This is a genomic window from Pontibacillus sp. HN14 (assembly GCF_021129245.1).
Taxonomy (GTDB): Bacteria; Bacillota; Bacilli; order Bacillales; family BH030062; genus Pontibacillus.
This window is the reverse complement of the sequence record NZ_JAJOLR010000007.1, coordinates 115,343-173,013: the sequence shown is the minus strand read 5'-3', so window position 1 is coordinate 173,013 and position 57,671 is coordinate 115,343. Positions and strand designations below refer to the sequence as shown.

The following is a 57,671-nucleotide window of genomic DNA, read 5'->3' as shown; positions in this document are numbered from 1 at the left end:
GTGGTTCAGTAAACAAGTTGATTATTTTTAACAAGATTCGGAATAAACGGAACGAACGTAACATTCTTTATAAAAGCATCCTTTTAACTAAAAAAATTACAATCATGAAACAAGAACCCCCTAACATATATTTAGGAAGAAGAGGTGATGCCTTTTGAAGGAAAAGCAATCTCAGGTAAACTGGGAAAAGTTCTCGAAGACCATTGACCAAGTGCTAGGCCAAGACTTTTGGGATGATATGCATCATGTTATTCCAAAGAGAGGACCCGCTTATGATCTCTATGATGCAGAAAACCATCTCATTGTAATCGTAGACCTTCCGGGGCTTGTCTCATCTGAGCACCTTACTTTAAAACAAAATGGAACCAACCTAATTCTAGAAGGGCATGTCCCTGTAGCTTACCAAGCCTCTGACCAACAAACCCTTCATAAAGAACGATTCCAGGGTCATTACAAACGAACCATTCGGATCCCCTTTCACTTCACACCTGATGAAGTAACTTCTTCTTACAAGAATGGATTATTAGAGGTACGGATTCTTAAGCACAAAGACGAGGATACCATCCCCATTCATATGGAAGTAAACGAGGAATAAATAAAGAAGAGCCCCATCTTAATGGGGGCTCTACTAGTATTGAATGTAAATATCACGGGTATCTTCTCTGGTATTTCGAGCAAGACGGACTTCTAGCAGTCCTTTTTTATATTGTGCGTGCACTTGCTTCTGATGGGGTTGCTCTGGTAAAGAGATCGTTTGAACGTCGCCTCCAGCCAATCCATGAACATATAAACGGCAGTTCCCTAACGACAATCTCAGCGCTTCAACATCAATCCCTTCAGGTATAGGAATCTTCACAACATAGTAATGATGAAGTTCTACTAGCTCATAGTCCAGTTGTTTAGAATGCTTAGATGGAGAGTGTTCAATAGGCATTGAACGTTTTTCATTTCCGAGTGGGTGACCCAGGGCTTGCTGAATCGTTTCTTGTATATACGTATCGATTGAGGATAAATCAAATGGTGCATTTCCTGTACCCGAGAAATTTCCCATCGTTTTTTGCATGGATTGTATCTGGTTAAACCAGTCGTTAAACTGTTTCATTGGTTAATCCTCTCTTCTAAAGGAGGTGTAAGCGTGAAAGACCTGCATATTGAACACTTTTCTGTAGAGAACATTACCCATTCGTCTGGAATTTTCTCTGGAACCAATGTCCAATCATCTTTCTCCTCCTCCACACATATTAATGAAGGAAACGGCGCCATCACAGGTGAAAGAAACCAAATGGCTCACAACCACCATGTGATTATAAGTCGCCCAAATGATCAGGATGATCAATAATGGGTTGGTTCCAGTCCAAAAAGAATAAAGAGTTAGAAAAGAAAATCTTAGAGTTAGAGTTGGAAATCAGACGATTAAAAAGCAATGAGTATGTTCCTGAAAAGGTAACGAAGGAGTATCATTTTCACATTGAACACATCGACATTCACAATCCAAAACTAGATGACCTTTCCTTCCGTTTAGACTCACTGGATATTGAAGAATTGAGTGGTTCTTTAAATATGGGCAACAATTTCTCCAATTCTCCTGAACAGAAACAAAAGAGGGATAAGAACTCTGAAAAGAAAACCATTTCTTCCACTCGAAACGGGTACGCCATCACCTTTCCACACAAGGAGGACTGATATGGCCTTTCTTTCACCTAACTTTTTCATACGCTCTATTCGAATTGGAACCGTTGAGAGCGCATCTTGCGTAAATTTTGGAAACAATGCCCCTAATGGTTTTGAAAGTACTAAAAAACATAATCAGGGGTTTGGCTCCATTCACGGTGACGGAAATGATGTTAAAGGCATTCGTTCCCTATTGAATGATTCATCTTTCATGGATTTACTCTCACAGTCTAAAGATCATGAAATCCCTCAATGGCTTCAAACAGCCATTGAACAGAAAATTGCTCAAGAAGGTGTGGAAGAATGATTCGATGAACCTGAGCTAGATGACGTGTTTATAAATGGAGCATCCACAACATCATCGTCATAGATCACGTTCACATTATGATGAATGATGTTGTAATGCCCTACTACCGTTCCAAGCGCATAATTTTCTTTTGATTGGGTTTTCCAATAGTTCTGGGCATTAACCCCTACGAAAATGCCCGATCCAGCATGAATACTGTTCACATTAATGGAATCAAAACAAATGGTCATAGTTCCTCCTTAATACTGAACATTAGGCTGCGGGTTCGAGATCTCAGGGTTCGTAACCGGTGTATCTACGACATCATTGTCGATTAGGTTATTAAAGTTATTAATGGCAATGACAAATCCAATTGGCAACCCGGCTGAATAGTTATTTTTTCCCTGCCAGGACCAATCAGCTTGGTTGTTCTGACCTGTAGCAATGGTTGAGTTATCGTTTATGGCATTTACAGCAATCTGGTTAAAGACTACAGAAACAGGCATTCGCTCACTCCTCTTAGTGTTATATGTACCTAGTGTATTCGATTGCGTATGAGGTGTGCGATGTAAGGTGGTTTAAAAAATTTAAATAAACATCTTGACCATTTGTGTGAGAAGAGTATGATTAAAGGATAGATGAAGGAGGAATACTTATGGCATGGTTGCATACCATTCATACGATGAGATTTGTTCTGATTGGACTATTTTCTCTAACCGCCACAAGTCTTTTTGCATTTCAGTCTGTTGAGATTGTAGAAGCATTTATGGAATTATTCACTGACTTATTCCGAAAAAAATAATTAGATAAACTAGAGGGTTATTCTTAAAAAGAATAACCCTCTTTTTTTAGATGTGGGTTTGTTAGAGACTCGAAGCTGTGAGAATGTTTCCGTTCGCTGTAATTTGAGCGTAAGGTGGGCCTGGAAACCACTCGCTTTCCTGTGGGGAGCTGGTGAGCCTCCTCAGCCGGCATAGCCGGACTCAGGGGGTCTCTCATCACCTAGATTGAAATGTGCAAGCGTGGTGCCTAGGACCGTACGGATAAGACAGCTTTTTGGAAAAGGCGTTTAGCCTTTGGAAAAAAGATGCCTTATCGCGCTAGGTCCTCCACGCTGGAACTAGACTGGCTCTTCTGCCCACGGGAGGCTCGCAGTTTCCAGGCCCACCTTTGCCATATTTCAGTGAATGCAAACATGCCATTTAAAACCTTCCTTGAAACTAGCCTCAGGGCCGTTCCCCCTTTTATAGACAGGGCTTGCCCGGGGACTGCGAGACTCCCGCGGGGCAAGGAGCCTAGGGGAGACCCCACAGAGAGCGAAGCGAACGAGGAGGCTTCCCAGCTCCCCGCAGGAAAGCGAGTTGTCCCCGGGCAAGCCCAAGCACTCATACACGCAACGGCACCCACCAAAGCGAATTGTCCTCGAGCAAGCTCATGCACTCATTAATCTTAATGGACCGTTTGCTATACCCTATTATTTCTCCACCTCTTCTCCCAAATGTTGCTATAATGAACTAAACAACGTAAAGAAAGCGGGTGGAGAGGTTTGAATATTATTGTATTTGGTGCATCAGGTGGGACCGGAAGAGAAGTGGTCAAGCTTGCTCTTGAGGAAGGGCATCGTGTCACGGCGTTTGTGAGAACTCCTTCGAAACTTACGATTCAGCATCCCCTCCTTCAGAGAGTAGAGGGAAATGGGTTAGATCGTGAGCGAGTGATCGAGGCGATTAAAGGGCACGATGCTGTTATTTCTGCTCTTGGTACGGACGGGTTAAAGAAAACTACTGCTCTTTCTGAGATCACGTCTCATATTTTAGCCGGGATGAAAGAACATGATGTATCCCGTATTGCTTATACGGCTTCTGCCGGTATCGATAACGAAATTCCAGGGTTTACAGGTTTCATGGCTACAAAAATCTTAAAGAATGTACTAGCGGATCATAAGCGTGCGGTCGATTTACTAAAAGAAAGTGGTACAGAGTGGACGATTGCGCGTCCTTTACGATTAGAAGATGGAACGCGTACGGGTGGTTACCGTATGGAAGCTTCAGGGGTTCCACAAGGTGGTAAGAGCATTTCGAGGTCAGATGTTGCCCACTTTCTTCTAAACTCTGTTACCAAACAAGATTATATTTTCCGTTCTGTCGGACTAGCCTATTAAATACTTGCTTCCCCCTTCATGAGTCATGGAGGGGGAAGCCTTTTTTTGGTGGATGTTCTCCTCTTTGGAATCTCAAAATTTTCTATTTCCCCTCCTCTCTGGTATGATATTTAGGAAGTCGAAATATCGCCTGGAACGAAAGAAGGGTCAAAAATTCAAAATCAAGAAAAAGTGTCAAAACAGAACCTACTGATTATGTGGTTTGCCAACTTTTTTATTGCCGGAAGCATGACCATGGTTATGCCGTTCTTATCCCTTTATATTGAATCATTCGGAAACTTTTCAGAAGCCTATGTCCAGCGTTGGTCTGGTTTAACATTTGGCGTTACATTCTTTACAGCTTTTTTGTTCTCCCCTATTTGGGGACGATTTGGAGACCGGTATGGTCGTAAAACGATACTTGTCATCTCAGGAGTAGGACTGGCTATAAGCGTTTTGCTTATGGGATTTGTCACCTCCGTTTTCCAACTGTTCATTTTACGTTTGTGTATGGGTGTGTTTACTGGATTTATCTCCACATCTCAAGCCCTTATTTCTACGCAAACACCTAAGGATTTATCTGGACAAGCTCTTGGTACTTTGCAAACAGGAAATGTAACGGGGAGTTTAATGGGGCCTTTATTTGGAGGAGTGTTAGCTGATAGCTACGGATTTTCGAGCACCTTTCAACTTACCTCGATTACGTTATTTATCGCCGCTATCTTCGTATTACTTGGTGTACGGGAATTTCGTATCGAGACAGAAGATGAGGGGCAGGAAACCTACTCACGGAAAGAGGTTATCCGTCATATCCTCTTAAATCCAATATTGGTTACAGTCATGGTCGTATCCATGTTCGTGCAGATTGCGCACTTTAGTATTCAGCCCATTCTTGCTTTGTTTGTAAGCGAAATTCATGGAACAGCTAATTTAGCCTTGTTTTCAGGAATTGCCTTCTCAGCAGCCGGGGTCGGCAACTTACTCATGGCGAGAAGATGGGGGAAAGTGGCTGATTCCATTGGGTATGAAAAAATTCTTGTCTTCCTTTTAATTGCTTCAGGGATTGTTTATTTACCAGGGGCCTTTGTAACGAATATATGGCAACTGATGATTTTACGATTCTTACTCGGAATTACAATTGGAGGCATTATCCCTGTACGAACTGCTTACATCCGCCAAGTCGCTCCCGTCTCTATTCAAGGAGAGGTACTCGGATACAGCACAAGCCTTCGCTTTTTAGGAAACATCATAGGCCCCGCACTCGGCGGTCTATTAGCAGGAGCCTATGGATTCACATCCGTCTTCTTTACAACGACGGTCCTATTGTTACTAAGCGGCTTAAGCCTTGCTTTAATGATGCACAGACAACCCACAACAGCCAACCACTACGGGTAAGATACAAAAGCGCATGCGCCCGGTTAGCAACGTACAGACTGGACCGTACCGCAGTGAGATAAAGGAAACACGTTGAGCCTCTGGCGAATCGATGTTGACTTATCGACCGGAGGTAAGGGAAGTCTGCTAGTTGCTGGGCGCTGGAGCTGGACGTCATCAAAAGCGCAAGCCACCCGGTTAGCCCCGTATAGACTGGACCGTACCGCAGCGAGATAAAGGAAACACGATGAGCCTCTGGCGAATCGATGTTGACTTATCGACCGGAGGTAAGGGAAGTCTACTAGGGGCTGGGTGGCTGGAGCTGGACGTCATCAAAAGCGCAAGCGCCCGGTTAGCAACGTACAGACTGGACCGTACCGCAGTAAGATAAAGGAAACACGTGTAAAAGCAAAGCGCCACCTTTACATTTCTTATGTAAGGGTGGCGCTTTCTGTTTGTCGGATTACCGGACGACCTACTGAGTAATACTCTATACGGTGTTTTTTAACCTGCTCAAGGTCATAACAATTTCGTCCATCAAATATAATCGCTTCGTCCATTAATTCTTCGTAATAGTGTAACGGTAGTTCTTTAAATTCATCCCATTCTGTCACAATAATAGCTACCTCTGATTCTGATAACGCTTCTTCTACATTCGAGGCAAACGTAACGGCCGGAAAGTACTCTTTCGCTCGCGGCATCGCAATTGGATCATAGGCTGTGATGGAAGCCCCTTCTCTTAATAAGCGATCGATGATAACAAGGGAAGCAGCTTCTCTTAAATCATCTGTTCCGGGTTTGAAGGATAATCCTAACACAGTTACGCGCTTACGAAGTAAGGTATCAAAACGCTCTTTCATTTGGTCCACTAATTTATTTTGCTGCTTGTTATTTACGTGGATAACGGATTCTAATAGTTCAAAGCGGTGTTCCACATGCCCTGCCATCTGCACGAGTGCTTTTGTATCTTTTGGGAAACATGAGCCTCCATAGCCGATTCCAGCCTGGAGAAATGATGGAGCAATCCGTTGGTCCATCCCCATTCCATTCGCCACATCTTCTACGTTTGCCCCCACCTTTTCACAAATCGACGCAATCTCATTGATAAAACTAATCTTCGTAGCGAGAAATGCATTAGATGCGTATTTGATCATCTCTGCACTTGCCAGATCTGTTGTCATAATCGGAATTTGTAATGGGGTATACATCTCCATAATAAGTTGACTTGTTTCCTCATGATTAGCTCCAATGACGATTCGATCCCCTTCGAAGAAATCCTTCAGAGCGCTGCCCTCGCGTAAAAATTCGGGGTTCGATGCGAGTTCAACCGGATGAGGGGTTCGTTCTTGTACATATTCATGCAATTTCTCACAAGTCCCTACTGGAACCGTACTTTTTACTACAATGGTTACAGGTTGTTGAACTGTATGAGCGATTCTTTCCGCTGCTTGATATATAAAAGTCAGGTTGGCTGATCCGTCTGACAGCTGTGGTGTGCCTACAGCTAGCATAATAATCTCAGCGTCCTGAAGCTCTTCATAATTAGAGGTAAACGTAATTCTATTCTGTCTTTGGTTCTCTTGAATCATAGGCTCGAGACTTTGTTCGTAAATGGGAGACTGTCCCCTTCGTAAAGAATCAATTTTTTTATGATCGATATCGATGCACGTGACCTGATGTCCGATATGAGCTAGGCCCACGCTAGTCACCAGTCCTACATATCCAGCACCCACTACTGCAATCTTCTTCATCTCTCGTCCTCCTCCCTTCTTCTATTTAAGCATAGGAAGCAACCGGATCGTCAATCGCCATCTCATATTGCAGTAATAATTGATCAAAGATCGAGCTCCATGAGCAACTTTTAGCGTACAAGCATGCCTGAACTCCCATTTCTTTTAAAGTTTCTTCGCTCTGAAGTAAATCTGTAATCGCCTCAACAAATTCTTCTACATGACCAGGTGTACAAAGTTTTCCATTCTTATTATGTGTAATAATTCCTTGTACACCACCTGCTCTAGAACCGATTACCGGTGTACCAGTAGCCATTGATTCTAGAACAACATTTCCAAACGTCTCCGTGCTTGAAGGGAAGACCATAAGAGAGGATGAAGCATAAATTTGAGCCAAACGCTCACCTTCCACATAGCCTGTGAAGGTCATATTTTCAGGTGCTTGTTTTTTTAACTCAGAGGCTAGCGGGCCATCACCAGCCATAACCCAGTGAACCTTACCTTGTAAGGATGCCGGCAATGAGGCGACAACCTTCATTAACACATCAAGGTCTTTCTCAAGCGCAAGCCTTCCCACATAACTTAAAATAAAAGGCTCATCGATATTATATCTCTCTCGAATGGTAGAGGTTCGATAGTTGGGGTGAAACAGCTGACAATCGACTCCCCGGCTCCATATACTTACATTTTGAAAACCACGTTGAATCAGTTCTCTCTTTGTATCTTCAGAGGGAACAAACGTCTTCCGAAACGGCGCATGAAACCAACGCATATATCTCCAAATCATTTTTGATAATAGAGGGAGCTCGTAATAATCTAAATAGCGGTCAAAATTCGTGTGATAAGAACCGACCATAGGAATGCCTAATTTCTTTCCATAATAGAGGCCTGTGAATCCAATATTAAAAGGTGTGGCGATGTGAATAAGATCAGGTTGAAAGGCTTCTAATTGCTTTCGGACACTCGAAATATTCGGTAATGATAATCGACATTCAGGATAAAGATAAAAAGGAATACTTCTAAAGCCTTGAATGTGTTCCGGATTTGCATTTTCTTGGTTTCCATCCGGAGCAAAAACGAGGTACTCTATTCCTTGATCATCAAGATAGTTCACAAACCGTTGAAGGGTTTTCGCCACGCCATTGACTTGAGGAGTAAAGGTATCTGTAAAAAGAGCAACTCTCATTATTCTTCCTCCCTCTAACTCGTAGTACTCAAAAAGTTGTTGTTACTATAAGTATAGAAAGAGTATATGGAGAAAGAATCAACGTACTGTAAAAATTGCTTCATGAACTTCGTCAAAATGTGAGTTCTTTCTTTTATCCACATGTGGATAACCTTTTGCTATGAACACTTCTGTATTCTTGTGGATAATCCCTTTCAACGCTATGACATGAGAATACCCAACTGGATATGTTAATATAGAGGAAAATGCTCAGAATAAAGGAAGTGACATCATGCGTGTCGTAAACAATATTGCTGATTTAATTGGAGAAACCCCTTTAGTCAAATTAAACCGAATTGTCCCTGAAGGTAGTGCAGATGTTTATGTAAAACTAGAAATGTTTAATCCAAGCGGGAGCGTAAAAGACCGCGCGGCTTACAATATGATGGTTGAAGCTGAAAATGCTGGCTATCTAAAAGAAGGATCTACGATTATTGAGCCAACAAGCGGGAACACTGGAATCGGTCTCGCTATGAACGCAGCGGCTCGAGGGTACCGAGCGATTCTAGTCATGCCTGATACAATGACACAAGAACGCATTAACCTACTCAAAGCATATGGAGCAGAAGTGGAACTAACACCAGGGTCCGAGAAGATGCCTGGCGCAATTCGTCGTGCTGAAGAGTTAGCTGAAGAAATTGACGGAGCATTTATTCCGATGCAATTTAAAAACATGGCTAACCCTGATGCCCATCGAAACACGACGGCTAAAGAAATTATCGAAGCGATGGATGAGCTCGGAAAGCCTTTATCCGCTTTTGTCGCAACAGCCGGTACAGGTGGCACTGTAACAGGTACAGGTGAGCCTCTTAAAGAGCATTATCCTGATTTATCTGTTCATGTAGTTGAACCAGAAGGATCCCCTGTTCTTTCAGGCGGTAAGCCAGGAAAGCACAAACTAGTCGGTACAAGCCCTGGATTTATCCCAGAAATTTTAAACCAGGAAGTATACGATGAGATCTTTAAAATTACAGATGAGCAAGCGTACGATGTGACGCGCAGTCTGGCTCGTGAAGAGGGAATCTTAGTAGGTCCTTCAGCAGGTGCAGCCGTCTATGCAGCAATTGAAGTAGCCAAACGCAAACAGCCCGGAGAAGCGATCGTGGTAATTGCTCCAGACACAGGGGAGCGTTATCTTTCAGGCGATTTATTCCGTTTCTAAAACGATAGGATGAAAACGTGAAAGGACGAAATCTTTTATGATTTCGTCCTTTTTTGATTTCTTTCATGACCTTCCCATCCTTCCCTCTTATTGTCATACAGGATTCAGCATATCTCCCTGACCCTTGCGAATACTACAAATGGGACATAAGAGCCTATAAATCAGGGAGGTCATAATCATGAACAAGAAATTAGTCTATGCTCTAACCGCTGTTCTTTCTTTAGGGGTTTTAGGAGCATGTAACAATACAGACACGAAAGAAAGCTTAAACGATACTAACAACTCAAATGTAGAACGCCTTACGTTTGAAAACCAGGGAAAGGGCGATTCCTACAGCGCTAACGACGGCAACGGCCGCTTTAACGTTCAAGGAGAAATGCGTCAGTATACAATCCCTGGCGGAGATATGAACGGAATGCGTGAAAATGTTGAGAAGTATGTACCTGATCAGTTTGAACAATACATGCAAGACGGCGAAAAACGTCGTCAATATCGTCAAGGTAAAGGCGATGGCAATGGACAGACTCAGTACTCACAGCCTGACCAAAACCAAACACCAAATCAAAATAACCAGAACCAGCAAAAGCAGCAAACTGAACAGCAAAAAGAGCAAACTGAAAAAGCTCAAAGCGACTTCAAAGCAAAAGTAGTTGAATTAACAAACAAAGAACGTAAAAAGAAAGGCTTACCTGCTTTAAAAGCAGATGCTGAACTTCGCGGGGTTGCCCAGAAGAAATCTGAGGATATGGTGAAGAACGATTACTTCTCTCACACTTCTCCTCGTTACGGAAGCCCATTTGAAATGATGCAAAACTTCGGCGTGGATTATAAAACAGCAGCGGAAAACATTGCTGCTGGTCAACAGACTCCAGAAAAAGTTGTTCAACAGTGGATGAATAGTGCAGGACACCGTAAAAACATTTTAAATAAAAATGTAACACACATCGGTATTGGTATTGCTAAAGGCGGAGAAATGGGTATTTACTGGACACAAATGTTTATTCAGAAATAAAGAATTGAAAAATCTCAGAGCTCATTATGAGCTCTGAGATTTTTTGTGTAAGGGGTATTTGTGGTTTGGTCTCTTGGCTGGGCGTTCGGACGCTTTTTGGGAGGGTACTGATGTTTTGGAGCGGTGTCCTGATGCTTTCGGGCGTGGTACTGACGATTTCGGGCGGTGTCCTGATGCTTTCGGGCGTGGTGCTGACGCTTTCGGGCGTGGTACTGACGTAGTACTGACACTTTGCCAGAGCGCCCTGGCTTAGCAGCATTTAAAAATCCCCCATTTGAGCCAAATGCTCAAATGGGGGATCAATATAGTTATGCTTGCTGTGCAATGGCTTCTTTACTCTCTAATTCGATGACATTTCGTTGTTCGTTGTGGCGGTTGACGGTTTTCACATTAAGTGTGCCATCGAACTTGTCGCCTTCTTGTGTAGTAAAGGTTACTTCTACATCCTTATTTTCCTCTTTTCGATGTTCGAACATTTCATATTGATCCACGTTATTTAACGTTAAATCACAGTGTTTCTTTCCATCTACTTGAGTAATGACATATGTTCCATGAGCAAATCGGATTGACTCGCCACTTTTTGTCATATATACATCTTTTAATTCTTGTTCTTGTGCTGGCATTCCTTGATCCCTCCATGAAAATGTCTTGTACAGTTTAATTGACGTTTTCTGCACTTTTTAAACCTCTAAAAGGGTTTGCACCAACTCATTCGCCCCCCCATATGATACATAAAAGCTTGATATGGGAGGCTTTATACGTGGCAAAAGAACTTCCTTTTTTTCACAAACCATTAGCTCTTTTTTTATTGGAAATGTGTGAAATTACGTATGAACAGTACAAACAAAAAGGGTTATTCGCGATTCCAAAGGGATTCACATTAGTCGATTCCTTTAAGGCCGCTTCTATTCAGGATATGGAATGGTTTGGTTTTATAATTGAAAGCAACGATGCTGTTATCATCGCTTTTCGAGGAACTCAGTCAGAGCCCGACTGGATTGCTGATGCACGCGTTTATGAAACCCCATTCCCCTATATGGAGGATGCGGGGTTAGTGCACACTGGTTTTTTAACCGTGTATGATTCTTGTCGAGATGCGATATTTGAAGCCTATAAAAAAGTATCCCCCCACAAAACCCTTTATATCACAGGACACAGCCTTGGCGCAGCTCTTTCCACCCTTCATGCCCTCGATGCATCCTTGCACGCCCCGTTTCCTCAGATTGTGATGTATAACTACGCTAGTCCCCGCGTGGGTAACAAGGAATTTACGATCACCTATCGAAACCGTGTCCCTTTGAGCATTCGATTTGTGAATGTACACGACGTTGTCACCAAAGTTCCTCCGACCATTATTTATTGCCCGATTACAAAGCAAGTCTGGTACTATGCCCATGTTAAAGCCCAGATGTCGTTTTCTATCCAGACAGAAACCATCTCAGGAAACCATAGCCTGGTCACCTATAAGAAAGGGATTGAACAATTTTTATAGCGTCAGACGCCTAGTCTTCAAAATTGTACAAAATTCTTCTTCATTTGGTATAACTAAACCTCAGATTCGCGCATACAATATATTAGAATATTCAGATAATATAAAGTTAGGGGCCCCCACTCTATCTTTTGTCGATGACCATAAGCTTCGGAAAAAAATCAATCTTTGAGAGGTGTGACGTATATGTTATCGATTAAGACGCTGAAGCCCTTTTATGTAAAGCAAGAAACTCGGAATATCCGGATTATGTTAGCTTATCAATACTTCACCATTCATATTGATGGAGACGTCTATCAATTTGTACCCATTGAGGGTCGGGAAATTGTTGTGAACCGCAAGACAAAGCGAATTGAAAACGCGAAAGACATTCTTGTCTTCCAAAAAGGCAAACATATGATTCAAATTTCAATTGAAGAGCTTCTGGATATCCCTGAATTCTTAACACATGTTCACTCAATCGCTCATCGTTATTTAACAAAGCAACTTCCTGTTACTTTAGAGAAATCAGGTGATATCATTTATGAATTAGAGCGCCAAAATGCTATGCGACTCATTGATGAAGCCATTGACCAGAACGATAAGGAAGCGTTCCTTGAGCTTTGCAGCTACATGAATGAACACTTTGCTGTATCACATGAAACTCAAAAATAACCCCTGTCACTTCAGCGCTTTTTATTGAGATGGTCTCTCGTTGAGGAAGCGTGATGAAGTGATAGGGTCTATTTTTTACTTATACTTATAATAATCTGTAGAAATTTCTCGAATAAATCGACTCGGTTCACCAAGAGTGAGTAACGATAGTTCATGCATAGCCCTTGTACAAGCTGTATAGAAAAGATGACGGTCTAATTGAAACTGGTAGTTCTCATCGGATGCATCATGGAGAAGGACAGCGTCAAATTCAATTCCTTTTGCTAAATACACAGGAATAACAATTATGCCTTTTGTGAACGTGTACGTGTCTTTATCCATAAGACGAACGGGAATATCTTTAGATACCAGGACATCGTAAGCTTTTTGACTTTCCTCTGCCGTCTTACAAATAATAGCGATCGTTTCATACTTCTTCTCACCAAGGCGATACAATTCTTTAATGAGCGAATGTTGATGTTCTTCTTGAGTGGCAGTGCTCACAAGTAGTGGCATGACTCCTTCACGATTGAAGGGTTGAATGCTCTCTCCGCCTGGAATCAATTGTTTTGTGAACTCTATAATTTGGCGTGTAGAGCGATAACTCCGAAGAAGCGTTAAATATTCTGCACGATTTGCTTCATAAAGGTCCTCAGACAGAAGATTCGGCGCATGAAGCGTATGAGCATAGATGGCTTGGTTATAATCTCCGAGCACCGTCATACGACTGTAAGGAAATAGTTTTTTCAAAAAGGCAAACTGAAACGGGGAGTAATCTTGTGCCTCATCTATAAATAAATAACGAATGTGATTATAGATATGCGTTCCTTTAATAAGGTCTTCTAAATATAAGAAAGGCGTCACATCCTCATAGAACAGGGTGCCATGTTCTAATTGATCCGTTGTTTGGTTTGCGGCCTCTTTGCTAAGCCCAGTTCTCGATTGAAATAGTGACTTATAGATCGTTTTCATGTTCAAGAACTGCAGATCATGAATTTTTCGCTTAATGGGTTTTGTATATTTCTTAACGATTGCCTTTGATAACAGTTTTTGTTCGAGTACGGCATCATCAAATGTTTCGGCATTGCCTCTGTATCCTGCTTGTAATTTTTGATGAATTTTTAGGTATTCTTCTTTTCCCAATAACTCAATTTCTTCCTCGACCCATTCTTTAGAGCGTTCTCTCTTCTCCATAGCTTCGATTTCACTGAGTAACCAATTAACTACCTCCTCCAGACGATTCGGTATGGAGATAAAAGGATCCAGGGTATAGAAGTGGTTCTCTATTTCCTCTTTGGAGACGATAATTTCTCCTCGGAATTTAATATTTTTAAATGCTAATCCCTTTTTAGCAAGGGAATCTGCATAATGATCTACATCTTCCTTAAATTGAAGCGTCGCCTTATATTGGACTCCTTCTAAGCGTGTTTCATAGGTTTCATTGCGTTCTGCCGTCAGCAAATATTCTAGCTGATCATAAGCATCCTCGTATTGAAGCCTCGTTTGCAGGCGATCTTCCATATATTCTTGAAAGGTGGTCTGCGCAATGTTTTCCTCTCCTAATTCAGGGAGGACATTAGCCACATAGCTGTTAAACATCGGATTTGGGGAAAATAGCATCATTTGATCCGCTGTAATCTTCGTTCGATACCGATAGAGTAGGTAAGCGACTCGTTGAAGCGCTGCAGATGTCTTTCCGCTACCGGCAACACCCTGAACAACTAAAAAGGGGCGTTGATCATATCGGATAATTTGGTTCTGCTCCTTCTGAATGGTAGCAACGATACTCTTCATTTGGGTATTAGCTTGGTTTCCAAGGACTTCTTGAAGGAGCTCATCCCCTATCGTGACACCGGTATCAAACATCCCTTTAATTTCTCCCTGGCGTATGATGTATTGGCGTTTCACATCCATAGTCCCCTCAATAGTCCCTTCTGGTGTATCGTACTCTGCAGGTCCCGGAGAATAATCGTAGTAAAGGCTAGAGATCGGAGCTCTCCAATCATAGACGAGGAAATTCTCATCCTGCCGGTCCATTAAAGAAGAGATCCCTATGTACACTTGATCTGTCTCCTGACTACGGGCTTCTGTGAAATCCACCCGCCCGAAATAAGGAGAGCTCTTCATCCGCTTCAGCGTTTTTAGTTGATCATAGACATGCTTATGGCTCCGCTCTCGCTCACCTAACAGTTCGGCCTGCTGACGGAGACTGTTGTAAGTTTCCATAATATCATCAGGCTCATCAATATTAACCGTTACATCTTCCCAGAATGTTTCCCGGAGGCCAATGACCTCTTCTTTTACATCTCCTGCTTTCTCTTGGATATCCTCTACTTTCTGTTCAATCTCTTGAACCACTTTGTCTACCCGCTCTTGTTCTCGCTGCCGCTCATCCACAGGAAACTCCCCCTTCTGCATGTATTTCTATACTTATCTTTTTTTCTTAACTTCACTCGGTAAGGTGAGACTCAACAACCATTAACATAGCCTTTTCAAACCCACCTTATACTTTCACTCAACGACTTGCTGGCCAAATTGAACGTCAACGAGACTTCGGTAAAAACCACCGTGAGAAACTAATTGGTCATGTGTCCCTCTTTCAATAATCGAACCATTTTGAAGCACGACAATTTGATCGGCTTGATAGATGGTATGCAAACGGTGAGCAATCACGAAACTGGTGCGCCCTTTCATTAACTTCTTAAGAGCGTCATTAATCTTCATCTCTGTTAATGTATCTATACTACTCGTTGCTTCATCTAAAATCAGAATGGCAGGGTCTTTAATCATGGCTCTAGCAATAGAGAGAAGCTGCTTCTGGCCTTGACTGATACTAGCGCCTGAAGATTGCAGAATCGTATCATATCCATCTGGAAGCTTACAAATGAAAGAATGAGCGTTTGCCTCCTGAGCCGCTTTCTCCACCTCTTCATTAGTCGCGTCAAGTTTTCCATACCGTATATTCTCTCGAATGGACGTCTCAAATAAGAAGGAGTCTTGAAGAACGACTGCCATTTGTGTCCGTAAACTTTCTCTCGTAATTTGTTTCGTATCTTTTTGATCCACGAGTATCCGTCCTTGATCAGGATCGTAGAAACGAAGAAGTAACGAAATAATAGTTGTTTTCCCTGCGCCTGTCGGACCCACTAATGCAACCGTATCGCCAGGCTTCGCATGGAGGTCAATCTTATGGAGAGTGGCTTGGTCCTCTTCATAAGCGAAAGACACCGATTCAAAACGTACATCCCCTTTTACATTTGTAAGACGAGACTCCTTACCTTCTTTTGCTTCAGGCGCTTCATCCATGACTTGAAACACTCGCTCAGCCCCTGCAACCGCAGAGAGAATCATATTGAACTGATTCGCTAAATCATTCAAAGGCCGCGTGAATTGCCTTGAGTAGGTCGTAAAGGTAACAATAACCCCAACAGAAATAGAACCCTTAACCGCTAAATAGCCACCGGCCCCAACAATAATAGCAAAGCTCACATTATTTAACATATTCATCAATTTAGGAATAAATCCTGTGTAAGTTTGCGCCCAATAGCCTGCTGTCTTTAATTGGGCATTCTTCTCATTAAATTCATCCATGGTTTCTTTCTCTCTTGAGAATAACTTTATAATAGAGTGACCACTTAACGACTCTTCAATATAGCCATTCAGATCTCCGAGGTGCCGTTGCTGATCCTTAAAATATATACTCGTGCGTTTCGTGATCCATTTCATTCCTAAAACTAAAACAGGAACAATGATCAACGTAAGAAGCGTTAGTATGGGACTTAACCAAATCATCATCCCAATGGTCCCTATAAGCACTAATATACTTGTCGTAAACTGAATAATGGATGAGTTCAGGGTTCGGCTAACATTCTCCATATCATTCGTGAGACGGCTCATTAATTCCCCGTGTTGCTGTTTTTGAAAGTAGGAAAGTGAGAGTTTCTGCAAGTGGGCAAATAAATGTTCACGCATGCTGTATACAGTATGTTGTGAGACTCCGATCATCCAGTAATTTTGCAAGATAAGTGCAATCATTTGAAAGAGGTAAATAGCTCCTAAGCCAATGAATAACTGTATTAATTCGCCGGTCTCTACTTTCTCAATAACACGGTCTACAGTTAATCCGAGTACGTAGGGACCAACTAATGAAAGACCAGAACTGATTAGCACCATGAGCATCACAAGGATAAAGAGCCCTTTATGTTGAGCCACATACTTCCAAATTCGTTTCAAAGTAGCACCCATGTCATTAATTTTAGGCGGTTTCTGCCCCATTCTGGCATGGGGATGAGATTTAATAGGAGTTCTCGACATAGTTACCCGCCCCCTTTTGTTGCTGAGATTCGTATAACGTTTGATAAAATGGATTGTTTGTTAGCAACTCATTATGAGTCCCTATCCCCTGCACTTCTCCTTCATGTAGGAGGAGCAGTTGATCCGCTTCCTTTACTGAACTTATTTTCTGGGCAATAATGAATACGGTATAAGGAAGGCGGCTTAACTTTCTTAAAATTTCTGATTCTGTCTTCGCATCTAAAGCACTTGTACTATCGTCTAATATTAATACATCGGGCTTTTTCATAAGTGCTCTCGCTATACAGATCCTCTGCTTTTGCCCACCTGAGAAATTCACACCCTTTTGACCGATTTTGGTATCAAACCCTTTCGGTAAGGCTTTTATAAATTCATATATTCCAGCATCCATTGTAGACTGTCTCAAATCTTCTTCGGTCCCTTCTGGATTTCCCCATAACAAATTCTCTCTTACGGTTCCAGAAAAGAGATGGGCCTCTTGAGGCACAACTCCCACCTTATCTCTTATTTCTGTTACATCTAACTCATCGCTATTCGTTTCTGCAAATGTAATCTGTCCGCTTGTTGGCCCGTAAAGTCGGGGGATGAGCTGTGCAAGTGTTGTTTTTCCTGCCCCTGTTTCACCAAGAATGCCGAGCATCTCTCCCTGGCGAACTGTAAAGCTAATATTCTTTAAGGCAGGGTAGCTCGTTCTTGTAGGGTAAGAAAATGAAACATTGTGAAACGTAACGTCCCCTGCTTGGTAAGCGGCTGTTTGCTTTTGACCTTGTTCTCCCTTTTGTTCTTTTAAAATGGATTCAATTCTTGAAATGGATGCTCTCCCTCGTGAGAACAGCATAATTAAGAAAGAAAACACCCCAAAGGAGAACATAATTCGCATACCATAATTGAGAACGGAAACGACTTCACCAGGCTGCGTCCCTCCCCCATTTAATTGATAAGACCCAAACCATAGGATGACAATGAGGCTCACGTTCATTCCAAACATAATCATCGGCATTGTTGTCTCCATCAGACGAAGCGCCTTTGTGTTGGCTTTACGTAAAGGACCATTCGCTTCTTGAAATTGTTGCTGTTCAAAATCTCCACGATCATATGCTTTCACTAACCGCATATTAAATAGATTTTCTCTTATCACATGATTAACCTGATCAAGCTTAACCTGAACAGAGCGAAATCGTTTAACCCCCTTCGTCATGACGATGATCATACACCCTAGTAATAAGGGGACGACTAGGAGTAAGATAAGCGCCAGATCCGGTTCCACCACGAAGGCCATGACAAGTCCAAATAAGATAAAGAGCGGAGCCCGAAGCATAATACGCATGGCCATAAATAAGAGGCTTTGAAGTTGCGTTACATCACTTGTCATTCTGGTCAGTAATGTGGATAGGGAATACGTTTGAAGTTGGGTCGGAAAAAAGTACTGTATTCTCTGAAACATGTCTTTACGTACATTATGGGCAACTCCCTGACTCACATTAGCTGCAAAGAAAGAGTTTGTAATTCCTGCTGTAAAAGCAAGAAGGGAAAGTCCTAGCAGAAGCCCTCCCCAGCCCGCTACAGCGGAAAGGTCTTGTTTTAATACCCCTCTATCGATAATGATCCCCATGATAAGAGGCTGAAGTAGCTCAACGATTAATTCTACAACCATTAAGAGAAGGGCAATAATTGCAGATCCTTTGTAAACCTTTATGTATGAAGCGATGGTCTTCATTATTGAAACACCTCTTGTTTGCTGAATATTCAAATAGTTTATGATAAAAAACAGTTCCTTACAAGGCTATAGTGTAGAAAAAAGGTCTGTGAACGTACGTACTCAGACCTTTTCGTTCTCTTATTTAGTTAGATCTTTCTGAAGGTCTTGATGGCGTTCTGAGGATTTTAGTCTCCCCTTCACAACCCTTTCTCCCTTTTCAATGATCCATTGTAGGGCTAATCCATGTAGCACGACCCCTAAGATAGACGTAAACACTAGCATAATAATAGAGAACGTGCTGAGCGAAATTCCACTTTGATGCCCGAAAAACAGTAGTTGTCTGCCTATCATAAGGAAGGCATCAGAAAATGTTGAGATTTCGCCTTCTGCCATCCACAATAGGGACGATTCAATGGCTAGCAGAGTAGCCATTAACCCAAAAAGAACAATCTTAGACTTATAGGTAAGTCGGTTGATAAGGGGTTCTACATAATATTTCGTAATGGTTTTTATACGAAAGAGATAAATAATGCGCACAATACGTGCCATTTGAAAGAATTGGTCAAAGGGAATCACCGCAACAACTAGAAAGGGGTTCTGTTTCACGAACTCCCATTTATTCTTTGTCAGTACCAGACGGATTAGAAAGTCTATCATAAAGATCCCCCATACAATCCAGTTCACCACAGAATCATACGGGCGGTCGCTCCATAATGTCATTATGGTAACCATAACAAGCAGAACCATAATGCCTTCATATAAACGCTTAAAGATTTTCATGTTCTCGTCCTTTACATCGCCTTTGCTACTAGTATATCACGATGATTAAAATTCGGACCCTTGCATGTGGAAATTGTTCTTCCCCTCATTCTTAACCTTATAAAGAGATTGATCTGCTCTCTTTATCAATTCATCCGCTTCATTTCCATGTTCAGGATACAAGCTGACTCCGACGCTTGCATGAATCGGGATTTCAATCTTCTCCCGTGAATATGGATTATGCTTAAATCGTTTAAGCAGGGTCTTCACTTCTCCCCTTACATAGTCAGAAGAAGGAATTTCATCCAAGCAAATAACAAATTCGTCTCCTCCTAGCCTAGCTGCAAACCCCTTTCCGCTAACAAATTCCGTCACTTCCTGAGCCACATGCTTTAGGAATTCATCCCCAACTGCATGCCCATACTGGTCATTTACTTGTTTAAAAGAATCTAAATCAAATAGAATGATTGCCATATAGAGAGGACCATGACCTTGAAGTCTTTCTTCTAAAGATTGGTAGAAAGAACGCCGATTAGGGAGTTGAGTTAACGAGTCATGATAAGCAAGGAAGGAAACTTGTTCTGCCTTTTGCTTCTCAGAGGTAATATTTCGGATAATGATCATGAAATAAGGCTCTTGGTCAACAAATAAGAAGTCACCGTCAATTAGCAAATGACGGATTTGTCCGTCTTTAACACTCTCAATCTCCGCTTCAAATTGTCTTACGGGCTGACGTTTTTCGAAAATTTTATCATACAACTCAATCCATTCCTGCTGATGCGTAGCTTGATAGGCTTCAAATACATTTCGACTCTTTATGTTCGCATCTTCTAGGAAGTGTTGGGCTGTCGGGTTCGCTTCTTTAATCATCCCTTTACTATCTACTAACAGAATGGCGTTTGGATTGAGGGTGAACAAAATCTCATATCGTTTAGAATATGACGATAGGAAATCATATTTCAGCATAGCCATCCTTAACATAAAGCACCAGACAACTCCGGCAAAGATATAAGGATGAGGGGGTAACCACGGACCAAAATCTATATAACCGAACACGATATTCCATCCTAAAACAAACACAAACGAATATAACAATATATCCATGATCCGTTTTCGTTCTAAGGAATCAACCACTTTCCTTTGTTGGACAATCATATAGATAAAGAAAAGGGTTAATATATTCCCAGTTGTAATTGATGCAAAGTAAGGAACATTATGGATGGGTAACTTCCATATTCCTTGCTGCACAAAGTTACTGCTATTGAACACATTGCTAACAGAGAGTACGGTTACCAGAACAAATAAAACAGGTACATAATAAATATATGGACGTAAGCGGGCGGGTATTCGGTATTTGAAGGACGTCACTTCAGCAACAAAGTGAAAACCGAAGCTTGTAAGGAGAGCACCTACATTACCAAACCAAAATGCGACTAAGGGGGCACTATATTGAATGGGGAGTAAATGACGTATATATTCTTCTAAGAACAACAACATATATCCCAGAACAATCAAGCTGGCCAGCCGATGGATCTTACTTTGGACATTTCTAAGCAGAACCTCAATGGCCATATAAAACAGAAATAAGAACGGAATTAAGTAGACAAAGAGACTTACTATAGTCGATTCGACAGTCATACAAACACACTTCTCTTCATTAGTTTTCATTCATTATATTTAGATTAGCATGAATTACTCATATAATTAACTCAAAACGCTTTTTTCAAACCAAATAATAGGCATAAAGATCTACTAATCTCACATTCACCTTACGAATAAGGCTCATGCATATTCGTTTTCATTCCCTTCCGTTTATGATAGAGTACTTCGAGTATCGAAAGCACTAAACCTAATATAGGAGGAAAGATATGCAACAGGAATCAACTCCGCTTTTCAAACAAGGATACTTTAAGACCATTCTCATTCTCAGTATTGCTGTATGGCTTGTTGTTATGAATACCACAATGTTTAACGTGGCCCTCCCAAATGTCCTTACAGATTTTGACCTCTCCCCGTCTCAAGGAGCATGGATTGTCTCAGGATATTCGATTGTACTCGCGATCTTTACGATTTCCTACACTCGTCTAAGTGATTACATCCCTTTGAAACGCTTGTTGATCATTGGAATCATTCTGTTTGCCTCAGCATCAATATTCGGCTATTTCACACAGAATTTCGTCTGGCTTATGATTGCGCGTCTCTTGCAAGCCGCAGGGGCAGCCGCCATTCCAGGACTGTCTTATGTCTATGCCGGCCGCTTTGTACCAGGCCACCACAGAGGACGAGCCATGGCTTTTATCGCTTCAGCTTCCTCACTCGGCTTTGGACTTGGTCCCGTATTTGGAGGGGCGATCACAGATTATTTAAGTTGGAATTTCTTATTCGTCTTCACGTTACTAGTCGTAGCGGTCTTACCTATACTAAATAAGAGGTTACCGAAAGAAGAGACCAAACCAGGACAGTTTGATAAAATCGGTGCTGTATTAACCGGGCTATCGGTTACAGCTCTACTGTTGTTTATCTCTACGATTACGTGGTATTACCTGGTGATTGGTCTGGTTTTCATAGGCGGATTATGGTGGCACTTAAATCAGAAAACGTCCCCTTTTATTCAGCCTGAATTGATTCGAAATAAGTCGTATCGTTTAATTGTCTATATGAGTTACTTAGGCTTTACCACCCACTTTGCCATTCTTGTTCTCATGCCTCTAATGTTGAAAAATGTATACGATAAGAATCCGACAACGGTAGGATTAATTATCTTTCCAGGAGCGTTCCTTTCAGCAATAGCAGCTGTCTATGTAGGACGATTAATCGACCGATACGGAAATATTCGCATCATGCTTCTCGCTCATGTGCTTTTGACAGCATCGACCGTTATCTTTTATTTCCTATCTCCGATTAATGAATATATGATTATGTTTGGTTACATGTTTACAAGCTTTGGATTTTCAAGCCTTTCCTCAAGCTCTACAAATGAAGTGTCCCGTTTCCTTCCATCAGCCCTTATCGGATCAGGGATCGGCCTCAAACAGCTTATCCAATTTGTCGGCTCAGCATCAGGGCCCGTATTAGCAGGATTCTTTTTAGAATTTGGAGATCAGCAATATTCTGTTGAATCTTTCCAGAACACCTTCCTGTTTATCCTTGTCCTCATGATTTTGTCTTGTCTAATTTTCTGGCAAATGGTAAAAAAATCTACTCAAACCAATTAACGATCAATAATTATGTAAAAAGCTGTCCCTTTATAGGGACAGCTTTTTTATGGTTTATGGGATATCATACCCTTGAGAACTGGTATAGATCTCAAACCACTGATCTTTTGAAAGGGATAGATCAAGTGAAGCTACAGCCGTTTGAATACGTTCTATTTTACCTGAACCAACAATCGGCATAATATGTGCTGGATGAGCAAGTAACCAAGCATACATCACCTGGTCGATTCCCTCACCTCCAACTTCTCCTGCCACTTTTTCAAGGGTGGTTCGCAGGCGAACGGCACGCTCACTATCGCTAGTGAATACATCTCCTCCACCAAGTGGAGACCAGGCCATAGGGGCCATCCGTTTTTCCATGCACGTATCTAGTGTCCCATCATGAATGTTTTCAAGGTTATAAGGTGACAATTCAATTTGATTGGTCACAAGTTCAACATCTACAAATGACTGAAGCATGTCTAATTGATGCTTCTTGAAGTTCGATACGCCGAAATGGCGAACTTTCCCTCCGTTTTTCAATTCACGAAAAGCTTCTGCGACTTCTTTAGGATTCATAAATGGATCTGGTCTGTGAATGAGTAATAAATCGATATAATCCGTTCCAAACGCTTCTAAAGAATGTTCAACAGACTTCAAGATGTGGGCTTTGCTTGTATCATAATGGTGAGATTTATGCTCAGGACGGTTCTCTGATTCAAGAACAATCCCGCACTTCGTTACAATTTCCATCCTTTCACGAAGCTCTGGTTTAAGAGCCAGCGCCTCACCGAATAATGGTTCACAAGTATAACTTCCATAAATATCAGCATGATCAAATGTCGTAATACCTAGGTCTAAACACTGTTCGATTAATTCGACCACCTGTTCGTTTGAGTACTTCCAGTCCGCCAATCTCCATTGTCCATGTACAATTCGGGACAGAGATAAATCCTCGGCTAGTTGAATACGTTCCATGAGTGATGCTCCCTTCAAATATGTATATACCACTCAATCCTACTTCCTTTTCCCATAAAACGCGAGGAAAGCGCTTCATCATAGTAAAGCGTGCCAGACACCCTTTATTAGGATAAAGGGTGTCTGGCACGGATTTAAATTCGTACGGTTCCGTTTTGACTTTGGTAAATGGAATCGATTAGTTTAATATTTTCAAGTGTTTTAAATTGTAGATCGTCAATCGTTTCTTGGTTTCTCGTAATTCGTTCAAATGCTTCAATTTGAAGACTATACTGATCACCTTTCTCTACTACTTCTCGCTCGCCATCATTCGTAGAGATCCGAATTATCCCATTGTGATCATTCGCATCTGGTCGGTAGGCGTGAGGAACTGTAATGCGCCCTTTTGTACCAATGATTTCATACTCATTGCGTAAAGGTGTGTTAAAGCTACAGTCTACTTGAACGAGTGTTCCGTTCTCAAGTTTCATTGTTACAAGTGAAGCTACGTCTACCTCATGGTCTTCATCAACAGTAGAGATTGACTGAACATGTTCTGGTTTACTGCCTAATAAATGAAGCGCAGAGTGCGTTCCGTAGCAGCCAACGTCCCAAAGGGCGCCACCACCCTTTTCTGGGTCTAATCGAATGTTATAGGAACTCTGGTCAAAGCTAAAGGAGAAACTTGCCTTCATTAATTCCACATCACCGATCTCTCCTGAAGCGATAATCTCTTTCACACGCTCATGTTGAGGATGGAACTGATACATGAAGGCTTCTAAGAACACCACATTGTGATGTCTACACGTCTCTATCATTTCTTCTACGTCACGGTAATGTAGAGCAGCTGGCTTCTCGCATAAGATATGTTTACCTGCTTCTGCTGCCTTTAAGACCCATTCTTTATGAAGATGGTTAGGTAAAGGAATATAGACCGCTTCTACTGAGCTGTCATTTAGCAATTCCTCATAATTGTTATACGCATTTTCGATTTCAAATTGCTTCGCTACTTCCTGCTCCTTCCCGCTGCTGCTGGCTACAGCTACAACCTCAGCTCCTTCCGTTCTCTGAATGGCTGGTATTAACGCTTTTTTTGCAATATTTGCTGTACCTAAGATACCCCAACGCACTTAAAATCCGCTCCTTTATATTCTTTTTAGCTATTCCTTCCCAGCGTCTATACCCGTTCCTTCCCATATTCAAAGCTTTTAGAAGCATATCCTTCTATTGTTTTTTGAATTTTTAGTCATTTAGGTTGATTTTTCTTCTTTTCTTGTCGATAAAAAGCAAAAGAGATATAAGATTAAAGGAGTGAGGGGATGTTCGGGAAACATTCATTGAAAGGGAAAATGATTTTATTTATGGTATTGATTGTTACGATACCATTACTTTTAACGGGCTACTTATCCTACCAGAAATCTGAAGCACTGGAATACGCGGTCATTCATAAAGGAGATCTTGAAAATCTAAATAAGGATTTTCATTCCATTTTTGAGTCCTATGAGGAGAAACTTTCTTCTTTAGCAAGCGAAGAGGAAATGGATGTCTCTAGCTATTCTTTTGATAACAAATCGAACGCTTCTATTACCAATATGCCCGATCAGAACGACCCTGTAAAAACGGCCTTTTACGAAGAGTACTTGCAAGACAAAGCTGCAAATGACGAATACACGTTAAACTTATATTTGGGTACAGATGAGGGAGCCTTTTACCTTTCTAACATTCCCCCTAAAGAGGTTAACCTAAATCAATACGATCCAAGGTCTACCGATTGGTATAAGAAAGCCTTAGAAGCTAAAGGGGAAGTCATCTGGACTGATCCTTATATTGATACCGGAACAGGGAAATCAACTATTACATTAGCAAAAACCTTAACTCAAAATGGTGAGATACAAGGAGTAGTCGGACTGGATTTTGATATGCATCAGTTGGCTTTAATTCTTCGTAAAGATGTGTTGATCAACACGTTAATCATAACAGCCGTTTCTCTTATTCTAGCCATCATAGTTATTTATTTTTATTTCACTAGAATCTCTAAAGACTTATCTGCTGTTCAAGAAGGGATGTCTCAGGTAGCTAAAGGGGATCTAACAACGGAAGATTTACCAACCAAACGGAAAGATGAAATCGGCCAACTCACAACAAGCTTCAACCATATGGTTACAAATGTAAGGAATCTAATTTCTAGCGTGGTAGCTACCTCCCAACAGGTAGCAGCATCTTCAGAACAATTGCACGCCAATGCTGAAGAAACTTCAACAGCAGCCGAACAAATTGCGGGTTCAATTCAACACGTTTCTTCAGGTGCCGATGACCAATTAGACAAGATTGATGGAGCCGCACAACATATGAAACGACTTTCGAAAGATTCAAGTGCACTTGCTGATCGCACTTCTAGAATCACCCATACAACAGAACAGACATCCCAAGAATCCGAACAAGGCCAGGAAATTATAACAAAGGCGATCCGCCAAATGGAACGAATCAACCAGAATACAAATGAAACAACTGTGATGATGAATACACTCAATGAAAAATCAGTAGAAATTGGCTCCATTGTCTCTCTTATTACCAATATTGCAGAGCAGACAAATTTACTTGCTCTTAATGCAGCTATTGAAGCAGCACGTGCTGGTGAACATGGCAAAGGATTTGCAGTAGTTGCTGACGAAGTTCGCAAACTAGCAGAGCAGTCAAATCAATCTACCAAGCAGATCCAATCTCTTATTCAGGATATTCAAAACAAAACACATGACACTCTCTCCTCCTTGCATGAAGGAGAAGAAGCACTTCATGAAGGGACGAGCTTAGTCAATCGTGCAGGTGATGTATTTACGAACATCTCAACTGCTTTTCACCACCTAGCCTCAGACATGAATGAAATGTCAACTTCTATAGTAGACATGAATAAGAACACCGACTCTTTATCTGAAACCATGGACACCGTTACCGCTATCACGTCTCAGACGAGTGGGTTCACACAAGAAGTGGCGAGTGCTGCTGAGGAACAAAATGCTTCTATGGAAGAAGTTTCTGCTGCAACAAGAGCATTGGCTACATCAGCCTATGAACTACAAGAGCTTGCCTCCGCATTCCAAACTAAAGTTGACTAACATATACGAGGATTTTCTCTTTTATGTTGCCTATTGAAAGTAGACCTTTAGCTAAGGTCTACTTTTTCTTATTCGAATTCACAAAACATATTTAAAATACAGAATCTTATAGTAAAATAAGTAAAAGGTTGAATGACCAATTATGTTAAAGATTGGAGTTATCTATGAAGGATTCTGTGCTCAGATCATGGAGTATCTGGACAACCATTGCTCTCATCTTGATGGGAATCACGATGCCATTATGGTTGAGCGTTGATGTAGTCGGACTGACGTCTGCGATGGAGGATTTAGACAACAACCCGTCTGGCAGTACGCTTATGATGACCGCTTTTACACTTGTTATGTTAAACACAATACGTGCGCTCCCACATTATCTTGGAGCGCTATTATTAGGAGATATACTTGGCAGGAAGTTTGAGAAGCCCTGGCTAAAAGTAGCGGTTCCTTTCGTAGTCATCCCATTGGTATATGCATCGATCAATTCTTACAGCGCCGTCAATTACGATTTCGGTGGCCCTGCTTTCTTGATCTTACTATCTATCGTATTGATGCACATGTTAAGCCGCGATCAGCTAAGACCTGTTCTTAAATCATTTGTTTTAGCTCAATTATTGTTTGGCTATCAATGGCTTGATACCGTTACGTTTTTAACTCCATATGGCTTCGGTGGTGGAGCGATCTCATCTGAACTTAAAGACATTGCGGTTTCTCTGGAATTTGGAACTACTCTTTCTTTCTATAGCATTGTCCTTTGTTCGATATTCGTCATCAATGCAGTGATGTTAGCTGTTTATTTAGCGGTCTCTGCTCAAAAGTGGAAAATCAAACAAGACCTAAATCGCGCCAGAGGGGAAATGATTGAATCAAGATCAGGACGAGAGGCTCTTCATCTAGTTCATGACTTAAAAACCCCGCTCGCTCTGATCGAAGGACTCAATTCATTAATTCAAATGAAAACGAAGAACCAAGAGATCCTCGATTATACGGATAAAATCTCAGAATCTATTCAATCTACCAGCAATATGGTATCTGAGATTCTGTATGATGAGAAGAAAAACTGGTGCAGTATGAAGCGTTTAATCGAATACATCAGAGCCAACAAATTAAGTTATGCGGCCATTTCCTTCGATTTTGAATTACATGCAGATGAACAAGCTGAAGTCCTTGTAAACAAAATACGCATGACCCGGGCGATGGTCAACTTGATTGATAATGCCTGTGATGCTGTAGACGGGGTTGAAGATGCCCATGTTATTATCCGAACGGAAGCACACGGGGAGGAAATTTGGCTCGGTGTTGAAGATAACGGCCAAGGAATTCCAAAGAAAGAGCAACAAAAGATATGGAAACCTGGCTTTAGCACCAAAAGCCATCCTGGCTTCGGCCTGACTTTCGTTAAAAACGTAGTTACAGAACATGACGCCACCCTACATATTGAAAGTGAAAAAAATCAAGGAACCTTATTCTGGATCCGATTGCCAAAGGAGCGTGTAAGCTATGAACATTCTAATCATCGATGACGATTCTTCCCTTCGCTATATGTTAAGCGAAATCTGCAACCATGCAGGATGGGACTCAAAAACAGCAGAAAACGGCAAACAAGGTGTAGAGCTGTTTAGAAAAGCTTCCTTCGATTTGATACTCGTTGACTACCATATGCCGGAAATGGACGGTTTGCAAACTGTTAAAGAAATTCGAAAGACTCACTCTTCCATTCCTATTTTAGTGTTAACGGTAGATGAGCGTCAGGAAATTGCCGATCAATTCCTTAAAGAAGGAGCAACAGACTTCGCCCTCAAACCCGTAAAAGCACCGGACATGATTTCAAGAATTCAGCTCCACGTGCAACTTTCGAATATTAAAGAAAGCCAAAACCAAAACGACAATGTTTATAGCACAAAAGGAATCAGCAAAGGAACATTATCGTATGTAGAGGACTATTTAAAGGAACAAACCGACCCCACCTCTGTAGACGAAATATCCAAAAAAGTAGACCTCGCCTACCCAACCGTCTACCGCTATGTCATGCACTTATTAGAAGAGGGCAAAGTCAAACAAGTCGTAAGCCACCAAAAAATAGGAAGACCGAAAAAATTGTATCAGTGGTATACCCTCTAGAAAAGCGCAGGGGGCTTGTTAAACGAATAGAGGAAGTTCGGTTAAGAACGCCGCGTCCTGCGGCAACACCGCCCCCCACTTCCTGTGGGGCCGGAGCAGCCCAAAACTCACCCTTACCTACATTCAAATCTACTAATCCCATCCCCCGGACGTTGATCCGAGGGATTTTTTCATTTTTTTCTGTTTCATTATTCGACAAAAGCTCGTTACAATACGAATTATCTTGCAATTATCATAATTCAAACATCACGAGAGGAGCCTTACGATTATGGAACATTTCGGAATTCTATCATTACTACCATCAGTTGTGGCCCTGACATTAGCCATTTGGTCTAAAAGGGTCATTCCATCTCTACTTTCAGGGATTTTAGTTGGTACGGTAATGATTGATATACAAGCAAACGGTGTACTGCATTCAATCTTTTACTCGATCGTAAACCTATTTGGCGCGATCGCTGGGCACCCCGCTAATCCTGAGGAAGGAATTAGAGGGATGGGCATCGTAAAAGGAGCCGGAAGAGCAGAGTTAATTCTCGTTGTCTTCCTGTTAGGAGCTTTTATAGGCGTGTTAAACAAATCAGGAGGAGCTTATGCTTTTGGAAATTGGATTGCTACGAAAGTAAAAGGAAAGAAAGGAGCTCAAGTTTCCACAGCGGTTATGGGTAGTTCCCTTTTCACTAGCGCCTACTTCAGTTCGTTAGCAACGGGAACGGTTTTTAAACCAATTTATGACCGCATGAACATTTCTCGAGAGAAGCTTGCCTTTTTCCTGGATTCTACTTCCTCCCCGATTAATGTCCTTGTACCCATATCAGGTTGGGTTGCATTTATGGGGGCCTTAATGGTCGATAATATCCCTAGCGTTGATGATCCAATACTAGGCATCGCAAAGACGATTCCCTTTAACTTTTATAACATTGTGATTCTAATCATGGTGTTCCTATTTGCCTTTGGTAAGATTAAAGATTTCGGTCCGATGAAGAAAGCAGAAGAGCGAGCTCGAAAGACAAAAGCGACCCGCTCAAAAAAGCAGCCAGCACAAGCTGAAATGGCTGCTACTACAGATGGAAATGACCATGCCTCTCCAATGGATATGGTTCTTCCTTTAGGGGTTACGATTGCTACTCTTGTCTTTCTTGGTTTATGGAACTACACACTTCCTTATTTCATCTCCATTGAAAAGCTTCCGCTCGATGGAAATAAAATGTTATTAATCAGTTTCTCTTTAGGCATTCTGACAGCGTTTATCCAATATACGCTTACGAAGAAAATGAGTCCGGCTACATTTTTAAATGAGTTATTTGAGGGAAGTAAAACCGTTATACTCGATGGAATCATTATTATCTTAGCCGTTACATTAGGAGATATTATGCGTGCAACAGCTCCTGAGGGAACGGGCGCAGCTGCTTTCATAGAAGAAGTTGCAGGTGGAGTCATCCCGACATCTATGGTCCCCGTGTCATTATTTATCTTATCCGGATTCGTAGCTTTCTCTATGGGAACCTCGTTTGGCACGTGGGCGATTATGATGCCAATTGGTGTTTCGTTAATGCTTGCGACCGGAGGGGATCCGATTTTAGCAGCAGCTGCTGTCCTTTCAGGCGGAGCGCTTGGAGACCATACCTCCCCAATCTCTGACACGAGCATTATGTCATCCGTCGGAGCAGACTGCGATCATATGAGCCACATCAACACGCAACTCCCGTATGCCCTTACAGCAGCCGGGGTGGCCTCTGTGCTCTTCCTTGTTACCGGATTTATTATGTAAAAAGAAAACTCCTGCCTTAAGGTAGGAGTTTTTATAGCGCATTCTCTTTTTCTATATTTTACGATAGACTAACAGTATATTCCCAATTCTTTAACAGATTAAAGGTGGTTTAAATGGATATCAAGCATTTGCAATATTTTATAGCCGTCTCTCGTTTCAATAGCTTCACACGCGCAGCCGAGGAATTGTACTTAACACAGCCAACGATCAGTAAAATGATTAAAAATCTAGAAGAGGATCTTGGGGTAATATTGTTTGATCGGTCCAGAAAGAAATTAACCCTTACGGATGCAGGAAAAGTCATCTTAAAACAAGCTAAAGTAATCGACGCAGCTTACCAGGATCTAGAGGTAGAAATTGACCAACTCTTTGAACTCAAAAAAGGGGAAGTGCGAATTGGCCTTCCGCCTATTATGGACTCGACCTTTTTCTCCACCATGATCAGTCAATTTCACGATAAGTATCCTCATATTACCTTTCAATTCATTGAACATGGATCGAAGAAAATTGAAGAACAAGTGCGGAATGAAGAAATTGATATTGGGATTGTGGTTCTCCCTACAAAAGATCATACATTTGAACACCTTACCTTCAGCAAAGAAAAGCTAAAACTAATTGTCCCCCATTCTCATCCTTTAGCCAAACACCAGGAAATATCCTTAAATGATATACGAAACGAGGAATTTATATTATTTAATAAAGATTTTGTTCTGCGTGAGCGTATTGTACAGTCTTGCCGCCAAGCTGGCTTTGAACCTACAGTCCGTTCAGAAAGTTCACAGTGGGACTTTATTGAAGAAATGGTCGCTTGTAAACTAGGCGTCACCCTCCTACCTGAGAGCATTATAAAGAATCAACACCGGGATCTATGCTCCATATCTATTCAAGAGCCATCTATACCTTGGGAACTAGATATTATATGGAACCCAAGTCACCATCTATCTCATGCAGCACAGGAATGGATCAATTTCACTCATACAATTCTAAAAGCTTAGAGCCCTGGCTCTAAGCTTTTCTTTGTTTTATAGGAGTTTCTCCTAAAAGATCAACCATTCCCTCAACTCGGGCCTATGCATAGTTTTCATGTTTGTAAGCCGTTTCATAGATTTCATCAATGGTTAAGATGCAAAAAGCCCATTTTACTTCCAATTGGGACGGTTTTACACTAGATGTATAGAAGAAATCAATCCTTCTTTCAGAAAGACATGTCAATCTGAGCTGATCATAGATTGTTAGAAAGGAATTTCGAGCTATGGAAAAAAGAGCTAAAGAAAGTCGCATCGTCAACACGGATCAAGTGCTTACAAGTGATTTAAATAACTACGACACTTTATTTGGTGGCGTGTTAATGAAAAAACTCGACGGGTGTGCAACCTTGTCTGCCCGCCGTCATTCAAGAGCAAAAGAATGTGTCACAGCGTCTACTGATTCCATTCACTTTTTACATCCTATCTGTCAGACAGATTCCGTTTGTGTAGAGTCCTTTGTGTGTTCCACGGGGAATAGCTCAATGGAGATCTTTTGCAAAGTCATTGCGGAGGATATGATGGAGGGCACGCGAAAAGTCGCCGCTACCGCTTTTCTTACCTTCGTAGCGTTAGGAGAAGATAAGAAGCCTGTAAAAGTTCCTAGTGTGATTCCTGAAACAGAAGAAGAAAAATTCTTATATAGCTCAGCCACCGAACGAGCTGAAGCACGAAAAAAACGTAGAGAAAAGAGTAAAGAACTCGCTGAATATATAACGTTAGAAAAACCTTGGGATGAGTAAATAAAGGATAGGAGGAATCAAGGATGATCAAAGCAGCAAGCCTGAAGCAACTACGTGAAGTAAGCGAAGATTTAAACACATTAAGAAAAGCTGAACAAGAGCTTTTTCAACAATTTATTCATATAATCCAACTCACCAGACAATTGCAGCTTCGTTATGACTATATGGGCTGCCTATTACTGCAGGAAGATCCGCGTCAATGTGCTCCTGACTTTATTGAAGAGTCCGTTCTGAACTTGTACCAACATGAAATTGACACTTTAAGAAAACATCCACAAATGGACAAGCTTGAGAACCTATTAGATCATTATAAAGGAATTGGCTATACCAAAATCAGTCTCCTTGCTCTTGGAGAGTCACCAGAAAGCCTTGTAGGTCCGTCCATCGCAACAGCCTAATAGGAAAAGAAAAACGTTACTGGGTAAAGAGTCTTTCTCCAGTAACGTTTTTTATTCTTGCTTTGCCTGGCAGGTGGGACAGTAATAACATCGCCTTGAAGCGGCAGTGATCTTCATAATTTCTGTACCATCCACTCTGCATGGCTTCCCTGCCCTGTTAAACACGTAATGTCTATATTGCGACCGTTTCTCTCCCTTTTCTTTCAAACGATCTGCAAGCTCTGGCTCCACGGTGATTCCACCCGTTTTGTAAGAACGCTGCATCAATGTAAGGACAGCTTCAGCAGCTCTTTTAATTTGAAGATCCGTACAGTCCATTGGCCGTAAATCTGGATGAATCCCTGCAAAGAAGAGAATTTCACTTCTCAAATAGTTTCCGATTCCCGCCAAAAACGTTTGATCTAGCAATAGAGAAGTCCATTTTCTTTTCCTAAAACGCGTGGATGTAAACCGTTCCACTAAGCCTTCAGTTGTCATCGATTCATTTAATAGATCGGGTCCCACTTTTGATAAGAATGGATGTTGATCCACTTCCTCATCTCTTAAAACTTCGATATCTGAAGCACTATACAGTAAAGCGGATTTCTTCTCGTTATGAATAGCTAATCGAAGTTGACGATTGGTCTTAGGGTAGTTATAAGATTCCCGAACATACCATTTCCCATAAAGTTGATTATGCGAATAGATCGTATATCCATTATTAAAGCGAATCACCATCGCTTTCCCCTTCGTCTCCACGCGAATCACTTCACTATTGGTAAATAGAGACTCATACTCCTGAAGCACCTCAAACGCAAATGATACTTCTAATATAGGTGAAGCTTGAAGCGCTTTTTCCACTTCATCTGCTGCTCTTCTGATTTCCGGTCCCTCAGGCACTTTCTCACCTCCACAGTTCTCGCTTTCTCATCTTTTTGAACACTTGGTTCATCACTTCAGATAGTACAAGCCCAATTGCTATAGCACCTGAGATCATGAATACTTTAGCTGCGATGGGAAGAGCCTGTCCGTAATCATTTTGGACAAAATTGCGCATCGCATCATACGCTAGCCCTCCCGGCACTAAAGGTATAATACCCGCTACGCTAAAGACGATAACAGGGGTTTTATACAACCTCGCAAAGAACTGTCCGATCATAGCAATCACAAATGAGGCCACAAACGTCCCTGTCACAGCGTCAATATTTGATTCAACAAACAGAATGTAAATCACCCATCCTATGGAACCAACTAACCCGCACTTCAGCAACGTATTCCTGGGCGCCTGAAAGATAACTCCAAAGGCAGCAGAGGCGATAAAACTCGTGAAGAATTGTTCTGCAATCATAAACGTCCCACTCCATTTTTAAAAAATTGAAAAGGCAATGGCGACCCCTCCCCCAATGGCAAATGCGGTCAGGAAGGCTTCTGCCCCTTTAGATAATCCGGAAACCAAATGGCCTGCCATTAAATCTCGAACGGCATTTGTTATGAGAAGCCCCGGTACAAGAGGCATGACAGATCCAATAATAATCTTATCTGTCTCATGCCCGACACCAAATGACATGAACGTAAAAGCAAGCGTACCTATACATAGAGAAGCCAAAAATTCAGCAAAGAATTTAATTTCAAATAACCGGTGTAAAAGCAACAATACGATAAACCCAATTCCACCAGAAATACAGGCGGGTAAGAAGTCATACCAATTCCCCTGGAACATGATCGAAAAGCACCCACTGGCTAAGGATGCAGCCGCGATTTGTGTGCGCATTTTATAATCATATTTAGAACCTGCGGTATCGATTTCAGTCAATTGCTCACGAGCTTCAGCTAACGTCAGCCGTCCCCCTGTTATATTTCTTGAAATATCATTAGCCAGGGTAACTTTATTTAAGTTCGTCGACCGATCTGAAACACGAACAAGTTTCGACGGCTCAATCTTGCTTACAGAAAAAAAGATCCCTGTTGGGGTCACAAAACTTTGGGCATCTTCCTTGCCATAAGAAGCAGCAATCCTCGTCATGGTATCCTCCACACGATACGTTTCAGCGCCATTTTGGAGCATAATCCTACCAATTAATAAACATAACTCAATCATTTCAACATTATGATTACGCGTCATCTCCACATACACCCTCCCTTCTCTCTATCTATACACATGTGTATAAAGTGTAGCTGATTGGGGCCAATAGAAGCAAGATGCAAACAAAAGCGCAAGCGCCCGATTAGCAACGTAAGGACTGGACTGAGCCGACGTGAGATAAAGGAAACACGGAGAGCCAATGGCGAACCGATGTTGACTTATCGACCAGAGGTGAGGGAAGTCCTCTAGTTGCTGGGCGCTGGAGCTGGATGTAAACAAAAGCGTAAGCGCCCGTTCAGCAACGTAAGGACTGGACTAAGCCGACGTGAGATAAAGGAAACACGGAGAGCCAATGGCGAACCGATGTTGACTTATCGACCAGAGGTGAGGGAAGTCCTCTAGTTGCTGGGCGCTGGAGCTGGATGTAAACAAAAGCAGAAGCGCCCGTTCAGCAACGTAAGGACTGGACTGAGCCGACGTGAGATAAAGGAAAGACGGAGAGCCAATGGCGAACCGATGTTGACTTATCGATCAGAGGTGAGGGAAGTCCCCTAGTTGCTGGGCGCTGGAGCTGGATGCAAACAAAAGCAGAAGCGCCCGATTAACAACGTAAAAAAACCAGGTGATCCAATCACCTGGTTTCGTTCTAAGAAGGAACAGCTTCAAGGAGGAGATCAACTAAATGGACGGCCTCCATTTGATCCCCGAGCCCTTCTCGCTCAATCCCCATTTTCATTTGCAACAAGCACCCTGGATTGGCGGTAACTAAAACATTCGGGGAAATGTCTTTTACGCGCTCCATTTTATGATCAAGGATTTGCATCGACATTTCTTCTTGCACTAAATTGTAGATCCCCGCAGAACCGCAGCAATGATCCGCTTCTTTCAATTCCACAAATTCCACTCCTTCAATGGATGATAATAGTTTCCTCGGAGCGGTGTAGGTTCTCATTACGTTTCGTAAATGACAGGAATCCTGATAGGTTGCTATGCGGTTTGATAGTTTTAGATCTTTCTTATGAAACTCCATCTCTATTAAGATTTCAGAGATATCTTTTATCTTTTCGGAGAAGGCTTTTGCCCGTTTTGCCCACTCTGGCTCATCTTTCAAAAGATGTCCATAATCGACTAAAAACGCTCCGCACCCACCGGCATTTAAGATAATATAATCAACCTGCAGCGCCTCAAATGCTTCGATATTTCTCTTAGCAAGATCTTTAGCAGAATCCTTCTCACCGCTATGACCATGTAAAGCACCACAACAGGCCTGATCCTCTGGAATCACGATTTCACATCCCGCTTTTTGTAACAACGTTAACGTGGCATCGTTTGTCTTCATGAACATGGTATCCATTAAACAACCTGAAAAGAAGGCAACACGTGCCTTTTGCTCTGTTTCAGCATGAAGGTGGGTCGGACGCGATTTTAATTCACTTGGCTTCGGAATAGGAGGAAGAACTTTTTCCATGGTTCTCATGTTTTCAGGAAACAGTTTCATGACGCCACTTTTTCGAACGATCGACTGCATCCCGCTTGATTGATAGAACCATAGCAAATTATTCACCCTGACCATATTCTGATGATGAGGGAACAACTTATCGAAGGCAAACCAGCGAACGGCTTTCTCAGGAACGGATCGTTTCTTATTTGATTCTAATATATCCCGGGCTTCCTCTAATATATGTCCATAGTTCACCCCTGATGGGCATACCGGTTCACACGCTCGGCATCCAAGACACATATTCAGTTGATCTTCAAAATCCTGATCAGGCTCAATGACCCCATCCACTACCCCTTTAATAAGAGCAATTCTTCCACGAGGCGATGCCGCTTCATTCCGATTTGTCTCGAGGTAGGTCGGACAGCTCGGTAAACAAAAGCCACATCGCATACAATTCAGCAACTCATCATATTCCATACGTTCTTCAAATGATTGCTGCACATTTTGTTTACGCTTTTCCTGGGTACTCATCCTATCACGACTCTCTTTCGTTCATCCTTCGCAAAGATCTTCCCTGGGTTCATAATGTTTTGAGGGTCAAAAGCCTGCTTTATGCTCCTCATGGCGTTTACACCAGCCTCGCCTAACTTAAGCTCAAGGTATGGGGATTTCATTTCGCCGACCCCATGCTCCCCTGTAATTGTTCCGCCAAGCTTAATCGCTTCAATAAATATATCTTCAAAGGCTTGTTCAACCCTTTTTAATTCATCTTGATTCCGCGCATCCGTGAGGCATGTAGGATGTAAATTCCCATCTCCTGCATGACCAAATGTGCATATGGTCACGTCATGTTTCTTCTCGATTTCTTTAATGGCATGAACCATCTTCGCGATTTCAGAACGAGGCACAGTGGCATCTTCTAAAATGGTCGTAGGTTTTAACCGTGCTAACGCCGATAAAGCGGAACGCCTGGCGGTTCGAAGGGCATCTGCCTCTGCTTCGGATTGAGCAACTTGAACACTGATTGCATTCATTTCATTACAAACAGACTCAATGTGATTCATATCTCGCTCTACGACCTCTATAGGACCATCTTGCTCAATAAGAAGGACCGCTTCTGCTTCTATAGGTAAACCGACCTTAGCAAAGTCCTCAACCACCTTAATCGTTGATTGGTCCATAAACTCAAGCGTAGTGGGAATGATTTTATCCGAGATCACCTTTGAAACCGTCCGGGCTGCGGACTCTAAATCCTCATAAACAGCCAGCACGGTTTTCTTGGCTTCTGGTTTCGGAATGAGTTTAAGCGTAGCCTCTGTAATAATCCCAAGCGTTCCTTCAGAACCTATAAACAATCTCGTTAAATCATAACCTGCTACATCTTTCGCTAGTTTCCCACCTGTTTGAATGATATCGCCATTTGGTAAAACGATTTCGAGACCTAATACATAATCACGGGTCACGCCATATTTTAGCCCTCTTAATCCACCTGAGTTCTCCATTAAATTCCCGCCAATCGTAGAGATCTTCATAGAACTCGGGTCTGGAGGATAGAAGAGCCCTTTTTCTTCTACGGCATTAACCATATCTAGCGTAATCACACCAGGCTGAACCTTAACGGTTAAATTGTCTTCATCTATCTCCAAAATTTCTTTCATATGATTAAACAAGAGGACGATGCCCCCGTTTGTCGGGCAAGTACCTGCAGCGAGATTCGTTCCTGATCCTCTTGGGACAATTGGAATCTGATACTCATTACACGTTTTCAGCAATGCACTGACTTCTTCTGTATTCCTAGGACTTACGACTGCATCCGGAAGCGCCTGAAAATTAGGTGTAGCATCGTAAGAATAGACCAGTTTCATTTCATTCGAATCTTGATAATTTTCCGTTCCAACGATGGAAATCAGTTTCTCTCGCACTTCTAAGCTGATCATATTTCATCTCCTCCTTTCGTACAAGATCACATATCTTCTACCAGAATATAGGTCGCTTTTACTGGACCATGGACACCTACAATAAGGTTCATTTCGATATCTGCACTATTACTCGGCCCGGTAATGAAACTCACACACGGAGAGACATCAACGCCATCAGCATGAGCCTGATGGATGTGCCGAACAGCTTGGGTCATCCTCGGAACCAGCGTGCTCTTCGGTATAATCGCAATATACGTTCTCGGAAGAAGACTGATGGATCGTCCATTGCCCCGATGGTTAAAAAGCGTCACGGTTCCAGACTCGGCAAGGGTGATATCACTGAATGTAATTCCTACATCCGCTCGTTCAGCAAAAGTAAGATTTTTGGTTCCTTTAGCAGGATCCCATAAATGAAAAGAAACACCTTTATCCTGGAGATTGTTGTAGAAGGAGCTCAAACCATACTCATCATTCCGCTTATCATCAGCGGCTACAACCACATTTCCCTCGTTCTCCTCAATCGCTTGTTGAAGGGTTTTAGCTAACGTTTGGGTGGTTGACCGTTTAAAGTGGGTATGAATCGAATGGCACTGGTCTTCTAATTTATCCACTAATTCTTCTTGAGTGGCTCCTTCGAAGACTCTCCACTGCGGTTCGACACTGTACTGAGGACGTGTGACCCCTTTGGAACGCCTTTTTCTTCCAAGCTGGTCCGCCACATTATTTAAGAATGAATCCCGATTTTGAATACTCATGATGAACGCCCTCCCTTTTGTCTTGATTTAAACCAGGCCCGAAAGGTCTGTTCACTTGGTGCAGGGAAATCCCGAACGTCTGTCCACCCTTTCAGTGGTCCTGGACCGCTCTCGATTACACCGTCTTTTGTCCAGGGCTTCAATGCGCTCCGTGCCATTCTGGTACTCAATTTGTATGCCGCAGGATGTGATCCCCACTTTGCAAACCCCTCCATCATTATCCTTTCTGAAGGAGGTGATTTCTTTTCTTTCTCAACTATGATTTCTCGATGCCGGACTAAGTGTTCATGTAGCGGAATCTTAACCGGGCATGCTTCTGTACAAGCAGCACAAAGCGTAGAAGCATATGGCAAGTCTTTATGATCATCGTATCCATCAAGAAGAGGCGTTAATACAGCACCTATTGGGCCAGGGTAGACCGATCCGTATGAATGCCCTCCTACGTGCCGATATACCGGGCATACATTGATACAGGCGGCACAGCGAATACAATGCAAGGCTGATTGAAATTCTGTTCCTAATATATTGGAACGACCATTATCAACAATGACAAGATGATAATCTTCAGGCCCATCTACTTCGTCTTCTTCTTTCGTGCCTGTTATAGAGGTCACATAGCTCGTAAGCTTTTGGCCAACGGCTGCTCTTGTTAACAGACTCACCATCACATCAAGCTCTTCCCAGGTAGGGACAAGGCGCTCCATTCCCATAACAGAAATTTGCGTTTTCGGGAGTGCTGTTACAAGTCGTGCGTTTCCTTCATTTGTAACGAACGTGACCGCTCCTGATTCAGCAACGGCAAAGTTACATCCTGTTATTCCTACGTCAGCTGATAAAAATTCCTTCCGTAGCTGTTCACGTGCAAACGTGGCGAGTTCTTCCGGAAGATCAGAGTTTTTGTACCCTTTCTTACTCGCAAACGTCTCTCGAATTTGCTCTTTATTCTTATGAAGAGCCGGTGTCACGATATGAGAAGGAGGATCTTCATCCATCTGCAAGATCCATTCGCCTAAGTCCGTTTCTACAACCTCCGCACCAGCCTGTTCAAGCGTTTCGTTTAAACCGATCTCCTCTGTCACCATGGATTTCGATTTTACAATTTTCTTCGCTTCTTTCTTCTGAACCACGTTGCGGATATATTCATTCGCCTCCTCAGCCGTTTGAGCAAAGAAGACTTTCCCTCCACGCTTTGAGACCTGGCTGCTTAATTGCTCTAAGTAAAAGTCCAGATTCTGAAGGGTATGAGTTCGAATTTCCTCCCCCAGCGTACGCCAGTCTTCCCAATCTCCTAATTCTTCAGCGGCTTTAAGTCTTCCGCTTCGAAAGCGACCTTGAGCAGAAGAAACAGCTCCGCGCATAAAGTCATTTTGAATCCCTTCTTGAACTCGGTCTCTAAAGGGTGCTTGTCCTATCTTAATTCCCATAATTTATCCTCCTTTCTTACTGGCTATTTAAAATCTTAGTAATATGAAGAGTCTGTACAGGTCGATCATCACGGCTCAAACGCCCACCGATATTCATTAAACAACCCATATCTCCGCCAATGACGTAATCGGCTCCTGTTTCCATGATATGATCGGTTTTCTCCATGACCATTTGTTCTGAAATTGTTGAATTTTTGACAGCAAAAGTTCCTCCAAATCCACAGCAATCTTCACACAAAGGTAAATCAATAACCTCTAATCCTCTGACGTTTTTTAATAATTTATAAGGAGCTTCTGTAACCCCTAAAAGACGCGTCATATGACAGGAACGGTGATAGGTCACTCTTCCATGGAAAGTGGCTCCGACGTCTTCTATTTTCAACACATCCACCAGAAATTGAGTGAGTTCATACGTTTTATCCGCTAACTCCTGCGCTACGTCTCTCCATTCAGGGTCATCCTGGAATAAATGAGGGTACTCCCGAAGCATGGCTACACACGAACCAGATGGACCGACAACATACTCAGAATCCTTAAACGCTTTCATAATTTGTTTCATTGAGTCCTTTGCTTTTGTTACATACCCACTATTGTAAGCAGGCTGACCGCAACATGTCTGAGACTCTGGGAAATCAATTTCACACCCAAACCGTTCAAGAATTTCTACCGTGTCTTTCCCAACGTCTGATGCCATTACATCACATAAACACGTAATAAATAACGAAACTCTCATTTTTCATTACCTCCTAATGATTGGCCTGCTCGTTCATTAAGCAGGTCATCTGATGACTAGGCGAAACCAAAGCCTCTCATGCGAGGACATGGCCTGGTTGTTCTATTTATTAATAAAATTACTTAAGGCTTGTTCAACTTTCGTTAAATGCTCAAACATGTGCTTCTTAGCAAGCTGTCCATCTCTATGTTGAATTGCACGCAAGATGTCATAGTGTTCCTGAAGCAAGGTTGTTGTTTTCTGTTCAGAATGAAGCCATAACCGACGTGTTTCTCGCATGGTTTCGACCATGATTTCTGAAACACTATTCATTAAATTAATTAACATATGGTTATGCGTTGAATGTGCGACAGCCAGGTGGAATTCTAAATCAGCCTCTTCACCTAACTCCCCGTTTCCTTTCGCTTCTCCCATAGCTACCAATGCCTTTTCCATAGCTTCAAGGTCTTCTTCTGTATGATGAATAGCCGCTGATTCCGCAGCACCTACTTCTAAGATCTTACGTACTTCTAACAACTCTTTAATATCCTCTTTCTTCATAAGGAAAGCAACTGATACTGGAACGGAGAAACGAGAAGGTTCAAACTGTTTAACAAAGGTCCCTTCACCCTGACGCATTTCAAGGAGTCCCATTGCTCTAAGTGCACTTAAAGCTTCACGAATGGCAGAGCGCCCTACTTGAAAGCTCTTAGCTAAGCTCTCTACTGAATCTAAGCGATCCCCAGGCTTTAAATCTCCTTGTCTCAACATATCTATTAATGAATCCGCTACTTCTTCGTATATTTTTCTAGCGCGTATTTGTTTGTATTCCATGATGTCATCCTCCAACTTCAAGTCAACCTTCTTTCATTTTAAGAGCAGATCATCTGATGACCTGCTCTTAGAGATATACTAAGGGAAAGTGGAAATGTTTTCAATCGTTTATTGAATTTTCTTACACAAAAATAAGGAGAGCCTCTTTTGAGACCCTCCTTAAAGCATTAAAAGAATGAAACCTCCCAATCCTGCTAATGCACCATATAAAAGAGCAGGACCAAGCGTGGTTCGAATGATATCCCCTTCTTTACCCGCTAGACCTACAACCGCTGATGCAGCCACCACGTTATGCACGCAAATCATATTCCCAGCTGATGCGCCCATTACTTGAACGGCCAGGACGATATCACTGTTCATGCCCGTTTGTGTTGCAATACTATGCTGAACAGGAGCAAAGGTGAGGTTAGACACTGTTGCACTTCCTGTAATGAACGAGCCAAGCTCCCCTAAATAAGGAGCGACAACAATCCACATCGAACCAAATCCGCCAGCCAGGCTCTTTGCAATATATTGAGGCATACTTACAAGGTCATTGCCATTTATTCCTGAGTTCGTAAAGACTTGCACTAATGCTAATGTAAATAATAAAGCTACTCCAGCACTTTTGATTGAGCCAAGAGCTTTTACGGACGCTGTAGTAAATGTGGAGAACGATTTCTTTTGGAGAATGAGAGCGACTAAGGCAGCAAGTACAAGAACGGTACCAGGTGAGTATAGAACTTGCCATCCAGAAGAGATCTCATCAAACCCCATAATACGTTCATAAGATAAGTCTAAGTTGTTCAATGTAAACTGCTTAATAGGCGTAATGATTCGAGTAATAAGAAGGAGAACAACAACGACTAAATATGGTGCCCAAGCGGTCAATAAGCTCATAGAAGGAGCTTCTTCATCTTCCACAAAATCTTCCTGTAGCGCTTCTTTCCACTCCTTCTCAGGAAGAAATACTCCCCTTTTCGCCGTGATTGTCGCGACAGCTAGCCCTGTCAGTGAAGCCAGTATGGAAACAAATTCGTGACCAAAAAAAGTAGCATATAGTAACGCAGAAACGGAATACGTTAATCCAACTAGAAGGGCCCAACGGAATAAAGGGAAAGATGCTTTCATTCCTTTTCCCTTTCCAAAGAAAAGCGTCAGTACCACAACTAAAATAAATGGGATAAATGTGGCCCCTAAAAGGTCAATCCACGTAATCTTAACGCCAATCGTTTGAAAAAACGTAAGATCGGCCCCCGGTACATTACTCAATCCTACCTGAACTGGGGTGCCGACTGCCCCAAAAGACACAGCAGAGCTATCTGCTATAAGAGCAAGTGCCGCTGCAGCCATCGGGGTAAACCCTAGTGCTACCAGTAGCGGCCCTGTCACAACAGCCGGCGTCCCAAAACCCGCAGCCCCCTCAATTAAAGAGCCAAACAGAAAAGCTACAATGACAACCTGAACTCTCATGTCTCTTGAGATATCCCGGAAACCTTGATTGATACGAGTGACCGCTCCAGTCCCTCGTAATGTTTCTAAAAGCACAATCGCTCCAAAAAGAATGAGAAGGATCGTCAATGCTTTATGAGTGCCTTGCAAAATAGAAGCCAAAATCACATTGCCGCCCACGCCCCAAACCGTAAAAGATAAAAGAATGACTATAATGGCGCTAAAAAACATCCCTTTTATAGCTGAGAGACGTAGCAGAACTAAGAAAATAAATGGAGCAATAATGGCACTTAACGCAGTTAATGCAAGCATAGTAATTTCCCCCTCACCTTTATACAGCTCTTATATTCCCGAACGATCGCTTTGAATAGGTCAGTCGTCAGATGACTACCTCTACTTCCATCGTACGCCGAAACGAGGGGGTTCTCAATAGCTACTAGTGACAGAGTTGTGTGGATTATGTGGCAAACTCGTTACGTTTTATGAAATAGTCTTGCTCGCGTAAACGGCTGGTGTTGTCTCTTTCGGTGCAACAAGTATTGGCCACCAGAAAGGAGCTCCTCGCCATCCATGTTCTTTCTTCCCTTGTTGATGAAGGAGGATCAAGGCCGGAACGTCTGTGGCTACTTTTCTTGCTAGACCAAGCTCTCCCTTTCCGTTACTTGGCGTATCTGGCGAGGACTCAAAACGCCCGTTCTTATCGTAACGCTGGATTTGGCGGTTCTCCCGTACGATGATCCAAACGTACCCTTTATTCTCAGAATCATGGGCATGAGAAAGATAATGAAGCATGGACTGATGGTCTTCTACGTCCCATTCATATCCCTCCTCCATTTCGAGCGTTTGATGGATAAGGGTAAGAAGCTCACTTGCGAGTTCAACCGGAATGAGAAACGCTTCTCCTTTTTTCTTTACCGGGCTCTCTCTCCATTTCTCAAGCTGCTTCGTGATGTGGTTCACTGTCTTTTGGATATAGGTTTTATACCCTGTCTGAAAACCGATTGGTAACAGACGCTTATGAGGTTTCATTAACCTGATATTGGATAATAGGATTTTATTAGGACTGCAAGGAATCATCTCCTCTAACGGATCTTTCTGAATAAACACGACTCCCTGATCATGTCCCCCACTTTCAAACGCATCTCTTAGAGCTGTATCAAATTCGTGGATGCGCTCCATTACGTCATAGATATGACGCGTGGTGTAGAACCGGGTAACCGCAACATCTGCTAACGGACGAGCTCCATACATCCGTGAGTGTTGAAGTACGGTATCTTGTTGAAACGACTTTGGGTTTCGCCCGTAGAAGAATCCGATTAAATTCCCAATTGTAATCCCTCGATCTAATATTTGTCCCCCAATAAAAATATTCATCGGGGCTCTTAACTGAAGTTGACCTGTATGGTCTAATAGCTCGTTAACATCTTTCTCCGAATTGACAACAGAGCTGACCAGATGCTCTTCTAAGACAGCCTTACGAACTTCGTAAAAGAGTTCTTGAAAGGATGGTTGTGGCAAGTCTACTTTAGAAACGGAGCGCATCAAATCGTTGTATGACGCTTCAATCAGTTCACGAAAGATCGGATCATCGTTCTCAGCACTCTCCCGTAATTGACTCTCCATACGATTCACCATTTCCTCCTGCCAAGCATGGGCCATTTTCCCTCGTTCCGTATGAATCATACACGAATACTTCTCCATACGAGCCCCGCTTTTTCGCTGTTGCCATCTCCGGATTGAACTTCCCACAATAAAGTTCACTAATGCTTCTCTTATATTTGAGATGTTCTTCTGATAAAGGAGCTGGTCAAGCTTTACCCGTCGCCTGTCTAATTTCTTCATCACTTCTAGCTCACGGTCTTCTATCTCATGAAACAAATGAGAAGCCATGTGATCCAAGTTATTCGCCTTCTCGAAGTACATGTCTCCCCCTACATACTGATTATGAACGGGCACAATCTCTGTGAACGCCGGACGAACGGGTTGAAAGACCTTATTCTCATGAACCTTTCGCTCCTCAGGCTGTAGATACAACGAATAAGGCGTAGCCGTCACTTGCAGGAAGGAGCTCGATGGAAGGGTTTCCCGCAATTCATCAATCTTCCCTGATATGACACGCAGTTCATGTATATTCGCCTCTGTATTCTTCTGATAGGCTACACTAGCAAAGTCAGCTTCATCATCGATGAACAGAATACGTTTAGAAGAGAGATCCGGATATTTCTCAAATAACGCTTCTTTCAATCGATCCATATTCTTCGTTTCTTTCTTAACAATGAAAGCGAGTTTCTGCTGGCGTTCCCATTTTCTTAAGTTATCGGGTAAGCCCATAATATCGAATACACGCATTTGGTCTTCTTCCATTTGAGAAGCGAATTCCTGCTGTACGCGGACATAGGTTTGCCTGGCCAAAGCATTTGTCCCTTTCGTTAAAATGATGACAAGATCATAGCCATTATCATACCCTAGCCCCATAATCCCAAGGAAAGTCCGGGTTTTACCTGATTGGACTTTCCCAAGGAGCATACCTGGACGATTCGAACTTGTCCTTTCTTTCAACAACTGGTGAACGGTGTTTTCGATACACTGGCTTATTTTATAGTTATATTGCTTTTCCTTTTGCAACGTTTGATAAAATCGCCCGTCTAAGCGGATCGATTGTTCAAGACTGACTGACATGCCGGTCACTCCTATACTTTCTATCTATACTCGTAAAAAAAGCCATCAACCTCCGGATGGAGGCAATGGCTCTTTCTTATAATCTAGTATTTAGTATACCAAACGTGTAAAGGGTGAGTCAGCCGTGAAAAGTTGGCTATTAGAGTGGGTCTCTACTCGTTCATTGCACGATGAAGGTAAATAGAGAACTTAACGCGAGAAACCGGGTCTTGCTCTTTGTATTCAACTTCAGTAAAGATTCCAGCCCCTTGTAATGTCTCTACATTTTCATCGAATGATCCTACTTCTCCTAGACCAAGAGATTCGATCATCATTTCAGCAATCACACTGAATTTCAGCGCGCCGTTTCCATTTGCCTGAACATTTTCTCTTGTCATGTTTGAAAGAAGAATCTCAGCCTGGCGAACCGTTACAGGTTTGTTTGGTTTAAATGTACCATCCACATAACCATGAATGATGTCCTGATTAACGAGATCTTGAACTTCTTCATATCCAAAGTCGTCTTTATTAAAATCTTTAAATAGAGACTCTTTGTCTTCTTGTTTTTCTTTGTCGTCTTCTAGGATCTTAAAGATGGATTTAGCTTGGTCTGTATTCTCCGTCAGACCTGCAAACATTTCTTTACCTGGTCCATAAGCATAGACTTGTACATCTACACCCGTGTGTCCGCCTGTTGTCCAGCCCGTGTGAGAGCGGACATTAAAGATTTCAGAGATCGCATCAGATAGCGCATACTTGTTCTCCTCTAGTTGTTTCGACGCTTCTTCTACAGACTGAATTTCTTCTTCTGTTAGTTCAAATTCCGTGTACTTATTTAGTACTTCTTCAACATTTCCACCATCTTCAATTTCAGCTGCCATAAATTCAGGTGTGCGTTTAGCGTCTTTGATTGGTTGCGGATCGAAGACATACGGTCCTCCACGTCCAATGCTAAGTCCTCCAGTGGAATGGTCCGCTGTCGTAACCACTAACGTTTCTCCGTCCTTCTCAGCGAAATCAATAGCAGCCTGGAACGCCTTCTCAAAGTCTTCCATCTCACTCATTGCTCCAACAATATCATTCCCGTGGCCAGCCCAGTCGATTTGGCTTCCTTCTACCATTAGGAAGAAACCATCTTCATCCGTGCTCAAGCGATCTAATGCGCTCGTTGTCATTTCTTCTAAAGATGGAATGTCATCCGTGCGGTCTTTCATTTTCGGAAGACCTACAGGCGCGAATAAACCAAGAACCTGATCGTTCTCATCTTTCATCAATTCGTCTTTCGAAGTTACATAACTATATCCATCATCTTGAAACTCTTCAGTCAAGTTACGGTCTTCACGCTCGAAGTAATCCGTCCCCCCACCTAATAAAACATCCACTAAATGTTCGCCATTCATAGATAGATCGAAATAATCATCTGCAATATCGTTGTAGTTATGACGACTTTCGTCATGCGTACCAAATGCAGCAGGTGTAGCATGGTTAACTTGAGAGGTCACAACAAGACCCGTTGCTTTTCCGTTCTCTTTAGCTTGTTCAAGAACCGTGTCGACTTCTGTTTTATCATTATCAACAGCGATTGCTCCATTGTATGTCTTAACCCCTGCGGACATGGAAGTAGCCGCCGCTGCTGAATCCGTAATATTTTCTTCTGCATCATCTGAATACGTCTTTTGCATCCCCACTAAGTATGGATCAAATGCGGTTGGTTCCATCATTGGTGTAGATGGATCGTCTTTTAGATAACGATAAGCCGTCGTATAAGAAGGCCCCATTCCATCTCCAATAAGAAAGATCACATTTTTAATTTCCTGGTCATCTTTTGATTCTTCCGCATTGACCGTAGTCGTTTGACTCCCTGCGAAACTCGTTAACATAATAGACGAAATCGCCGCTGCGGATAATACTCTTGTAGCTATTTTTTTACCAAACATAGTACCCCTCCTGATTAACTAATGAACATCTTTATAGTAACTCTCAAATGTATATAGAAGATTACTAGAATGTTAATATTGGGTTAAGGAATAAGGTGAAACAAACCTTTCGACGCAATTTAGAAAAACATACTCCTCCTTCTATCTGTAACCATCGAACTCCAAGGTTCTCCTTTTCATTGATTTGTATTAAAATGAAGGGGTTATGATAGGAGGACGTTATAGTGGAACATAAAGATATTAAATTAATTGCTCTAGATATGGACGGGACGTTGCTGACTCCGGACCACGAAATCTCTGAAGCAAACAAAGAAGCTATTCATAAAGCTAAAGAAAAAGGAATCCATGTTGTGATTAGCACGGGGCGTTCCTTGTCCAATTTCAAGGAAATTATTGAACCACTCGGGGAATCTGCCTATTTCGTTACGATTAACGGCGGTGAGATTTATGATGGAGCCTTTAACCTGGTAGAACGTAATCCCCTAAATGGGAAAGATGTCAGGCACCTTTGGGATCTGACCAATAAGCATAACGCTTACTTCTGGTCTTCTACTGTTCAGGGCCGTTTTAACAGTCAAGAACCGTTTGACAACGAAGTCGAAGATTACGAGTGGCTGAAATACGGATTTGAGTTTGAGGATCCTGAACTCAGAGAAACAATCTTAAGCGAGCTTGAAAACAATGACTCGTTTGAAATAACGAATTCAAGCCCTACCAACATTGAAATCAATCCAGCCGGTATTAATAAAGCAACGGCTCTTCGCAAGGTCACAAGCTGGCTCGACCTTACCATGGATCAAGTGATGGCTGTTGGCGATAGCGTAAACGATCTGGCCATGATTCGTGAAGCCGGATATGGAGTCGCAATGGGAAATGCGCAGGACATCGTCAAAGAAGAAGCGACCTGGGTAACAGCAAGTAATAAAGAAGATGGTGTCGCAAAAGCGATTAATGCGATTTTAGACAAATAAAGCCTTTAAGGGTAACTGAAAAAAGGAACTTGCTATAACAGCAAGTTCCTTTTCTAATTGGATTCTCTGAGGGGTTCTGAGGTAACGAGATCTTCTGGTACATCTCCTCCACCGCTTGGGGTGAAAGGAATATCTGATAGATCTACTTCTTTATACTCTACATAGGCCCCTCCGCTTGCATCAAATGAACGTGACAGAACTGTTCCAAAAACTGAACCACCGCCGGTAATAGTAAAGTTAGCATTAGGGGCATAAAGAATAGAAGAATACGTTCTGGCACCTCCGGAGATTTTCACCTCATCTCCCCCGGTGAAAATGTGGCCTTGAAAACCTCCACCTCCGGTTATTTCGATGTCTGCCGTTTCTGCATAAAGTGAGCCATAAATCATTTGGCTTCCCGAAAGTTTAACATTTCTCGCTTTATGTGAATCTTTTAAGTAAACATTTAACTTACTAATTGAACCTCCCTGATTGATTGTACTTCCTGACCCCATTGTTATTTCATCTTTTACATATATCGTTAAATTTCCTGAACCGATTATATTAATATGACCGTTACTAACATTAAGGTGGTCCACAACTATTGATTTGTCCTTATCGCCCACATCAACATTTAAAGTATTATTACTCCCCATCTTAATCTCTGTAAAAGTGGCACTTTGGTCTAATTTAAGCGTGTATCCATCTGCCAACCAGCTATCTACACTAAGCTTCCCATCTTTTATAACATCATGCTTATTATGTTGTGTTCCAATTCTTTCATCAGGATAAACGGGATATTGCGGATAAGTTGGGAAAGGAGGAAGTTCAAACGGTGTCGGCTCTTCTATAGGAATAGGCCGGGATATATCCATGTAATGCTTAGCATCTATCGCTCTGTTCTCTGCCCCTTTAGGAACATAAATATCTCCATTGATATAAGTACCTCCACTAAAAGAAATAGTCCCGGAATCATCTGAATTGGTCCCAACATTCCCTTTAATATTTGCTCCGCCCTTTAATGAAATATTGGTCTCCGTAAACACAGCCATTTCACTTGGTATAGAAAGACCGCCCTTTTCCTTCCAATTCACATAGAACAACTTTTCTACTGTTCGTGACCGTTGACCGATTACTCCTTTCGAGCTGATTCTATAAGTTCTTGGATTTTGGTTATTCACCTTTTCTATTTTCATATTCGCTTCTGGTTGATGGTCAAAGGCTGATTCGAACGAATCAAATGTGGTTATTTTTAATATGTCTTTCTCTAACTCATCGTAAAAGGAATCTATTTCATTCGTATTTTGATAATAAAACGTAACCCGGTCCTCTACATTTTTCATTCTTTGCGTAATTCCCGCTTCAGCAATGTAGTAGGAAGCCTGATAATTTCGTTCACCGGACGTCATCTTTGTATTATTTAAGACAAGCCCCATCAATCCTAGTCCTAATACTGATAAAACTACGAACACCATAAGGACGATAGGTAGCGCTATTCCTTGTTCATTCCACCTATGTTGATTCTTCATCCCATTACTCCCTTATATAAAGATCCGTTGTGAGTGTAGAAGCTTTCTCGAATTCATTTGGCATACTTTTTATAGTAATCGTAATTTTTTCGTTGTTCTTTTGAACCGAAAACATCTCTATATTTTCAACAAGAACAGACTGATCTTTAAATATTCTGTTCCCTCTTAATTCAAATTCATGGGCGTTGGTTTTAAGAACATCTGAAGATACCGTAACCGTTTCAGCCCGTCTCACTTCTTTCGTGATGACATTCATTGCATAACGAACATTTGACTCGTTTTCTATTTGTTCAGACTGACTGACAAATTGCTTCTGTCCAAATAAATGGGCATTGCTAATGAGCAGAATTACAATCCCTAAAAGGGCAAGGGCTGCTAAGAGTTCAACTAAGGTTACTCCCTCTTCATTTCTAAGAAACCTTTTCATATCAGTTCTCCCACCTGTATATCGATTCCATTTGAGATTCTAGCTTTGATTTGGTGTTATCACGATAAACCTTTACCAACACGTTTGATAATTCGTTTTGAGGTTCTTTAATCGAGAGATAGATATAATAATCATCCGTCGTCTGCTCATAGTGATACCAGCTATTTTCTGTTTCTACTAAACTCATATCTTCAATTTGGCTTTTCGCATCATCAAACGTAGAAGTAGTACTTAAGTGATACACCTCTTCCATTTTAGACTGGGCCAAATAGGTAGCATCTAGTATATCCGTTGAAATAGATGAAGTTCTCATAGTTTGGGTAAACATTGGCATGAAGGCAAGAATAATAATAGCCAAGATTGCAATGGAGGCAATGATTTCGATTAGTGTGATTCCACGTTCAGATTTAAAATTGTTCATTTTACATATCATCTGACAGACCATCCTTCTTTATTGAATCACAAACTTTACTACTACTATCGTACCATATTCCTCCTCCCCATTTATATTCTGGATATAAGAAAGCCAACACCTAAAAAAGGTGTTGGCCTCCTATTTACTCTTCTACTTTGACAATAACAGCTGTTAGTGGATCTAAGGTGATTGAATCTCTTTCTAGCGTATATCCAGATGGAGTTTGAACTTCTTCTGTTCCGGCTTCATCATGGTCCACTACTACACTCCCGCCTGTTAGATCTTGATTTAACGTGAGCTGGCGGGTTTCGCTGTCTGCATTGATAAAGACGTAATAAGCCCCCGTTCCATCCGTTGACTGAGCTTTGTACGCTACAACTAAATCCTCGTCCTTAATTTCAGGTACTTCCAATCTCGTTACATTTTCGTTCACTAGTTCCTGGTCCCCTAAACGAAATGCATTGGTAGACTGTCGTAGTTTAACTAAACCTGCTGTATAGTCTTTTGTCGTCGTACTGACCGGGTATTCTTCTTCGTTTGTTGCTTTAGCCCAGTTAAACATATTAATCGCATCAGAGGAGTCGTATGAATCATGAATGAAGTACCCGAAGCTGTTTCCTTCTTCGTCAGTAAGTTCATGATACTTCTGCTCCGGTATACCTTCACCTAGCCACTGCTTCGTTCTTCCATATTCCTGACCGGCATGGAGGAAGGCAGTACCTTGGGATGTGAGAACAATGGCATTCCCCAGGCGAATGCGCTCATGAATCTCCTGGTGGTTCGAAGGGATGGCCGGGTCCTTCTGAATAGACTGGGCAATTACATCGTAAAGAGGTAAGTTATCGTGAGCGGCGATATATTGAACCATATCGCCAGGGTCATCCGCCGGTGTATTCGATGGCTGCCCTTTAATGTTATGAAAGATCGTATCGATTGAACGGGCTCCGCCTGTAATAAAACGAGGCTCTCCTTCTGAGCCAAAGCCAGATTTTAATTCATTCCGCATCTCATCAGAGAAGACACCAACATCATTGGTTTCATCCATCCAATCCTGGTCTGCCCCTTTCCCTTCAAGAGCGGGTTCCGCTGCTGCTCCACCGAACGTTCTCCACCCTTCTCCGATAAAGAGGGCATTCGGATTAATCTCTGCGGCAGCGTCATAAGCGTTTTGAATCGATTCGTTATAGGCATCTCCCATCATATCAAAACGCATGCCATCGATTTTGTACTCATCAAACCAGTACTTCACAGAATCAACCATTAACTTCTCTGCCATCTTGTGATTAGCAGCTAGATTATTCCCGAATCCTCCAATTAAGTTTCCATCAGCATCCTGGTAGAAGTAGTACCCTGGTACGATGTCATTTAAGAAATCAGCTTTAGCCATATGAGTATAAACAACATCTAGCACAACACCCATATCCGCTTCATGAATCTCCTGAATCATTTGCTTTAGTTCTTTGATTCTTTGTTCTGGGTCTCCCGGATTTTCGGAATAAGCTCCGTCAGGGGAGAAGTAGTTATGAGGATCATAACCCCAGTTGTATGAATTATTCGCAGCTGAATATTCCAGTTCTCTTTCATTCATTTTCGTTTCATCCCCGTAATACCAAGCCATGACAGGGAGAATCTGTATATGCGTAACACCTAAAGACTTCACATATTCAAGCTTCTCACTAAAGGAATTAAACGTTCCCCATTGGCTATCAAGCTCTCCTGAAATGGAGGGGTCAGAGGTAAAGTCTCTTACATGAACTTCCCATATCACAGCGTCTTCTCGTTTCTCAAACCCTGGTATATGTCCCTGTGTAAAGTTCGCTGGATTTGTCTGATCCAAATCAATAATAGCCGCTTTTCCCGTCTGATCGCCATCAGGTCCTGCTTCTCCTTTTGTATTCACTGTAAAAGGAGCCATAGACTTCGCATAAGGGTCTAAAACTTTTTTCGTCTCACCGTTGTTCGTGACTTCGTACTGATAATAGTAGCCGCGCAGGTCCTCAACACCTAACTCAGACGCTTTCGCTTCTAGAGTCCAGACCCCATTATCACCTTTAGTCAGAGAGAGTTGGCCAATTGACTCGTCCCAATTCTCTTTATCATAAAAGGTTGCCTTGACTTCACTTGCTGTCGGGGCCCAGAGCTTTAACGTGGCATCCCCTTTGTGATACGTAGCACCAAGATCATCGCCTTCATAGGTGTAAAGTTCATCAATCATTCTCCAGCCAACATCAGCCGAAACCGTACGCCCAGCATATGTGATCTCAAAAGGTGCCCTATCTGGCGTTATCGACACCATTACTTCAACAGATGTATCGTCGACAATGCTGATGCCTTCAATCGCCACTTCCTCCCCTTCCTTATCTACGATCGTAATCGCTTCTGCTAACTGTTCTTCTGTAAGTCCTTTTGTCATGGTATAACTTAATAAAAATCTGTTTTTTGAAAGCACTTCTGCCGATACTAGCCCTGTTGGTGTCTCCCAATACGGAGATGTATAAACGGTATTATCTCCTTCCCGAATCCAAAGTCGGTTGTATTGGTCTAGTAAAGAGAAGCTTTTATCCCCCGCTTCTTTTTCCCCGTTTTCCTTATTGAGCACAAGGAAACCTACCTTTTCTGCATCTTCTTTCATGGACACATCTACATAGGCACCATATTCATCGACCCCATCAAATGATAGAGCTCCTTGCGGCCAGCCCTCACTCGGCTGTTCAACGTCTTCCCAAACCCAGAGCCCAAGGTCATCATAGTTACCATCTTCTTGAACGTAATGAATGCGAACCTTATTCTCTTCTAAATCAACTGGTTCATAAGGAAGCACTTTGTCCCCTCCTTGTTGCACCCATACCTCATTTTTATCGGGTGTCGTAAGTTGCACGTTGCGATCTTCTAGTTGTTTCTCTCCACTTACCCGATTTACGACTAAGAAACCGACATTTTGCGCATTTTCCTTTAATTCGACGTCTACATATGCACCGTATTGGTCAGTTCCACTAAAAGGAAACGCCCCTTTTGGCCAATTTTCCGCTTTAGAGGCTACATCGTTCCATGTCCAAACGCCTAAGTTTTCGTAGTCCTTCGACTCGTTCTGGTAATGAATACGAAGATGACCTTCTGGCACTTCATTCGTGACCTTCTCATAGTCACCTGGCCCCACAAGGATAATTTCTCCTTCAACTTTTAATCCACTCGGAAGCTTCATTCCTTGCGCCAGATAAACATTCCCTAGCACTTTACTATCTGTTATCGTAAGTTCATTTGATGAGATTAAGAGATTCCCATCTATCGTTTCACTACTATAGATACCTGGTTCGTTATAGACTTCTTCAAAAATTCGGTCAAGAATCACGATAAGTTGAGCTCGCGTGATTTTCTTAGATGGATGAAATTTGTTTCCACTATAGCCGTTCACATATCCTGCTTCTGTCATAGCACCTACTGCATCAAGAGTGGCTCCATCTATTTTCTTCTTGTCTTTGAAAGGAACATACTCACCTTTACCATCTGTTTTCATTTCAAGAACATGGGCCATAACCCTTACGAATTCTTCTCTTGAAACAGGCTGTTTAGGACGAATAGTTGGATTTGTCGGTTCCTCTACATAGCCTGCAGCCATCGCTTTTGATAAGACCTCTTCTTCCCAGTCCCCTTGTACGTCTTTAAAAGGAACCTCTTCTTTTTCTTTGAATTGAAAAGTGTTATTTAGAATATGAAAGAATTCTGCACGCGTTACAAAGTGGTCAGGTTTAAAAGAACCGTCCGAGTAACCCCCTACAACACCTATAGAATTCCATCGTTCAATTTCTTTCTCTGCCCAATGACCCTCTACGTCGGTCATCGCATATGTAATTCCTGATGATAGAACCATGCAGAGGAACACAACCAAAACGATTCCTTTCCTCAATACCTCTCTCATACCGTTTCCCTCTCCTTTTAACCGAATTACCCTATAACGTCGCTTTATGCAAGCGGTTTCATTTTAATCAATAAAACAAGATTAATTGTGAGTCTACTGCCTATTTAAAAAGAATAGAAAAGTGGCTTGAAGAAAATGCAAACGCTTGCATAAAAGTGGAAGAAAAAGTAGTAATATAGGTGAAATCTATTACCAAGGTGGAACGAAGCTATAAAGTTATCCATATTAAACCAAAACATAATAACAGTGTCAATCCTACTTTAGACTATATTCTGGTAGATTTGGACCATATATTCCTTTTTAGCATGATTACAAAATTAGCCCATACATATGGAATAGTACATGTTTCTAGGAGGAGATCTCTTTGTTTTCATCATGGAAAAAACAATCCAATCCTACAACTGATGAGCTGGTCAGTGTCCTTAAATCCAAAACGTTAAAAGAAGATCTGCTGCCCTATTCTGATTCAACGTTATCCGTATTTGAACAATCCATTGTAAATAAGATTACGAAAGCCACCAAGGTTCACAATGAAACGAATATAACAAGAACAAATGCTTACTTATCTTTCTACAATACGTACCCAGAGATTGAATGGGCATTGTTGGCTCATTTGGTCTCGAGGAATAGCGGATGGAATATGACCGATTTAAAAGGCGAGTGGTTATCGAAACTCCTTTCAGAGAAGGAACAACGCAATTATTTCCGATTACTAGAACGTGCCAATTGGTTAATTTTCCAAGACGCTTACCCTCAACTTCTCCTTTACCACTACAGCCTAAAGCACAATCTATCTTTATACCACTTACTCCCGGCTTTTCAAGTATCCCGTTTTATGGAACCTGTTTGGAATCACTTCTCTACGCACCAGGACCGAACTACTCTATCCACCGCCCTCATTATTAACGAACAGCATTATATAGAGAAAAGAGTCATTCATAACAAATTCTTTAAACAAGCGGTTTTAGATACACTAGATTTTAAAGTACAAGAGTGGCTCGGGCTGACCCAGATTTTATTCCCTTATTCGAAGAGCAAGAAATTCAATCGTGCTGACTTCACTGGTCTCACCGTTCACCAATTTGCTTCCTTATCGAACCGTATTGAATTCGGAAAGAAACTTTATGTCACATTATTCTCTGACCCAAAACGGTTACAGTCGATTAAACAATGGGCTGATCAACATCCTCATACAGGGTCACGAAAAGATTACTGGCCTCATCTCTTCCACACAATTCGAGAATCACCTCCTGGCAAGCTCTCACTGAAACTTGAACGGTGTCAGTTGCGGAAGGGAGCCGCTCGAGTCTATAGTCCTCCACTGAACATAGCCTGGGAAATAATTGAGCATCATCCACCTTCTCCTGAGGACTGGTTTACGAAGTGGGATGATGCTTCTCTCTTACATGGTTTGCCTTCTTCTCAGCGTGAGAATATGACCGAAGATCATTGCGAAGCGCTTACGAAGATTGAGCTTGCCGTAGCAGCTAAACAAATCATCTTTCATCGCCAAGACTAGGATGTTTCCGTTGACCGGAATTGAGTGTAAGGCGGGCCTGGAAACCACTCGCTTTCCTGTGGGGAGCTGGTGAGCCTCCTCAGCCGGCTATGCCGGCCTCCGGGGTCTCAACCTAGATTGAAATGTGCAAGCGTGGTGCCTAGGACCGTACGGATAAGGCAGCTTTTTGGAGAAGGCGTTTAGCCTTTGGAAAAAAGATGACTTATCGCGCTAGGTCCTCCACGCTGGAACTAGACTGGCTCTTCTGCCCACGGGAGTCTCGCAGTTTCCAGGCCCGCCTTTGCTATATTAGATGAACGGAAAACGCATAATCTTTGGAGCAGCCTCCTTGTTGCAGGGACTTCAACTACTGACTACTAGGGGAGTATAGAATTAAAGGTATTCTAAATGGATACAACGAATGGGTAGGGAAAAGGGAAAAGGAAGTGATGCTTTGAATCGTCAAAAGAGGTTGCGGGACTATGGGGTACGGATTGGTCGGTTGGAAACTGGTGTAAAGAATAGGATTACGGATGTTTCGGGTGTAAGGGTCGGGCATTGTACTATTGCACATGAGGGGGCACAGACGGGGGTAACGGCTGTTGTGCCTCATCAGGGGAATACATTTCAAGAGAAGGTGATTGCTTCTTCTCATGTGTTAAATGGGTTTGGAAAGACTCTAGGGACGGTTCAGTTAAATGAACTTGGCACCCTTGAAACACCCATTCTTCTAACGAACACATTAAGCGTTGGTACAGTGACGAAAGGTCTTATTGAATACATACTTGAGCATAACCACGATATTGGAGAAACGACAGGTACTGTTAATCCTGTGGTGGGGGAATGCAATGATATGCTCATTAACTCTATTCGGAACGCTTCTGTTTCAAAAGAAGATGTCTTAGAAGCGATTGAGGAATCATCAACTCAATTTGAAGAAGGGGCTGTTGGGG

The 57,671-nt window shown here is 42.1% G+C and carries 51 protein-coding genes (1 of these 51 cut by a window edge); 22 read left to right on the top strand and 29 right to left on the bottom strand.

Annotated features, from left to right (window positions below; translation table 11 throughout):
* Positions 1-154: 154 nt before the first annotated feature.
* Positions 155-595, top strand: coding sequence for an Hsp20/alpha crystallin family protein (locus tag LQ226_RS18450; RefSeq protein ID WP_231419515.1), 441 nt, complete (start codon positions 155-157; stop codon positions 593-595).
* A 33-nt stretch (positions 596-628) separates the two neighbouring features.
* Here the strand turns inward: LQ226_RS18450 and LQ226_RS18445 are convergent, their stop codons facing one another.
* A complete protein-coding gene (locus tag LQ226_RS18445) occupies positions 629-1,102 on the bottom strand; it encodes an Hsp20/alpha crystallin family protein (RefSeq protein ID WP_231419514.1) in 474 nt (157 codons plus the stop codon).
* 33 nt (positions 1,103-1,135) lie between these two features.
* Here LQ226_RS18445 and LQ226_RS18440 point away from each other — a divergent pair, with 33 nt between their 5' ends.
* The 3 genes from LQ226_RS18440 to LQ226_RS18430 are packed head-to-tail and all read left to right on the top strand — an operon-like array spanning position 1,136 to position 1,978.
* Positions 1,136-1,339 carry a hypothetical protein gene (locus LQ226_RS18440; protein WP_231419513.1) on the top strand — a complete coding sequence of 68 codons (204 nt, stop codon included), beginning with the start codon at positions 1,136-1,138 and terminating at the stop codon, positions 1,337-1,339.
* The gene (locus LQ226_RS18435; protein ID WP_231419512.1) at positions 1,339-1,683 is read left to right on the top strand and encodes a hypothetical protein; all 345 of its coding nucleotides are present in this window, start codon (positions 1,339-1,341) and stop codon (positions 1,681-1,683) included. Before LQ226_RS18440 ends, LQ226_RS18435 begins: the two co-directional genes overlap by 1 nt.
* 1 nt (position 1,684) lies before the next feature.
* Positions 1,685-1,978, top strand: coding sequence for a hypothetical protein (locus LQ226_RS18430; protein WP_231419511.1), 294 nt, complete (start codon positions 1,685-1,687; stop codon positions 1,976-1,978).
* Here the strand turns inward: LQ226_RS18430 and LQ226_RS18425 are convergent.
* A complete protein-coding gene (locus LQ226_RS18425; RefSeq protein WP_231419510.1) occupies positions 1,957-2,208 on the bottom strand; it encodes a hypothetical protein in 252 nt (83 codons plus the stop codon). The two genes, LQ226_RS18430 and LQ226_RS18425, sit on opposite strands and share 22 nt — an antisense overlap.
* A 9-nt stretch (positions 2,209-2,217) precedes the next feature.
* Positions 2,218-2,463, bottom strand: a complete 246-nt coding sequence (locus tag LQ226_RS18420) for a hypothetical protein (RefSeq protein ID WP_231419509.1) — start codon at positions 2,461-2,463, stop codon at positions 2,218-2,220.
* A 149-nt stretch (positions 2,464-2,612) separates the two neighbouring features.
* Between LQ226_RS18420 and LQ226_RS18415 the strand changes: the two genes are divergently transcribed.
* The 3 genes from LQ226_RS18415 to LQ226_RS18405 all read left to right on the top strand — a co-directional run bounded on the left by LQ226_RS18415 (position 2,613) and on the right by LQ226_RS18405 (position 5,492).
* Positions 2,613-2,759, top strand: coding sequence for a hypothetical protein (locus tag LQ226_RS18415; protein WP_231419508.1), 147 nt, complete (start codon positions 2,613-2,615; stop codon positions 2,757-2,759).
* A gap of 744 nt (positions 2,760-3,503) precedes the next feature.
* Positions 3,504-4,118 (top strand): NAD(P)-dependent oxidoreductase, encoded by a 615-nt coding sequence (locus tag LQ226_RS18410; RefSeq protein ID WP_231419507.1) that lies wholly within the window; start codon positions 3,504-3,506, stop codon positions 4,116-4,118.
* Between the two features lie 195 nt (positions 4,119-4,313).
* Positions 4,314-5,492: an MFS transporter gene (locus tag LQ226_RS18405; RefSeq protein WP_231419565.1), complete on the top strand. Its 1,179-nt coding sequence runs from the start codon at positions 4,314-4,316 to the stop codon at positions 5,490-5,492.
* A 410-nt stretch (positions 5,493-5,902) separates the two neighbouring features.
* Here LQ226_RS18405 and LQ226_RS18400 read toward each other — a convergent pair whose 3' ends face one another.
* Entirely contained in the window at positions 5,903-7,222 is a 1,320-nt protein-coding gene (locus LQ226_RS18400; RefSeq protein ID WP_231419506.1) for a UDP-glucose dehydrogenase family protein, read from the bottom strand.
* 25 nt (positions 7,223-7,247) lie between these two features.
* Positions 7,248-8,387 (bottom strand): glycosyltransferase family 4 protein, encoded by a 1,140-nt coding sequence (locus LQ226_RS18395; RefSeq protein ID WP_231419505.1) that lies wholly within the window; start codon positions 8,385-8,387, stop codon positions 7,248-7,250.
* Positions 8,388-8,658: 271 nt separating this feature from the next.
* On the opposite strand from LQ226_RS18395, the gene cysK reads away from it, so the two are divergent.
* Both cysK and LQ226_RS18385 read left to right on the top strand, forming a co-directional pair.
* Positions 8,659-9,588 carry a cysteine synthase A gene (gene cysK / locus LQ226_RS18390; RefSeq protein WP_231419504.1) on the top strand — a complete coding sequence of 310 codons (930 nt, stop codon included), beginning with the start codon at positions 8,659-8,661 and terminating at the stop codon, positions 9,586-9,588.
* Between the two features lie 178 nt (positions 9,589-9,766).
* A complete protein-coding gene (locus LQ226_RS18385) occupies positions 9,767-10,600 on the top strand; it encodes a CAP domain-containing protein (protein ID WP_231419503.1) in 834 nt (277 codons plus the stop codon).
* Between the two features lie 308 nt (positions 10,601-10,908).
* On the opposite strand, the gene LQ226_RS18380 is transcribed toward LQ226_RS18385, so the two are convergent.
* Positions 10,909-11,223 carry a hypothetical protein gene (locus LQ226_RS18380; RefSeq protein WP_231419502.1) on the bottom strand — a complete coding sequence of 105 codons (315 nt, stop codon included), beginning with the start codon at positions 11,221-11,223 and terminating at the stop codon, positions 10,909-10,911.
* 191 nt (positions 11,224-11,414) lie between these two features.
* On the opposite strand from LQ226_RS18380, the gene LQ226_RS18375 reads away from it, so the two are divergent.
* Positions 11,415-12,092 (top strand): lipase family protein, encoded by a 678-nt coding sequence (locus LQ226_RS18375; RefSeq protein WP_231419564.1) that lies wholly within the window; start codon positions 11,415-11,417, stop codon positions 12,090-12,092.
* 183 nt (positions 12,093-12,275) lie between these two features.
* On the top strand, positions 12,276-12,743 hold the full coding sequence (locus LQ226_RS18370; protein WP_231419501.1) for an IDEAL domain-containing protein: 468 nt from the start codon (positions 12,276-12,278) through the stop codon (positions 12,741-12,743).
* A gap of 75 nt (positions 12,744-12,818) precedes the next feature.
* On the opposite strand, the gene helD is transcribed toward LQ226_RS18370, so the two are convergent.
* The 5 genes from helD to LQ226_RS18345 form a co-directional block, all read right to left on the bottom strand.
* Entirely contained in the window at positions 12,819-15,119 is a 2,301-nt protein-coding gene (gene helD / locus LQ226_RS18365; protein WP_231419500.1) for an RNA polymerase recycling motor HelD, read from the bottom strand.
* Positions 15,120-15,233: 114 nt separating this feature from the next.
* Complete coding sequence (locus LQ226_RS18360) at positions 15,234-17,036, bottom strand: ABC transporter ATP-binding protein (RefSeq protein WP_231419499.1); 1,803 nt, start codon at positions 17,034-17,036, stop codon at positions 15,234-15,236.
* Positions 17,017-18,753 carry an ABC transporter ATP-binding protein gene (locus tag LQ226_RS18355; protein ID WP_231419498.1) on the bottom strand — a complete coding sequence of 579 codons (1,737 nt, stop codon included), beginning with the start codon at positions 18,751-18,753 and terminating at the stop codon, positions 17,017-17,019. Before LQ226_RS18355 ends, LQ226_RS18360 begins: the two co-directional genes overlap by 20 nt.
* A 120-nt stretch (positions 18,754-18,873) precedes the next feature.
* Positions 18,874-19,515 (bottom strand): transporter, encoded by a 642-nt coding sequence (locus LQ226_RS18350; protein ID WP_231419497.1) that lies wholly within the window; start codon positions 19,513-19,515, stop codon positions 18,874-18,876.
* 45 nt (positions 19,516-19,560) lie between these two features.
* On the bottom strand, positions 19,561-21,132 hold the full coding sequence (locus LQ226_RS18345; protein WP_231419496.1) for a sensor domain-containing diguanylate cyclase: 1,572 nt from the start codon (positions 21,130-21,132) through the stop codon (positions 19,561-19,563).
* A 230-nt stretch (positions 21,133-21,362) separates the two neighbouring features.
* On the opposite strand from LQ226_RS18345, the gene LQ226_RS18340 reads away from it, so the two are divergent.
* The gene (locus tag LQ226_RS18340) at positions 21,363-22,709 is read left to right on the top strand and encodes an MFS transporter (protein ID WP_231419495.1); all 1,347 of its coding nucleotides are present in this window, start codon (positions 21,363-21,365) and stop codon (positions 22,707-22,709) included.
* 54 nt (positions 22,710-22,763) lie between these two features.
* On the opposite strand, the gene LQ226_RS18335 is transcribed toward LQ226_RS18340, so the two are convergent.
* Entirely contained in the window at positions 22,764-23,666 is a 903-nt protein-coding gene (locus LQ226_RS18335; RefSeq protein WP_231419494.1) for an aldo/keto reductase, read from the bottom strand.
* A gap of 134 nt (positions 23,667-23,800) precedes the next feature.
* A complete protein-coding gene (locus LQ226_RS21225) occupies positions 23,801-24,775 on the bottom strand; it encodes a Gfo/Idh/MocA family protein (protein ID WP_231419493.1) in 975 nt (324 codons plus the stop codon).
* 189 nt (positions 24,776-24,964) lie between these two features.
* Here LQ226_RS21225 and LQ226_RS18325 point away from each other — a divergent pair, with 189 nt between their 5' ends.
* From LQ226_RS18325 to LQ226_RS18295, 7 genes are all read left to right on the top strand, one after another.
* On the top strand, positions 24,965-26,758 hold the full coding sequence (locus tag LQ226_RS18325; RefSeq protein WP_231419492.1) for a methyl-accepting chemotaxis protein: 1,794 nt from the start codon (positions 24,965-24,967) through the stop codon (positions 26,756-26,758).
* A 176-nt stretch (positions 26,759-26,934) separates the two neighbouring features.
* The gene (locus tag LQ226_RS18320; protein WP_231419491.1) at positions 26,935-28,278 is read left to right on the top strand and encodes a sensor histidine kinase; all 1,344 of its coding nucleotides are present in this window, start codon (positions 26,935-26,937) and stop codon (positions 28,276-28,278) included.
* Positions 28,256-28,876, top strand: coding sequence for a response regulator (locus tag LQ226_RS18315; protein ID WP_231419490.1), 621 nt, complete (start codon positions 28,256-28,258; stop codon positions 28,874-28,876). Before LQ226_RS18320 ends, LQ226_RS18315 begins: the two co-directional genes overlap by 23 nt.
* 268 nt (positions 28,877-29,144) lie before the next feature.
* Positions 29,145-30,644, top strand: coding sequence for a Na+/H+ antiporter NhaC family protein (locus LQ226_RS18310; protein WP_231419489.1), 1,500 nt, complete (start codon positions 29,145-29,147; stop codon positions 30,642-30,644).
* Positions 30,645-30,757: 113 nt separating this feature from the next.
* Positions 30,758-31,639: a LysR family transcriptional regulator gene (locus LQ226_RS18305; RefSeq protein WP_231419488.1), complete on the top strand. Its 882-nt coding sequence runs from the start codon at positions 30,758-30,760 to the stop codon at positions 31,637-31,639.
* 257 nt (positions 31,640-31,896) lie between these two features.
* On the top strand, positions 31,897-32,412 hold the full coding sequence (locus tag LQ226_RS18300; protein ID WP_231419487.1) for an acyl-CoA thioesterase: 516 nt from the start codon (positions 31,897-31,899) through the stop codon (positions 32,410-32,412).
* Between the two features lie 23 nt (positions 32,413-32,435).
* Positions 32,436-32,810, top strand: coding sequence for a hypothetical protein (locus tag LQ226_RS18295; protein WP_231419486.1), 375 nt, complete (start codon positions 32,436-32,438; stop codon positions 32,808-32,810).
* A gap of 51 nt (positions 32,811-32,861) precedes the next feature.
* On the opposite strand, the gene nei is transcribed toward LQ226_RS18295, so the two are convergent.
* The 12 genes from nei to LQ226_RS18230 form a co-directional block, all read right to left on the bottom strand.
* The gene (gene nei, locus LQ226_RS18290; protein WP_231419485.1) at positions 32,862-33,689 is read right to left on the bottom strand and encodes an endonuclease VIII; all 828 of its coding nucleotides are present in this window, start codon (positions 33,687-33,689) and stop codon (positions 32,862-32,864) included.
* Positions 33,690-33,693: 4 nt separating this feature from the next.
* Positions 33,694-34,137: a threonine/serine exporter family protein gene (locus LQ226_RS18285; protein ID WP_231419484.1), complete on the bottom strand. Its 444-nt coding sequence runs from the start codon at positions 34,135-34,137 to the stop codon at positions 33,694-33,696.
* 18 nt (positions 34,138-34,155) lie between these two features.
* Positions 34,156-34,911, bottom strand: coding sequence for a threonine/serine exporter family protein (locus tag LQ226_RS18280; RefSeq protein ID WP_231419563.1), 756 nt, complete (start codon positions 34,909-34,911; stop codon positions 34,156-34,158).
* Positions 34,912-35,518: 607 nt separating this feature from the next.
* Positions 35,519-36,844: a (Fe-S)-binding protein gene (locus LQ226_RS18275; RefSeq protein WP_231419483.1), complete on the bottom strand. Its 1,326-nt coding sequence runs from the start codon at positions 36,842-36,844 to the stop codon at positions 35,519-35,521.
* A complete protein-coding gene (gene glcD, locus LQ226_RS18270) occupies positions 36,841-38,250 on the bottom strand; it encodes a glycolate oxidase subunit GlcD (RefSeq protein WP_231419482.1) in 1,410 nt (469 codons plus the stop codon). Before glcD ends, LQ226_RS18275 begins: the two co-directional genes overlap by 4 nt.
* Before the next feature lie 26 nt (positions 38,251-38,276).
* Positions 38,277-38,987 (bottom strand): LutC/YkgG family protein, encoded by a 711-nt coding sequence (locus tag LQ226_RS18265; RefSeq protein WP_231419481.1) that lies wholly within the window; start codon positions 38,985-38,987, stop codon positions 38,277-38,279.
* Positions 38,984-40,411, bottom strand: a complete 1,428-nt coding sequence (locus tag LQ226_RS18260) for a LutB/LldF family L-lactate oxidation iron-sulfur protein (RefSeq protein ID WP_231419480.1) — start codon at positions 40,409-40,411, stop codon at positions 38,984-38,986. Before LQ226_RS18260 ends, LQ226_RS18265 begins: the two co-directional genes overlap by 4 nt.
* 16 nt (positions 40,412-40,427) lie before the next feature.
* Entirely contained in the window at positions 40,428-41,144 is a 717-nt protein-coding gene (locus LQ226_RS18255; RefSeq protein WP_231419479.1) for a (Fe-S)-binding protein, read from the bottom strand.
* A gap of 102 nt (positions 41,145-41,246) precedes the next feature.
* The gene (locus LQ226_RS18250; RefSeq protein WP_231419478.1) at positions 41,247-41,957 is read right to left on the bottom strand and encodes a FadR/GntR family transcriptional regulator; all 711 of its coding nucleotides are present in this window, start codon (positions 41,955-41,957) and stop codon (positions 41,247-41,249) included.
* Positions 41,958-42,116: 159 nt separating this feature from the next.
* A complete protein-coding gene (locus LQ226_RS18245; protein ID WP_231419477.1) occupies positions 42,117-43,700 on the bottom strand; it encodes an L-lactate permease in 1,584 nt (527 codons plus the stop codon).
* A gap of 168 nt (positions 43,701-43,868) precedes the next feature.
* Positions 43,869-46,067, bottom strand: coding sequence for a Z1 domain-containing protein (locus tag LQ226_RS18240; RefSeq protein WP_231419476.1), 2,199 nt, complete (start codon positions 46,065-46,067; stop codon positions 43,869-43,871).
* A gap of 152 nt (positions 46,068-46,219) precedes the next feature.
* Positions 46,220-47,983, bottom strand: coding sequence for an alkaline phosphatase (locus tag LQ226_RS18230; RefSeq protein ID WP_370635530.1), 1,764 nt, complete (start codon positions 47,981-47,983; stop codon positions 46,220-46,222).
* 224 nt (positions 47,984-48,207) lie between these two features.
* Here LQ226_RS18230 and LQ226_RS18225 point away from each other — a divergent pair, with 224 nt between their 5' ends.
* Positions 48,208-48,954, top strand: a complete 747-nt coding sequence (locus LQ226_RS18225; protein ID WP_284526660.1) for a Cof-type HAD-IIB family hydrolase — start codon at positions 48,208-48,210, stop codon at positions 48,952-48,954.
* Between the two features lie 53 nt (positions 48,955-49,007).
* On the opposite strand, the gene LQ226_RS18220 is transcribed toward LQ226_RS18225, so the two are convergent.
* The 4 genes from LQ226_RS18220 to LQ226_RS18205 all read right to left on the bottom strand — a co-directional run bounded on the left by LQ226_RS18220 (position 49,008) and on the right by LQ226_RS18205 (position 55,220).
* On the bottom strand, positions 49,008-50,462 hold the full coding sequence (locus LQ226_RS18220; protein ID WP_231419475.1) for a DUF2807 domain-containing protein: 1,455 nt from the start codon (positions 50,460-50,462) through the stop codon (positions 49,008-49,010).
* A 4-nt stretch (positions 50,463-50,466) separates the two neighbouring features.
* On the bottom strand, positions 50,467-50,889 hold the full coding sequence (locus LQ226_RS18215) for a PilW family protein (RefSeq protein WP_231419474.1): 423 nt from the start codon (positions 50,887-50,889) through the stop codon (positions 50,467-50,469).
* A 1-nt stretch (position 50,890) separates the two neighbouring features.
* Entirely contained in the window at positions 50,891-51,310 is a 420-nt protein-coding gene (locus LQ226_RS18210) for a prepilin-type N-terminal cleavage/methylation domain-containing protein (protein WP_231419473.1), read from the bottom strand.
* A 136-nt stretch (positions 51,311-51,446) separates the two neighbouring features.
* The gene (locus tag LQ226_RS18205; protein WP_231419472.1) at positions 51,447-55,220 is read right to left on the bottom strand and encodes a pullulanase; all 3,774 of its coding nucleotides are present in this window, start codon (positions 55,218-55,220) and stop codon (positions 51,447-51,449) included.
* A gap of 364 nt (positions 55,221-55,584) precedes the next feature.
* Here LQ226_RS18205 and LQ226_RS18200 point away from each other — a divergent pair, with 364 nt between their 5' ends.
* Together LQ226_RS18200 and LQ226_RS18195 are read left to right on the top strand one after the other, a co-directional pair.
* Positions 55,585-56,739, top strand: coding sequence for a DUF2515 family protein (locus LQ226_RS18200; protein WP_231419471.1), 1,155 nt, complete (start codon positions 55,585-55,587; stop codon positions 56,737-56,739).
* A 433-nt stretch (positions 56,740-57,172) separates the two neighbouring features.
* Positions 57,173-57,671 carry the 5' end (the start) of a DmpA family aminopeptidase gene (locus LQ226_RS18195; protein ID WP_231419470.1) on the top strand. Its footprint extends 563 nt past the window's final position, so the window shows 499 of its 1,062 coding nt (coding positions 1-499); it begins with the start codon at positions 57,173-57,175; its stop codon lies off the right edge, out of view.

Excerpts from the sequence above, each read along its gene's own strand:
- LQ226_RS18445 (WP_231419514.1), bottom strand. The coding sequence starts at position 1,102 with ATGAAACAGTTTAACGACTGGTTTAACCAGATACAATCCATGCAAAAA.
- LQ226_RS18435 (WP_231419512.1), top strand. The coding sequence starts at position 1,339 with ATGGGTTGGTTCCAGTCCAAAAAGAATAAAGAGTTAGAAAAGAAAATC.
- LQ226_RS18430 (WP_231419511.1), top strand. The coding sequence starts at position 1,685 with ATGGCCTTTCTTTCACCTAACTTTTTCATACGCTCTATTCGAATTGGA.
- LQ226_RS18425 (WP_231419510.1), bottom strand. The coding sequence starts at position 2,208 with ATGACCATTTGTTTTGATTCCATTAATGTGAACAGTATTCATGCTGGA.
- LQ226_RS18420 (WP_231419509.1), bottom strand. The coding sequence starts at position 2,463 with ATGCCTGTTTCTGTAGTCTTTAACCAGATTGCTGTAAATGCCATAAAC.
- LQ226_RS18415 (WP_231419508.1), top strand. The coding sequence starts at position 2,613 with ATGGCATGGTTGCATACCATTCATACGATGAGATTTGTTCTGATTGGA.
- LQ226_RS18405 (WP_231419565.1), top strand. The coding sequence starts at position 4,314 with ATGTGGTTTGCCAACTTTTTTATTGCCGGAAGCATGACCATGGTTATG.
- LQ226_RS18400 (WP_231419506.1), bottom strand. The coding sequence starts at position 7,222 with ATGAAGAAGATTGCAGTAGTGGGTGCTGGATATGTAGGACTGGTGACT.
- LQ226_RS18395 (WP_231419505.1), bottom strand. The coding sequence starts at position 8,387 with ATGAGAGTTGCTCTTTTTACAGATACCTTTACTCCTCAAGTCAATGGC.
- cysK (WP_231419504.1), top strand. The coding sequence starts at position 8,659 with ATGCGTGTCGTAAACAATATTGCTGATTTAATTGGAGAAACCCCTTTA.
- LQ226_RS18385 (WP_231419503.1), top strand. The coding sequence starts at position 9,767 with ATGAACAAGAAATTAGTCTATGCTCTAACCGCTGTTCTTTCTTTAGGG.
- LQ226_RS18380 (WP_231419502.1), bottom strand. The coding sequence starts at position 11,223 with ATGCCAGCACAAGAACAAGAATTAAAAGATGTATATATGACAAAAAGT.
- LQ226_RS18375 (WP_231419564.1), top strand. The coding sequence starts at position 11,415 with ATGTGTGAAATTACGTATGAACAGTACAAACAAAAAGGGTTATTCGCG.
- LQ226_RS18370 (WP_231419501.1), top strand. The coding sequence starts at position 12,276 with ATGTTATCGATTAAGACGCTGAAGCCCTTTTATGTAAAGCAAGAAACT.
- LQ226_RS18360 (WP_231419499.1), bottom strand. The coding sequence starts at position 17,036 with ATGTCGAGAACTCCTATTAAATCTCATCCCCATGCCAGAATGGGGCAG.
- LQ226_RS18355 (WP_231419498.1), bottom strand. The coding sequence starts at position 18,753 with ATGAAGACCATCGCTTCATACATAAAGGTTTACAAAGGATCTGCAATT.
- LQ226_RS18350 (WP_231419497.1), bottom strand. The coding sequence starts at position 19,515 with ATGAAAATCTTTAAGCGTTTATATGAAGGCATTATGGTTCTGCTTGTT.
- LQ226_RS18345 (WP_231419496.1), bottom strand. The coding sequence starts at position 21,132 with ATGACTGTCGAATCGACTATAGTAAGTCTCTTTGTCTACTTAATTCCG.
- LQ226_RS18340 (WP_231419495.1), top strand. The coding sequence starts at position 21,363 with ATGCAACAGGAATCAACTCCGCTTTTCAAACAAGGATACTTTAAGACC.
- LQ226_RS18335 (WP_231419494.1), bottom strand. The coding sequence starts at position 23,666 with ATGGAACGTATTCAACTAGCCGAGGATTTATCTCTGTCCCGAATTGTA.
- LQ226_RS18325 (WP_231419492.1), top strand. The coding sequence starts at position 24,965 with ATGTTCGGGAAACATTCATTGAAAGGGAAAATGATTTTATTTATGGTA.
- LQ226_RS18315 (WP_231419490.1), top strand. The coding sequence starts at position 28,256 with ATGAACATTCTAATCATCGATGACGATTCTTCCCTTCGCTATATGTTA.
- LQ226_RS18310 (WP_231419489.1), top strand. The coding sequence starts at position 29,145 with ATGGAACATTTCGGAATTCTATCATTACTACCATCAGTTGTGGCCCTG.
- LQ226_RS18305 (WP_231419488.1), top strand. The coding sequence starts at position 30,758 with ATGGATATCAAGCATTTGCAATATTTTATAGCCGTCTCTCGTTTCAAT.
- LQ226_RS18300 (WP_231419487.1), top strand. The coding sequence starts at position 31,897 with ATGGAAAAAAGAGCTAAAGAAAGTCGCATCGTCAACACGGATCAAGTG.
- LQ226_RS18295 (WP_231419486.1), top strand. The coding sequence starts at position 32,436 with ATGATCAAAGCAGCAAGCCTGAAGCAACTACGTGAAGTAAGCGAAGAT.
- LQ226_RS18285 (WP_231419484.1), bottom strand. The coding sequence starts at position 34,137 with ATGATTGCAGAACAATTCTTCACGAGTTTTATCGCCTCTGCTGCCTTT.
- LQ226_RS18280 (WP_231419563.1), bottom strand. The coding sequence starts at position 34,911 with ATGACGCGTAATCATAATGTTGAAATGATTGAGTTATGTTTATTAATT.
- LQ226_RS18275 (WP_231419483.1), bottom strand. The coding sequence starts at position 36,844 with ATGAGTACCCAGGAAAAGCGTAAACAAAATGTGCAGCAATCATTTGAA.
- glcD (WP_231419482.1), bottom strand. The coding sequence starts at position 38,250 with ATGATCAGCTTAGAAGTGCGAGAGAAACTGATTTCCATCGTTGGAACG.
- LQ226_RS18265 (WP_231419481.1), bottom strand. The coding sequence starts at position 38,987 with ATGAGTATTCAAAATCGGGATTCATTCTTAAATAATGTGGCGGACCAG.
- LQ226_RS18260 (WP_231419480.1), bottom strand. The coding sequence starts at position 40,411 with ATGGGAATTAAGATAGGACAAGCACCCTTTAGAGACCGAGTTCAAGAA.
- LQ226_RS18255 (WP_231419479.1), bottom strand. The coding sequence starts at position 41,144 with ATGAGAGTTTCGTTATTTATTACGTGTTTATGTGATGTAATGGCATCA.
- LQ226_RS18250 (WP_231419478.1), bottom strand. The coding sequence starts at position 41,957 with ATGGAATACAAACAAATACGCGCTAGAAAAATATACGAAGAAGTAGCG.
- LQ226_RS18245 (WP_231419477.1), bottom strand. The coding sequence starts at position 43,700 with ATGCTTGCATTAACTGCGTTAAGTGCCATTATTGCTCCATTTATTTTC.
- LQ226_RS18240 (WP_231419476.1), bottom strand. The coding sequence starts at position 46,067 with ATGTCAGTCAGTCTTGAACAATCGATCCGCTTAGACGGGCGATTTTAT.
- LQ226_RS18230 (WP_370635530.1), bottom strand. The coding sequence starts at position 47,983 with ATGTTTGGTAAAAAAATAGCTACAAGAGTATTATCCGCAGCGGCGATT.
- LQ226_RS18220 (WP_231419475.1), bottom strand. The coding sequence starts at position 50,462 with ATGAAGAATCAACATAGGTGGAATGAACAAGGAATAGCGCTACCTATC.
- LQ226_RS18215 (WP_231419474.1), bottom strand. The coding sequence starts at position 50,889 with ATGAAAAGGTTTCTTAGAAATGAAGAGGGAGTAACCTTAGTTGAACTC.
- LQ226_RS18210 (WP_231419473.1), bottom strand. The coding sequence starts at position 51,310 with ATGAACAATTTTAAATCTGAACGTGGAATCACACTAATCGAAATCATT.
- LQ226_RS18205 (WP_231419472.1), bottom strand. The coding sequence starts at position 55,220 with ATGAGAGAGGTATTGAGGAAAGGAATCGTTTTGGTTGTGTTCCTCTGC.